We start from the raw sequence: 55,542 nt of genomic DNA on the forward strand, positions 1-55,542 counted from the left end.
CCTGACTCAACCTGTAGTCGTTGCCGCAGGCTGCGAGCTTTTGATTCCAAACAAAGCTCGCAGCCTTCGGCAGCGACTACACATTTGAGCTTATTCGCCGATTACGGCTTTATAGCCCGCAGCATCCAGCAGTTTTTCCAGCTCGGCGGTGTTGCTTGGCTTGAGCTTGAAAATCCAGCTGGTGTACGGGTCGCTGTTCAACGACTCAGGGCTGTCCGCCAGTGCTTCGTTGACGGCAATCACTTCGCCAGAGACCGGCGAGTAGATGTCGGAAGCAGCTTTAACCGACTCAACAACGCCCGCTGTATCGCCTGCGGCGAACACTTTGCCGACTTCGGCCAGCTCAACAAACACCACGTCCCCCAAGGCTTCCTGAGCATGATCGCTGATGCCTACGGTAACCGTGCCATCCGCTTCCAGGCGGGCCCACTCGTGACTTTCAGCAAAGCGCAACTCAGCAGGGATCAGGCTCATATTCAGTGTCCTCAAGAATAAATGTAGGCGGCGCACACAAGGTGCTTTCTCGCCAGTAAACGTTAGATCAGGGCTTTGCCCTGACGAACAAAAGTCGGTTTTACTACTCGAACCGGGTACCACTTACCACGAATTTCAACCTCGGCACGGTCAGCCGTTGCCATCGGAACTCGCGCCAGGGCGATCGATTTGCTTAGCGTAGGGGAGAAGCTACCACTGGTGATCTCCCCTTCGCCAACATTGGCGATGCGAACCACTTGATGAGCGCGCAAAACGCCCCGTTCCTCAAGTACCAGCCCCACCAGTTTGAGCTGCACGCCCCCGGCCTTTTCGGCTTCGAGCGCTTCGCGTCCCACGAACTTGCGTGAGGCAGGCTCCCAGGCAATGGTCCAGGCCATATTGGCGCAAAGGGGGGAAACAGACAGATGGATATCCTGCCCGTAGAGGTTCATGCCGGCTTCAAGACGCAAGGTATCCCGAGCGCCCAGGCCAATCGGTGAAATGCCTGCACCCACCAGATCGTTGAAAAAGGCCGGGGCCTGGTCGGCCGGGAGGACGATTTCGAGGCCATCTTCACCGGTGTACCCGGTACGAGCGATAAACCAGTCGCCGCTGCTCTGCCCTTCAAAGGGCTTGAGTTGCTGGATCAACTGGCCACGCGCCTGACTCACCAGTTCGGCCACTTTCTGTCGCGCATGGGGCCCTTGAATGGCCAGCAGGGCCAGTTCCGGGCGTTCCAACAGTTGCACGTCATAGCCCTGACGCTGAGCTTCCATCCAGGCCAGATCCTGATCCCGGGTGGCGGCATTGACGATAAGCCGATAACCCGTGGGCATCAGGTAGACAATCATGTCGTCGACCACGCCGCCCTGCTCATTGAGCATGGCGCTGTACAAGGCACGGCCAGGTGTATTCAGACGCTCGACATCATTGGCCAGCAAATGCTGGAGCCACGCCTTGGCCTGAGACCCGGCGATGTCGATCACGGTCATATGCGAGACATCAAAAACCCCACAGTCGCGGCGCACCTCATGGTGTTCTTCAACTTGTGAGCCGTAATGCAAAGGCATATCCCAACCGCCAAAATCGACCATTTTCGCGCCCAGGGCGAGATGCAGGTCATACAGAGGCGTACGCTGTCCCATGGGTTTCTCCTTCCGGGCTTGGCGAGGGTGCGGACAGGCTGCGGAGCATTTCAAGCCTAAAAAATGGCTTTCTTACACTACGCAGAAACCTGATCTGACAGACAGACCGCACCGAATGCCGCGCATTGTAGCCGCATGAAGGAGGACTGGCACCTAACCGATTCGATGTGCCGAGCGTCGAATCAGTCCGATGACCGGTAACAATCCGACCAGGACCAGCGTCAGGGCGGGCAACGAAGCCCTCGCCCATTCGCCTTCGCTCGTCATCTCGAAGATCCGCACAGCCAGCGTGTCCCAGCCGAACGGGCGCATGAGCAAGGTAGCCGGCATTTCCTTGAGCACATCGACAAACACCAGCAGCGCAGCGCTCAAGGTGCCGGGCAGCAGCAACGGCAGATACACCTTGAAAAACAGTCGTGGCCCACCGACCCCCAAACTGCGAGAGGCCTCCGGCAAGGAAGGACGAATGCGCGCCAGGCTGTTTTCCAGCGGGCCATAAGCCACGGCGATAAACCGCACCAGATACGCCAGCAGCAGGGCCGACAGGCTGCCCAGCAACAGTGGCTTGCCCGCCCCGCCCAACCAGCCCGACACCGGAATCACCAGCTCTCGGTCCAGATAGCTGAACGCCAACATGATCGACACCGCCAGCACCGAGCCCGGCAGGGCATAACCCAGGTTCGCAAGGCTGACCCCGGCACGAATGGCCGCCGTGGGTGCCTGGCGCCGGGCAAACGCGAGCACCAAGGCCACGCTCACGGTGATCAGTGCCGCCATGCTGCCCAGATAGAGGGTGTGCAGGATCAATCCGGCGTACCGCTCATCCAGGTCGAATCGACCGCGCTGCCAGAACCACACGGCCAGTTGCAGCATCGGAATGACGAAAGCACAGGCAAATACCAGCAAGCACCAGCCACTGGCCAGCCACGCTTTGGGACCGCTCAGGTGATACAAGGCACTGACCCGGGGGCGTTCGTTACTGGCGCGGCTTGCCCCACGGGCGCGTCGTTCGCCGTAGAGCACCACCATGACCACCAGCAGTAGCAAACTGGCCAGTTGCGCTGCCGTAGACAGGCTGAAGAATCCGTACCAGGTTTTGTAGATCGCGGTCGTGAAGGTGTCGAAATTGAACACCGATACCGCGCCAAAATCGGCCAGGGTTTCCATCAGCGCCAGTGCTACACCCGCACCGATCGCCGGACGCGCCATGGGCAACGCAACGCGCCAGAATGCCTGCCACGGGCTTTGGCCCAGCACTCTGGCAGCTTCCATCAGGCCTTTGCCCTGGGCCAGAAAGGCCGTGCGCGCCAGCAGATAAACGTAGGGGTAGAACACCAGGATCAGCACGATGATCACCCCACCGGTGGAGCGCACCCGTGGCAACCTCAGGCCCATGCCAAACCACTCACGCAGCAGGGTTTGCACGGGGCCTGCGAAATCCAGCAAGCCGACAAAGACAAACGCCAGTACATAAGCCGGAATCGCAAAGGGCAACATCAGCGCCCAGTCCAGCCATCGTCTGCCGGGGAACTCACACAGGCTGGTCAACCAGGCCAGGCTGACACCGAGCAGCGTGACCCCGACACCCACGCCAACGATCAGGGTCAGGGTGTTGCCCAGCAGACGCGGCATCTGCGTATCCCACATGTGGCTCCAGATCTGGGTATCAATGCTTTGCCAGGACAGCAGCAAAACGCTCAGCGGCAACAGCACCAGAGCGGCAATGACAAAAACCAGCGGATACCAGCGACGTTGAGCAGGATGGGCCACGAAGAACTCTCGGAAGGTGGTCAGGACGAGGTAAAAAACAAATGTGGGAGCGGGCTTGCTCGCGATGCAAACACCGCAGTTTCCAATGAAACCCCGGCGATGCTATCGCGAGCAAGCCCGCTCCCACAGGTATTGCTTCAGATTTTGATCAGTTCCAGCCCGCGCGATCCATCATGCGGATGGCTTCAGCCTGGCGCTTGCCTGCCACTTCTACTGGCAGTGCGTCGGCCTTGAACTTGCCCCAGCTGGCCACTTCGGCAGAAGGCTCAACGCTTGGGTTGGCCGGGAATTCCTGGTTAACACCTGCAAAAATGACCTGAGCTTCAGGGGTGGTCATCCACTCCACCAATGCCTTGGCGGCCTCAGGGTGTGGCGCGTACTTGGTCAGGCCAATGCCCGACAGGTTGACGTGAACACCGCGGTCCGCCTGATTCGGCCAGAACAGTTTCACCGCCAGATCCGGCTTCTGCTTGTGCAAACGGCCGTAGTAGTAGGTATTGACGATGCCCACGTCACATTGCCCGGCGTTGATTGCCTCAAGCAGTGCAGTGTCGTCAGAGAACACGTCCGTGGACAGGTTGCTCACCCAACCCTTGAGAATTTTTTCGGTTTTTTCAGCACCATGCGCTTCGATCATGGTGGCCGTCAGCGACTGGTTGTAAACCTTCTTGGCGGTGCGCAAGCACAGGCGGCCTTCCCAGTTCTTGTCAGCCAGGGCCTCGTAGGTCGACAGTTCTTCAGGCTTAACCCGGTCGGTCGAATAGACGATGGTCCGTGCGCGCAGGCTCAGGCCGGTCCACTCATGGGAAGAGGAGCGGTATTGCGGTGGAATATTCTTGTCGATCACTTCGGACGTGAACGGCTGCAAAATGCCCATTTGCTCGGCTTGCCACAGGTTGCCGGCGTCCACGGTCAGCAACAGGTCGGCGGTGGCATTCTGGCCTTCTGCCTTGATGCGCTGCATCAACGGCGCTTCCTTGTCGGTGATGAACTTGACCTTGACCCCGGTCTTGGCGGTGTAGGCATCAAATACCGGTTTGATCAGCTCGTCGATACGCGAGGAGTAAACCACCACCTCTTCGGCAGCAGAAACGCTGCTCGCAAAAACGGTTAGGGCCAGGGCAGTCAGTAGACGCTTGCGTGCCAACATGATGGGCGGTCTCTCTTGATGCGAATCGGGCGTAAATGGTAGTGAATCACATTTCCCATCTCAACCTAACTCGCCCCGGAGGAGTTACCAGATGTTACGGCTTGGCCAGCGGCGGCAGATCGCCACTCAGGCCCAGTGCCTGACGCACAAACAAGGCCTTGGCCTCGGGCATTTTATTGACCCATTTCAAACCGGTGTTGCGCAGCAATCGTGCCGTCAGCGAGTCAGCCTGGAACAAGCGCTCAAAACCCTCCATGGCGGCCATCAACGCCAGGTTATGCGGCATGCGCCGACGCTCAAAACGGCTCAGCACGCGCACATCCGCCAGACGCTCGCCGCGATCCACCGCGTGCAGCAGCACATGTGCCAGCACCGCCGCATCCAGAAACCCCAGATTCACGCCCTGCCCGGCCAGCGGGTGGATGGTGTGTGCCGCATCACCGATCAGTGCCAGGCCTTCCGCGACATAGCGTTTGGCGTGACGCTGACGCAGCGGCACGCACACCCGCGGATCAGCGCTCAGCACGCTGCCCAGACGGCCTTCAAAAGCCAGTTCCAGCTCGCGGCAGAAGGCGCCATCGTCCAGCGCCATCAAGTACTCGGCCTGTTCAGGCGTGGTCGACCAGACAATCGAACACCAGTCCTGCTGACCCTCGCGCTCCAATGGCAGGAATGCCAGCGGGCCATTGTCGGTAAAACGCTGCCAGGCGGTCTGCTGATGGGGTTCTGAGCAACGCACGCTGGTGACGATGGCATGATGCTGATAATTCCACTCGCGGGTCTCACAGCCGGTCAGGCGGCGTACAGCCGAGTTGGCGCCATCAGCGGCAATCACCAACGGCGCACGCAAGGTACGACCATCGGCCAGGGTCAGCAGCCAGTCGTCGCCAGAGCGGCGCATCTGTTCCAGGCGCGCATTGGCCAGCATTTCGATGCTGGAGTCCTGCAAGCACTCAAGCAGCGCATCCTGCACCACACGGTTTTCAACGATATGACCCAGCACGTCGGCATGAACGCTGGTCGCCGAGAAGTGGATCTGCCCCGTGCCGCTGCCATCCCATACCTGCATGTGGGCATACGGGCTGACGCGACGCCGGGTGATGCCCTCCCACGCGCCCAGGCGCTGCAAAATGCGCTGGCTGGCAGCCGACAGGGCACTGACCCGCGGCTCGAACGGGGTCTGGGCGGCAAAGGGTTTGACACTCAGCGGGCTGCCATCGAGCAGCAGGATTTTCAGCCCGCTGTCTTTGAGCGCCAGCGCCAGTGCACTTCCGACCATTCCGGCCCCGACAATCAGCAGATCTGCACGCATTTCCATGCTTTAAGCCTGTCTCGCTAGCGGCGTACGCCGCACCTGAAAAAATGGATCGACATGGGGCGTGCTCGCCCCGCCGACATCAACTGTCTGCGCGGGTGCCCAGGCCCATCGCTTGACGGGCGAACCAGCGTTTTGCCGGCGGCACCAGATCAAGGCCGAGCAGGCCAAGGTTGCGACCAAACGAAACCAGGGGCTGCTCACTGCCAAACACCCGCGTCACCTTGTCCGAAAAACCGATGGTCAATTGCTGGTCGAGTTTTTGAGCCTGTTGATAACTCAGCAGCGTAGCGAAATCACCGGGCTTTTTATCACTGCCCAGCAAGGCATCGGCCAGGGCCTGGGCATCACGCAGGGACAAGTTGAAACCCTGGCCGGCTATCGGATGCAGGCTGTGGGCCGCATTGCCCAATACCGCCAAATGCGGACGTACCTGCTCTTGCGCTTCAATCAGTGTCAGCGGGTACAGATGTCGGGCGCCCACCTGTTTGAGCGTCCCCAGACGATAACCAAACACCCCCTGCAACTCGCTGAGAAAACTGCGCTCATCCAGTGCAGCCAGACGCTGGGCGTCCATCCCCAAACGAGTCCAGACCAGCGCACAACGGTTGTCAGGCAACGGCAGCAAGGCCATTGGCCCTTCGTCGGTGAAACGCTCGAACGCCATCCCGCCGTGGGGCTGGCTCGGGGTGATATTGGCGATCAGGGCACTTTGGTTATAAGGCTGTTGGCGCACATGGATGCCCAACTGCTCACGCAAGCCCGAACGCCCGCCATCGGCCAGGACTGCGAGATCGCACTCCAGGGTGGTCTCGTCGTTGAGGGTCAGGCGATAGCCGTCTTCCAGCGGTTGCATGTGGATAACTTCAGCCGGGCAACGCCAGCTGATCACATCCGGATCCAGACTTTTCCACAGGCACTGGCCCAGCCAGGCGTTCTCGACCACATAACCCAGCGCCGGAACCCCTTCTTCGCTGGCCGACAACCGTGCCGTAGAGAAACGCCCCCGATCGGACACGTGAATGTCCTTGATCAGTTCGCCACGCTCGGCAATCGATTGCCACAGGCCCAGACGCTCATAGATGATTCGAGCGCCATAGCTGAGCGCCGAAGAGCGGGCGTCATAGCTGGGCTGATAGGTGTTGCCGGGGGCAAACGGCTCGATCAAAACGATCTTCCAGCCCCGTGCCTTGGCACCGGCCTGCAAGGCCAGCGCCAGGCTCGCGCCCACCAGGCCGCCGCCAATGATGGCCAGATTCACGCGACTCATGCCGCACCCGCCATGAGCGCTTCGATAGCGGCGACGGTTTTTGGCACATCGCCGGTCAGGATTTCACAGCCATGCCTGGTGACCACTACGTCGTCCTCGATCCGCACGCCAATGCCACGCCATTTTTTCGCGACATTGAGGTTGTTAGGGCTGATGTAAATGCCAGGTTCCACAGTCAGGGTCATGCCGACTTCCAGCACGCGCCACTCACCGCCCACCTTGTATTCCCCCACGTCGTGCACATCAAGCCCCAGCCAGTGGCCAGCGCGGTGCATGTAAAACGGTTTGTAGGCTTCACTGGCGATCAGTGCCTGCACGTCGCCCTGCAACAGGCCCAGCTCCACCAGTCCGGCGGTAATGACCTGGACGGTTGCTTCGTGGGCCTGATTCCAGTGTTTGTCGGGGGCAATCTGGGTAAATGCCGCTTCTTGTGCTGCCAGTACCAGCTCATAGATCGCTTTTTGTTCCGGTGAAAAACGGCCATTCACCGGGAACGTACGGCTGATATCGCTGGCGTAGCAGTCAATTTCGCAGCCAGCATCAATCAACACCAGGTCGCCGCTTTTAAGCAGTGCGTCATTCTCCTGGTAATGCAGGATGCAGCTGTTATCACCCGAGGCGACGATCGAACCATAGGCTGGCATTTTGGCCCCGCTTTTACGGAATTCGTAATCCAGTTCGGCCTCAAGGCTGTACTCATGCAAACCGGCGCGGCTGGCCTGCATGGCCCGCACATGGGCGCGAGCCGAAATCTGCGCCGCGTGGCGCATGACCTTGAGTTCTGCTGCCGATTTATACAGGCGCATGTCATGCAGCAGATGATCCAGAGCAACAAATTCGTTGGGCGGCTGGGCACCGAGGTTCGCCTTGGAGCGAATCCCGTTGATCCACTCCATCAGGTTGCGGTCGAATTCGGGATTACCGCCCATCGCCGAGTAGACCCGGTCGCGGCCTTCAATCAACCCCGGCAGGATGTCGTCGATATCGGTAATCGGGAACGCGTCGTCGGCACCGAAGTCGCGGATAGCGCCTTCTTGCCCGGCCCGCAAACCATCCCACAATTCACGCTCGGCATTGCGCTCGCGGCAAAACAGCACGTACTCGCCGTGTACCCGGCCCGGGATCAACACGATCACGGCCGCAGGCTCGGGAAAGCCGCTCAGGTACTGAAAGTTGCTGTCTTGACGGTAAACATGTTCGACATCGCGATTGCGAATGGCCACCGCCGCAGCGGGCAGAATCGCAATACTGTTGGGCTCCATCTGCGTCATGAGTGCCTTGCGGCGACGTGCGTATTCCGTTTTCGGGATATGGATCATGGGCAGACGGGTTCCCTCTCGACGATCAATCAGTGCAGCGAAGGTTTGGCTGGCGCAGGTTCAGCGGTTTTTTTGGTTTCGGTGAATAGCAGCAGCGGTGCGACACGCAGGTATTCCATCACTTCCATGTAGTCGCTTTCGCCGTCTTCGGACTCTTCAAGTGCATCCTGCACCTGGGCGATGGCTGCCAGGTCGCGCAGTACTTCATTGGCTTCATCGCTCAACGAGTAGGCGCGGCGGGTCAGGCCGAAACCGGACAGGAAACCCTGGCACCACTGGCCCAAAGCTGCGGCGCGCTCAGGCAATGGCGCGTCATCGGTCGGCAGCAACAGCACAACGGTCATGTCATCGCTGGTCAGTTCACCCTTGACCATCTCTTGCAATCCGATCAAGGCATTGCGTACGTTGTCTTGCGGCTCGCCTGCCAACAGCTCGCTGGCTTCAACCAACCAGCCTTCGGCATCAAAACCGGCGCCCGCGCAGCTGCGGCCCAGCAAGTGGCCGTGCAGTTCAGCAGGCGAAACGGAGTGGCCGCTGGCAGTCAGCAGGGTTACAAAGGCTTGATACGGGGAATTCTGAATAGGCATGGTCAGCTAGGCGCCAAGCGGCGCTATGTCTAGAATGGAGGGCTTGTATCCTAGCATTGGCAGACGTGCCAGACCATCGAGGCGTCAGTCCCCATCCATCAGAAAACACACAGTAGGACACAATGGAAGACACCGACCTGCATGCACTGATGGCTAGACTCGAACTGCTGATTAGCCGAGTCGAGCAACTTAACCGCCAAAACGCACTCTTAATTGCTCAGGAAAAGACTTGGCGCGAGGAACGCGCGCACCTCATTGAAAAAAACGAAATCGCCCGACACAAGGTGGAATCGATGATTTCGCGCCTCAAAGCCCTGGAGCAAGACTCATGAGTTCAAGCAGTAGCGTCACCGTGCATATCCTCGATAAAGAATATTCGATCATGTGCCCCCAGGAAGAGCGGAGCAATCTGGTGAGCGCTGCCCGTTATCTGGATGGGAAAATGCGCGAAATCCGCAGCAGCGGCAAAGTCATCGGCGCCGACCGTATCGCCGTGATGGCTGCTCTGAATATCACCCACGATCTGCTGCACAAGCAGGAAGTCGCCGAAGTTCAAACCAGCAGCTCCACCCGTGAGCAAGTGCGCGACTTGCTGGAGCGCGTTGATCTGGTGCTGGCCACTGATCCGAACGAACGTCAAAGCTGATTCAAAACGTTACTTTGGGGTATACTCGCGCCACTCCCTGGAGTATTCGCCAGTTAGCGATGTCCCTGAGCCGATTCGCACTACCCTGGAGCTTGCACGTTGGGCCGGTGTGCATGTCCGCTAGACGGAAAGCCTTAAGGTCTACTGCAACTTCCACCTTGAACTTTCGGGTTCAAGGGCCAAGCCGACAGCGGTACGTCGGGGAGCCTGATTTCCTAGCGCAATGTCAGCCACCTGCTGGCATTGGCTTCCACGAGCCACCCTGTGGTGAACTCGTCCTTGAACAGCACGCCAAATGAACGAACCTGCGACGCCTACCCGCCCGCAACTTCGCCGAATGCTGCGCAAAGCCCGCCGCGACCTGTCGCCCTGCGCGCAACGCCAGGCCGCCCGCGGCCTGTACCGGCAACTGTCACAACACCCGCTGTTTCGCCGCGCCAAACACATTTCCCTTTATCTGCCCACCGACGGTGAAATTGATCCGCGCCTGCTGCTGCGCGAAGCCCAGCGCCGGGGCAAGATCACCTACCTGCCGGTCCTCAGCGCCTGGCCAAGAACCAAGATGGTCTTCCAGCGGGTTGCTCCCGGCGAGAAGCTGATCCCCAACCGTTTTCGGATTCTCGAACCGCGAATCAACCGTGCACGCCAACGCAAGGTCTGGGCTCTGGACCTGGTGCTGCTGCCATTGGTGGGATTTGATGCAACGGGGGGGCGACTGGGCATGGGCGGCGGCTTTTATGACCGCAGCCTGGCATATCAGGCTAGACGCCAAAGCTGGCGCAAGCCGACGCTATTGGGGCTGGCCCACGAGTGTCAGAAAGTCGAATCTCTGGCCCAGGCCAGTTGGGATGTCCCTTTGCAGGGCACCGTCTCGGACAGTCATTGGTACGTCGCCCACTGACAACCAGGGCATCACCGTTCAAGTGATGCCTTCGATCAGGTTTTAGCGTTTGAAGGGTTGTACTTGCTGTTGTGTCAGCTCAATCGGCTCGTCAATCGAGTTTGACCAGAGACTTTGCGCATAGCCCGTTGTAACCACACCCAAACCGAACAAAATAACCAGCATCCACAGTAAATCCGGTTTGCGTTTCATCGATTGCCCTCCTTCAGGCAAATCAACACGATGACAGCAACGGTTTTTGTTATAGGCCGTGCAGCAGCGTCAAGCTTCAAAGCCGGGCATTCTGCGGCAACACGAACACACACGCAAACTCTGGCGTCAACCGACTGTCGGTTTATCAAAATGTTGCCAGACAAAATAACCACAGCATGTTTCTGGAGTAGAAAATGGCCTATTGGTTGATGAAATCCGAGCCTGACGAGTTCTCGATCAAAGACTTGCACACGCTCGGTGAAGCGCGCTGGGATGGCGTGCGCAACTATCAGGCGCGCAACTTTATGCGAGCCATGGCAGTTGGCGATCTGTTCTTCTTTTATCACTCCAGCTGCCCCGAGCCGGGTATTGCCGGGATTGGTCGCATTGTCGAAGCAGCCTACCCCGACCCGACCGCCCTCGACCCTGAAAGCCATTACTTCGATCCCAAGGCCAGCGCCGAAAAAAATCCGTGGAGCGCCCTGCAGGTAGCCCACGAGCAGACCTTCCCCAAAGTGATCAAGCTCGATTACCTCAAACAACAAACGGCCCTGGCCGAAATGCCGCTGGTACAAAAAGGCAGCCGCCTTTCAGTGATGCCCGTTACGGATGATCAATGGGCTGCGGTGATGGGGTTGTTGTAAACACCCGCTCCCACCACTCGCCACGCCTCGTGGCAAGCAACATCCTGTATTCCCGTCTACGCTCTGGTCTTCCTTTGACTGACATCAAGTCGTAATCGCCTTGAAAACGTCAAACTAGAGCGCTCTGTGACACAGGATGTCGGCATGTCTAGCAATTCTCGAATTTCCCATTATTTCGTCATCCCCTTGGCTGTCCTGCTGATCGCAGCAGGCGGGTTCGGGTATTGGAAATCCCGGCTCGACAGCCTTCCTGAAGGCATCAGCATGGCCAACGGTCGACTCGAAGCCACAGAAGTACAGATTGCAGCCAAAACCCCGGGACGCCTGGCCGAAGTGCTGGTCGATGAAGGTGATCGCGTGACTCAGGGCCAACTGCTGGCCCGCATGGATACCCGCACCCTGGAAGCGACCCGCGCGCAAGCCGAAGCCGAAGTGCTGCGCGCCCGCCAAACCCTGGCCGCCAACGAAGCCAATGTGCAATTGCGCCAAAGCGAAAAGCGGCTGGCCAGCCAGGAACTCGCGCGCTTTCGCCAACTGTCCCAACGCGGTTTTGCCAGCGGCCAGCAACTCGACCAGCAACAGGCACGGTTTGATACCAGCAACGCAGCCGTGGTGGCAGCACAGGCCCAGGTTGCAGCAGCCAAAGCCGCGATCGGCTCATCCGAAGCCCAAGTTGCGCAACTCACCAGCGAAATCGATGACAGCAGCCTGCGCGCTCCCATCAACGGCGTGATCCAGTTGCGCCTTGCCGAACCCGGCGAAGTGCTGGGCGCAGGCGGACGGGTATTTATGATGATCGACCCCAGCGACCAGTACATGAACCTGTACATGCCCGCTTCGGTGGTCGGCAAGCTGACCGTGGGTGCCGACGCCCGCATCGTGCTCGACGCCCTGCCCGACCAGGCGCTGCCGGCCAAAATTGCTTTTGTCGCGGCCAAATCGCAATTCACGCCCAAAGAGGTCGAAACCCGCGACGAGCGGCAAAAACTGGTGTTTCGCGTCAAGCTGCGCCTCACTGACCCAAGCGCCGTGCCCCAGGCCAAGCCGGGCATGCCGGGAGCAGGTTATGTACGAACCGCAGACGTCGCCTGGCCGGCTAATCTGCAATGAGCGACCTGGCGCTCAACGCCAGTGGCATCAGCCACTGGTATGGCAAACAACAGGCATTGTTCGACATCGCCTTCAGCCTGCCAAAAGGCACGCGCTGTGGTTTGATCGGCCCGGACGGTGCAGGTAAATCGAGCCTGCTGGGACTGATTGCCGGGGTCAAAAAGCTTCAACAAGGCAACCTTGAAGTGCTCGGCGGCCCGATTGACGACCGCCGCCATCGCAACACCCTGTACCCACTGATCGCGTTTATGCCCCAAGGCCTGGGCGGCAACCTTTATCCCGAATTGTCGATCAGCGAAAACATCCGCTTTTTTGGCACCCTGTTCGGCCTCTCAAAAGAGGAGTGCGAACAGCGCATGGCCGAACTGCTCAAGGCCACCGACCTGGAGCGTTTTGCCGAACGTCCCGCGGGCAAGCTGTCGGGCGGGATGAAGCAAAAGCTCGGGCTGTGCTGCGCGCTGATCCACGAGCCGGACTTGCTGATCCTCGACGAGCCCACCACCGGGGTTGACCCGCTGTCGCGTCGACGCTTCTGGGAACTGGTGGATGACGTACGCAGCCAGCGCCCTCAACTGACGCTTCTGGTGGCAACTGCCTACATGGAAGAGGCTGAGCAGTTTGAACACTGCCTGATGCTCGATCGCGGCAAATTGATTGCCGCCGGTTTAAGCCATGAGTTGGCGACCGTCACTGCTACCGGCAAGCTCGACGAAGCCTTCACCCATTACCAGGGTGACAGCGGGCACAATAATGAGCCTTTGGTGATCCCGCCTCGCACCAGCGACAACAGCGATATCGCCATTGAGGCCCACGACCTGACCCTGCGGTTCGGCGACTTTACGGCAGTGAACAACGTCAGCTTCGCCATTGGCCGAGGTGAAATCTTCGGCTTTTTAGGCTCCAACGGCTGCGGCAAAACCACCACCATGAAAGTCCTGACCGGACTGATGCCCGCCACCGAAGGCAGCGCCAAATTGCTTGGCAATCCGGTCAATGCCAAAGACCTGGCCACCCGCAAGCGTGTGGGCTTCATGTCGCAAAGCTTCTCGCTGTACGGTGAGTTGAGCGTGCGGCAAAACCTGGTGTTGCACGCGCAACTGTTCGACTTGCCCAAGGCCGAAAGCGAACCGCGTATCGAAGAGTTGATCGAGCGTTTCGACCTGGGCGATGTGGCCTCACAACAGTCCGGCGAATTGCCGCTGGGCCTTCGCCAGCGTTTGTCGCTGGCGGTTGCCGTGCTGCATCGCCCCGAAGTGCTGATCCTCGATGAGCCAACCTCAGGGGTCGACCCTGCCGCCCGCGATGACTTCTGGCGTTTACTGATCGAGCTGTCACGCGAGCAAGGGGTGACCATCTTTCTGTCCACCCACTTCATGAACGAAGCTCAACGCTGCGACCGCATATCGTTGATGCACGCGGGCAAAGTGCTGGCCTGCGACACGCCCGATGCGCTGCAACACCAGTTCAAGGGCGACACACTGGAAGCCGCGTTTGTCACCTGCCTGGAACAGGCACAAAACGATCAGGACGCCAGCCCTGCGCCTGAAGCTGAGCCTGTCGCCACGCCGGTGGCCAATGCCCCGCCGCCGATCAGCAAAAAAAGCTTTAGCCTGACCCGGCTGATCGCTGTCGCCAGCCGCGAATCCAAGGAATTGCTGCGCGACAAAGTGCGCATGGCGTTCGCCTTGCTGGGCGCCGTGTTCATGATGGTGATATTTGGCTATGGCATTTCTCTGGACGTCGAGAACCTGGCCTTCGCCGTCTACGACCAGGATCAGAGCCCACAAAGCCGCGCCTACCTGGAAGCCTTCCGCAGTTCACGCTACTTCGAAGAGCATGCCCCGATCAGCAGCGCCGACGAGTTGCACAAACGCTTGCAACGCTCTGAAATCAAAATTGCCCTGGAGATCCCGCCAGGCTTTGGCCGCGACTTGTACGCCGGACGCCAGCCTACGGTCGCCGCTTGGCTGGACGGTGGCATGCCATTTCGGGCCGAAACCAGCCGCAACTATGTCGAAGCGGTACACACCGCCAACCTTGAGCAGCTCTCCACCCTCAGCAGTCAGGCGCAAAACAGACAGGCAGCGGCCAAACTCGAAACCCGCTTTCGCTACAACCAGGACGTCATCAGCGTGAACGCCATCGGCCCCGGCGTGATGGCGCTCATCCTCGCGTTTATCCCGGCCATGCTCACAGCGCTGGGCATCGTGCGCGAAAAGGAACTGGGGTCAATTACCAACTTCTACGCCACGCCCCTCACCCGTCTCGAATTTTTACTTGGCAAGCAGGCACCGTATCTGGCCGTGAGCCTGGTCAATCTGGCATTGCTGGTGGCAATGAACCGCTGGCTGTTCGGCGTTCCATTCAAGGGCAGCGGTGTCACGCTGGCGCTGGGCGGGCTGCTGTATGTGCTGGCAACCACCAGCATGGGCTTGCTGATTTCCGCCTTCACCCGCACCCAGATCGCGGCGATCCTGGGCACCATGATTATCACCAGCTTGCCGACCATTCAGTTCTCCGGGCTGATCGTGCCGCGCTCCTCGCTTGAGGGCTCGGCGGCACTGATGGGCATGCTGTTCCCGGCCGGGCACTTTCTCGACATTGCCGTAGGCACCTTTACCAAAGCCCTGGATTTGCGCCAGTTGTGGCCCCAGTGCCTGGCCTTGCTGGGGTTCTTTGTGGTCTTCACCGGGCTGAGCCTGATCATGCTCAAGAAGCAGGAGGTCTGATGCACAAGCTCTCGCACATCCTGCGCCTTGGCCTTAAAGAACTGACCAGCCTGCGCCACGACAGCGTGTTACTGCTGTTTTTGTTCTACGCCTTCACCGTGGCTATTTACATGCCCGCTGCCGGTTCGATTATCGGGGTGCACAACGCCAGCGTTGCCATCGTCGATGAAGACCACAGCGCCTTGTCCCGCAAACTCGCAGAATCGCTGCTGCCCCCAGAGTTCCAGGCCCCGCAAGCCCTGCCCTACGATCAACTGGACCAGTCGATGGACAGCGGCCAGTACACGTTTGTGATCAACGTGCCGGTCAATTTTCAGGCCGACTTGCTGGCCGGGCGTGAGCCGAGCGTGCAGGTCAACGTTGATGCCACGGCCATGAGCCAAGCCTTCATGGGTGCGGGTTACATCGGACGGATCTTTCAGCGGGAGCTGCTCAATTACACCGGACAGGCCGACGCGGCAGCCAAAACCCCGGTGCTGATCAGTAACCGGGCACTGTTCAACCCGAACCTGGAAGGTGGATGGTTTCTGGCCGTCATCCAGATTGTGAATAACATCACCATTCTGGCCATTGTGCTGACGGGCACCGCCCTGCTGCGGGAGCGGGAACACGGCACCCTCGACCACTTGCTGGTGCTGCCGCTGACGGCTCTGGAAATCATGCTGGCGAAAATCTGGAGCAACATGCTGGTGGTGGTGCTGTGTACCTGGATATCACTGGAAGTGGTGGTGAAGTGGGCGCTGGGCGTGCCGCTGGCGGGGTCGCTGACCCTGTTTTTACTGGTCACTGCGCTCTACCTGTTTGCCAGCACCGCGCTGGGTATCTTTCTGGCGACGCTGGCCCGCTCAACGCCGCAATTCGGTTTGCTGGCCATACCCGTGATCATCCCGATGCTCTTGCTTTCAGGCGGCAGCACGCCGCTGGACAGCATGCCCCAATGGCTGCAATGGGTGATGCAATGCTCGCCGTCGACCCACTTTGTGAGCCTGAGCGCGGCGATACTGTTCCGCGATGCGGGGGTGAATGTGGTGTGGCCCGACTTGTTGGCACTGGCCGCCATCGGGCTGGTGTTCTTCGCCATCGCACTGGCGCGGTTCCGCAAGAGCCTTGCCTCGTAGTGCCGGGCGTGTTGCGCCTTACTGAACGATCAAATTGTTGAACAGCAAATCGTCCACCATCGGTTTGCCAGTTTCATCGCTCATCACCTGCTGGATCTGCTTCAGGGCTTGCTGACGCAGCTTCTCCTTTGCCTCGACGCTGCCCAGGGTGTCGCTGGTCTGCTGGGTAAACAGCCCCACCAGTTGATTACGAATCAACGGGTCATTGGCTTTAACCGCCTTGGCAGCCTCGGGGCCCGTCACGCGCAAGGAAATATCGGCCTTGTACACCTTGAGTTTCGAACTGCCGTCCAGGCCGTAATTGCCTACAAACGGTGGGCTCAGGGTGATATAGCTAACCTTGTCGCCGCCTTCTTGCGCCTCTTCTCCAACCGCTGCCATCGGCAAGGACAGGGCCAGCATCAACATAATCCACGCTTTCACAATTCGCTCCTTAATACGGTTGGGGGCAAGCATACGGGGCTGCTTGCGGACCTATCTACCCTTATCGGCCAATCCCTGAAAAGCCGTAGGCCAGCGCGATTCAGTTGTGTCCAGCCCTCCTCTACATAAACACGCGAGATGTTCACAAGCGAAAATCGTGCGTGGGATTATTCCTTAAGCTCCAGGGATAAGGCCTGTCATTTTCAGTAACGAAAATGTAACGTTCGGCACCGCTGATATAACAAGAAATTTGGAGCTCTTGAATGTTTGCTTTTTTCCGACCTGCCGCACACCAGGCTCCCCTGCCTGAAGAAAAAATAGACAGCACCTATCGACGACTGCGCTGGCAGATTTTCGCCGGTATCTTTTTTGGTTACGCCGGTTACTACCTGCTGCGTAAAAACTTCTCGCTGGCCATGCCTTACCTGATTGACGAGGGTTATACCCGGGGTCAACTGGGCGTGGCGATGTCGGCGATAGCCATTGCCTACGGCCTGTCCAAGTTCCTGATGGGACTGGTGTCCGACCGCTCTAATCCACGCTTCTTTTTGCCTTTTGGCTTGATGATTTCAGCTGGGGTCATGTTCATTTTCGGTTTCGCACCTTGGGCAACGTCCAGCGTGACCATGATGTTCATTTTGCTGTTTATCAACGGCTGGGCTCAGGGCATGGGCTGGCCGCCCAGTGGCCGGACCATGGTTCACTGGTGGTCGCAGAAAGAACGCGGCGGTGTGGTGTCTGTGTGGAACGTGGCCCACAACGTGGGCGGCGGCCTGATCGGCCCGCTGTTTTTGCTGGGCATGGCCTGGTTCAACGACTGGCACGCCGCTTTCTATGTACCCGCCACCGTTGCCCTGTTAGTGGCACTGTTTGCGTTTATTGCCATGCGCGATACGCCGCAGTCAGTCGGCTTGCCGCCGATTGAAGAGTACAAAAATGATTATCCGGCGGGTTACGACGCCAGCCACGAAGACGAGTTCAGTGCCAAAGAGATCTTCGTCAAATACGTGCTGCGCAACAAAATGCTCTGGTATATCGCCATGGCCAACGTGTTCGTTTACCTGCTGCGCTATGGCGTACTGGACTGGGCGCCAACCTATCTGAAGGAAGCCAAGCACTTCACGGTGGACACCACCTCGTGGGCGTACTTCTTCTACGAGTGGGCAGGGATTCCGGGCACGCTGCTGTGCGGCTGGATGTCGGACAAGATCTTTCGCGGCAATCGCGGCCTGACCGGCATCGTGTTCATGTCGCTGGTGACTGTTGCGACACTGGTTTACTGGCTCAACCCGCCGGGCAACCCGACCATCGACATGATCGCGCTGTTTTCTATCGGCTTCCTGATTTATGGGCCGGTGATGCTGATCGGCTTGCAGGCTCTGGAACTGGCACCCAAGAAAGCTGCAGGGACTGCCGCAGGCTTTACCGGGTTGTTCGGCTACCTGGGCGGTTCGGTCGCGGCCAGCGCGGCAATGGGCTACCTGGTTGACCACTTCGGTTGGGATGGCGGCTTTGTGCTGCTGATCAGCGCATGCCTGTTGGCCATCGCGTTCATGATCCCGACCCTGCGCCACAAAAATGTGGCCAGTGAAGAACGTGCGGTTACTGCTCCCGCCTAAGGCGTGATCGGCACACAGCGCTTGAGCCGCGCCTCCAGATTTCGATCTGGCATGGCGTGGCTGCGCAGGGCGCTTACGGTCTGCTCGACATAATCGCGAGTCGTACCGTAGCGTCCGCTGGCGTTGGCCAGTACCTGGCTCAACACGCCATCCGGCAAGTTGCCCGCATAGCTGGGTAGATGTCGCTCCAGCACAAACCCCAAAGCCTGCACCTGACTGCCGTCTTCGAGTCGGCACGTCAGCCAGTGCGGTCGATACGAGGGCACTGGCATTTCACGCAGCCACAGGGCGTAGAGCGAAGCGTCGAGGTTGTCTTCCGGCAAGCGATAAGCGAAGCCACTGCACGAACCACCACGGTCCAGGCCAAAGACCAGGCCCGGCCACTGAGGTGTGCCGCGATGCTCGTGAGACCACAAATACAGCCCGCGATGGTAGCCATGAACCCGGCCACGCACGCGTTCGACCGCCGTGCACTCTGGACGCCAGATCAGTGAACCATATGCAAATAGCCAGACCGGCCCGCCTTGATGACGCGCCATGGTGCTGTGCATGGAGTTGAGCAATTGTTCTGGCGTCAGCGGCGCACCGAGATCAAGTCGCGGCGGATAAGCCAGATTCAGGCAAGAAGATTCACTGATATTTATCGCTGGTGGCATTGGGTCCTACAGGCATTACATGCAGTAAACAAAATAACGACATTAATCTTATAGCACCAAATGCCATATGGCCTGCTCGGCAAGACGTATGACCGGGCGACTTCATGATTGCAACTACACTAGAATTCGTTTTGTTCAGGGGATGTTCAAGTCATCCCTTTATAGTTGCTGGCCGCAGGCGCACGCCCAATGAGGTAGGTAGATGAGAAAACTTGGGATTTGCTTCCTGGCGATACTGGCGTATGCCACTTCCGCACTGGCACAAGATGACGCACAGCAAAAAAAAGAGGGGTTTTGGTATCTGCAAACCAGTGTCTATACCCGGCACTTTTCGCCAGACCCTGAGCACAACAACAATCAGGATCTAATCGGTATTGAGCGCCATGACGCTTCAGGCTGGTTAGTTGGCGGGGCAACCTTTCGCAACTCATTTCGCCAGCGTTCGTATTACGCCTATGCGGGCAAGCGCTTTGATAGCGACACCTACCCTGTGTATTTGAAGCTCACAGGCGGCCTGCTGGAAGGCTATCACGGCGAATATCAGGACAAGATCCCGCTTAACCGCTTTGGCGTAGCGCCGGTGATCATTCCTTCGGTCGGCGCCTACTATGGCCCGGCAGCCGTCGAGCTGGTGCTGCTGGGCTTCAATGCCGCAATGATCACCACCGGTTTACGTTTTTGAGGCAAAACCTGTGGGAACGGCGGTGCGACGATTCAACCTGCCGCGATGCAGACGGCGCGGTCTACCTGCATGACCGCCGTGATGCCATCGCGAGCAAGCCCGCTCCCACACATTCAAGGCCGCGGGCAGTAGGCAAAGACGTCGGCGCGCATCTGGTGCGCGTCCATGCCGGCTGCCACCAGGGCGTCGAGGGTGCCGTAGATCATCGCCGGTGAACCGCTGGCATAGACATGCACACTGGCCAGATCGCTGATGTCTTCGCACACGGCTTCATGCAGCATGCCGCACCGACCTTCCCACCCGCACAGATCACTCACCACTTTGTGCAAGAACAGGTTGGGGATTTTCTCCCATTGCTCCCACTCTTCCAGGGTGTAGAAATCTTCAGGACGACGTACGCCCCAGTACAAATGCACCGGGTGCTTGAACCCTTTTGCGCGGCAATGCTCGATCAAACTGTGCATTTGCGCCATGCCGGTACCCGCAGCGATCAGCACCAGCGGGCCGTCCGGCAATTCGGACAAATGCGTGTCACCGAACGGCAGCTCGAGACGGACCATCTTGTTGCGCTGCAGTTGTTCGATCAGGCGCCGGGCGCTGTCCTCGCGAACCAGCACATGCAACTCAAGGTCGCGCCCCGAGTGCGGGGCGCTGGCCAGTGAAAATGCCGACTTGTCGCCATTTTCACGCTCCAGCATCACGTATTGCCCGGCGTGATAACGCGGCGGCTTGCCTGCAGGCGCACGCAAGCGCACCCGCCACACATCGCCACCCATATCGACACATTCGGTCAACTGACACGCCAGGCTACGCACCGGTAACTCTCCCAACGCAAGCACGCCATCCCACAACACCACACAGTCTTCAAGCGGGGCCGCCAGGCAGGTATAAAACTCGCCATGATCGCGCACGTCACCCGCTTGCTCCACCTGGCCCTCAACCAGCAAGGCCGCACACACGTGGCAATTACCATTGCGACAGCTCTGCGGGCATTCATAGCCCAGACGTTGCGCCGCATCCAGAATTCGCTCGCCAGGCAAGGTTTCCAGCACCGCACCTGAAGGCTGCAAGGTTACACGCATCAATCTATTCCTAATTGATTCCAGATGTCATCGATCCGGCGAGTGACCGCCTCATCCTTGACGATGACACGGCCCCATTCGCGGGTGGTTTCACCTGGCCATTTGTTGGTTGCATCCAGCCCCATCTTCGAACCCAGGCCGGAAACCGGCGAGGCAAAGTCGAGGTAATCGATGGGCGTGTTATCGATCATCACCGTATCGCGCTTGGGATCCATGCGCGTGGTGATGGCCCAGATCACGTCGTTCCAGTCGCGGGCATTGATGTCGTCGTCGGTGACGATAACGAATTTGGTGTACATGAACTGGCGCAAAAACGACCACACACCCAGCATTACGCGCTTGGCGTGCCCCGGATACTGCTTTTTGATGGTCACGATGGCCATCCGATACGAGCAGCCTTCGGGTGGCAGGTAGAAGTCGGTAATTTCCGGAAACTGCTTTTGCAGGATCGGCACAAACACTTCATTCAGCGCCACGCCCAAAATCGCCGGCTCATCCGGTGGACGGCCAGTGTAGGTGCTGTGGTAGATCGGTTTGACCCGGTGGGTGATGCGCTCGACGGTAAATACCGGGAAGCTGTCGACTTCGTTGTAGTAACCGGTGTGGTCACCGTACGGGCCTTCGGGGGCCATCTCGCCAGGGTGGATCACGCCTTCAAGAATGATTTCAGCCGTGGCCGGCACTTGCAGGTCATTACCCCGACACTTCACCAGCTCGGTGCGATTGCCACGCAGCAAGCCCGCGAAGGCGTATTCGGAAAGGCTGTCCGGCACGGGGGTGACGGCGCCGAGAATGGTCGCAGGATCTGCACCCAGGGCCACGGAAACCGGGAATGGCTGGCCGGGGTGTTTTTCGCACCAGTCACGGTAGTCCAGCGCGCCGCCACGGTGGCTCAACCAGCGCATGATGACCTTGTTGCGACCAATCACTTGCTGGCGATAAATGCCCAGGTTCTGACGTTCCTTGTTCGGACCTTTGGTCACGGTCAGGCCCCAGGTAATCAGGGGCGCAACATCGCCCGGCCAGCAGTGCTGGACCGGCAACTGACCGAGGTCGACGTCATCACCTTCAACGACCACTTCCTGGCACACCGCGTCCTTGACGACTTTCGGGGCCATGGCAATGATCTTGCGGAAGATCGGCAACTTGGACCAAGCGTCTTTCAGACCTTTAGGCGGCTCGGGTTCTTTAAGGAACGCCAGCAGCTTGCCGATTTCACGTAATTCACTGACCGCTTCGGCGCCCATGCCCAAGGCCACGCGCTCCGGCGTACCAAACAGGTTGCCGAGCACAGGGATGTCGTAACCCACCGGGTTTTCGAACAGCAAAGCCGGACCTTTGGCGCGCAAAGTGCGATCGCAAATTTCTGTCATTTCCAGCTTGGGAGACACTGGAACCTGGATGCGCTTGAGTTCGCCGCGCTTTTCCAGGCCGCTGATAAAGTCGCGTAAGTCGCGATACTGCATGCTTGAGCCTCGTAGTGGCCGTGGCGTTGGGAGACAGAGTGTAGCGCCCAAGCCGTCTGTTCAGAAGGGAGAGCTGCCCGGATCAAAAAAGCTCAGACAGCAAAAAGCCGGGTTTCCCCGGCTTTTGCTTGCCTGCGACGACTTACTTGCGCTTCATCGACAGGAAGAACTCATCGTTGGTCTTGGTCTGTTTCAGCTTGTCGATCAAGAACTCGATAGCTGCGACTTCGTCCATCGGGTGCAACAGCTTGCGCAAAATCCACATGCGTTGCAGCTCGTCGTCCGCGGTCAGCAACTCTTCGCGGCGAGTGCCGGAACGGTTGATGTTGATCGCAGGGAAGACGCGCTTTTCAGCGATCTTGCGGTCCAGAGGCAGCTCCATGTTGCCGGTGCCTTTGAACTCTTCGTAGATCACTTCATCCATCTTCGAGCCGGTTTCAACCAGCGCGGTAGCGATGATGGTCAGCGAGCCACCTTCTTCGATGTTTCGCGCAGCACCGAAGAAACGCTTTGGCTTCTCAAGGGCGTGAGCATCGACACCACCGGTCAATACCTTGCCGGAGCTCGGGATCACGGTGTTGTAGGCACGGGCCAGACGGGTGATGGAGTCGAGCAGGATCACCACGTCTTTCTTGTGTTCGACCAGGCGCTTGGCCTTCTCGATCACCATTTCAGCAACCTGCACGTGGCGGGTTGGTGGCTCGTCGAAGGTGGAGGCAACCACTTCGCCGCGCACGGTACGCTGCATTTCGGTTACTTCTTCCGGGCGCTCATCGATCAACAGAACGATCAAGTGCACTTCAGGGTTGTTACGCGAAATGTTCGACGCGATGTTCTGCAGCATGATGGTCTTGCCCGCTTTTGGCGGAGCAACGATCAGACCGCGCTGACCTTTACCGATCGGTGCACACAGGTCGATGACACGACCGGTCAGATCTTCGGTGGAACCGTTACCGATTTCCATCTTCATGCGTACGGTCGGGAACAGCGGGGTCAAGTTCTCGAAGAGAATCTTGTTTTTCGCGTTCTCTGGACGATCGTAGTTGATCGTGTCGACTTTCAGCAGTGCGAAGTACCGCTCGCCTTCTTTTGGCGGACGGATTTTACCGACGATGGTGTCGCCAGTGCGCAAGTTGAAGCGTCGAATCTGGCTTGGCGAGACGTAGATATCGTCTGGGCCGGCCAGGTAAGAGGCATCAGCGGAACGCAGGAAGCCGAAGCCGTCCTGGAGAATCTCCAGCACGCCATCACCGGAGATTTCCTCGCCGCTTTTCGCGTGCTTTTTGAGCAGGGAGAAAATCACGTCCTGCTTGCGCGAACGGGCCATATTTTCTATGCCCATCTGTTCGGCCAATTCGAGCAGTTCGGTAATCGGCTTTTGCTTGAGTTCAGTCAGGTTCATATAGGAATGACGTAATCATTTATGGAGGGGGAAATTAAGCTTTTGGCTTAATGAGGCCGCGCCGCAGAGAAGGCGACAGGATCGCGTACTAATTCGATAAGGAGTGCGTCGGCGACGGCTTGCAGGGGGCAGTGGAGAAACCAGTGCGGGGCCGAATGTACCACTTGAGTTTCATAGCGTCTAGTCCTTGAGCCATGAAAAAGCCCCGCATTTAGCGGGGCCTTTATCGACGCTTAGATGTTGGCGTCGAGGAATGCAGCCAACTGCGACTTCGACAGCGCACCGACCTTGGTGGCTTCGACGTTGCCGTTCTTGAACAGCATCAACGTAGGAATACCACGTACGCCGTGCTTGGCCGGGGTTTCCTGGTTTTCATCAATGTTCAGCTTGGCAACAGTCAGCTTGCCTTTGTAAGTCTCTGCGATCTCGTCCAGAACCGGCGCGATCATTTTGCAAGGGCCACACCATTCAGCCCAGTAGTCGACCAGTACAGCGCCTTCAGCCTTGAGAACATCGGCCTCAAAGCTAGCGTCGGTGACGTGTTTAATAAGATCGCTGCTCATGGAAGTCTCCGTGGTTGTAAGCAAAAACGTAGCACATCATAGCCGTCATCACCGCGTTCAGGAAGGTGAGGGATGATTGACTCTTACTATAGTGGTGCATGAGTGCGGATATCGCCCGCTTCACGAGCCGGCAGGGGTGACGAACACTATCCCGGTTCGTGACGCAGCCTGGCGAATGTGCTCGCCCATGGCTTTATGCGCGGGGCCACTGGCGTGGCGGGCCAGTGCCCGGAGTATTTTGCGATGTTCCTGCCAGGTTTCCATCGCCCGCTCACGGCGGATGAACGGCAACTTCTGGCTTTCGAGAAAAATATCGGCGCGGGTAATCAAAATATTGGCCATTGCCTGATTGCCACTGGCGCGCAGAATCAGTTGATGAAACTCGAAGTCCAGTTGCGCGGCCCGCTCAAAATCCTCGGCGCGCAATTCATGACGCATTGCCTCGACATTGTCTTGCAGCACGTCCAGTTCATCACGGGTCAACCGCACCGCCGCCAGCCCGGCGGCAAAGCCTTCCAGCGCGTAACGCAGCTGGAAAATATCCTGCGCGCAGGCCTGCGCCGCAAAGGGCCAGTCCGCCGCCGGCGTCACGACCGCGGGCTCATCTGCCGCCTGGACATACACACCTTTGCCCGGCTGCACGCTGATCACGCCCAGTGCGCTGAGTGAGGACAACGCCTCGCGCAACGATGCCCGGCTGACACCCAGTTGCACGGCCAGCTCGCGTTGAGACGGCAAGGCATCGCCCGGTACAAAACCGTTCTCGACGATCAATTTACGAATGGCCAGCAATGCCACTTCGGGTACGGCCCGTGCGCTTGAATTCATCACAAATCGGCTTGATCGGCTCAGGAAAGCCGTAGTTGTAAAGCTATTGCCAACGCTCGGCAAGTCACGCCCCAAGCCGGTTCAAGCCTTGGAACGAACGCTCGATCGAGGTGCAAAAAACCCGACCACTGTTCAGACCAGTCCGACCACCACAAGCCTTCTTTCATCAGCTTCGCAGGCCATAAATCCCCTGTTGGCATGGCCTGTGCTCTGTCCAAAACAGACACCACCGCCCGCCCGTTCCCGGAGAGTTGCCATGACCCAGCGCTACAGCGCCCTGATTTGCGCCTTGTTCGCCAGCCTGATGCTGAGCCAGGCCCCGGCTCACGCCAATGACCTTGAGGATGTAATTGCACGCGGCACGCTCAAGGTCGCAGTCCCTCAGGATTTTCCGCCCTTCGGCTCGGTGGGCCCTGACATGAAGCCTCGGGGGCTGGACATCGACACCGCCAAACTGCTGGCCGACCAGCTCAAGGTCAAGCTTGAGCTGACCCCCGTCAACAGCACCAATCGCGTGCCTTACCTGACGACCGGCAAAGTCGACGTGGTGATTTCCAGCCTCGGCAAAAACCCGGATCGCGAAAAAGTCATCGACTTCTCAAACGCTTACGCGCCGTTCTACCTGGGCGTGTTTGGACCGCCAGACGTTCAAATCAAAACCCTGGACGACCTCAAGGGTAAAACCATCAGCGTCACCCGGGGTGCGATCGAAGACATCGAACTGACCAACGTGGCTCCTGCCGGCGTCACGATCAAGCGCTTCGAAGACAACAACTCAACCATCGCCGCTTACCTGGCGGGCCAGGTGGACTTGATCGCCAGTGGCAACGTGGTGATGGTCACCATCAGCGAGCGCAACCCCAAGCGTCTCCCGGCGATGAAGCTCAAACTCAAGGATTCGCCGGTCTACGTGGGCGTCAACAAGGGCCAGCCCGAGTTGCTGGACAAAGTGAACCAGATTCTCGCCACGGCCAAGGCTGACGGCAGCCTGGAGAAAAACGCGCTGCAATGGCTCAAAGAGCCGCTGCCCGCTGACCTCTGATAGCTTGCGACGAGGTCAATCATGGCTTATCAGTTCGACTTTTTACCGGTGCTGCAAAACAGCGACCTGTTAGTGCGTGGCGCCCTGTTCACGCTTGAGCTGACCGCTATCGGCACAGTGCTCGGGGTCAGCCTGGGGATTGTCGGCGCTGTGGTCCGGGCGTGGAATATTCGACCTTTCGCTGCGCTGTTCGGGCTGTATGTCGAGTTGATCCGCAACACGCCGTTTCTGGTGCAGCTGTTTTTTATCTTCTTTGGCCTGCCAGGCCTGGGTGTGCACATCAGCGAATGGCAGGCCGCGGTGCTGGCGATGGTGATCAACCTGGGCGCCTATTCCACGGAAATAATTCGTGCGGGCATTCAGGCTATCCCCAAAGGCCAGCTGGAAGCGGCATCGGCCCTGGCCATGAGCCGGTTCGAGACGTTTCGTTATGTGGTGCTGCAACCGGCGCTGGCCAAGGTTTGGCCCGCCTTGAGCAGCCAGATCATCATCGTGATGCTCGGGTCGGCGGTCTGCTCGCAAATCGCCACCGAAGAGCTGAGCTTTTTTGCCAATTTCATTCAGTCGCGCAACTTCCGGGCGTTTGAAACCTATGCCCTGACGACCCTGATCTACCTGTGCATGGCCTTGCTGATCCGCCAGTTGCTGAACGGGTTCGGCCGCCGTTACCTGAGCAGGAGCCGCTGATGGACTTCACCTTCTGGGACATCGTGCGTAATTTGCTGATGGGTTTGCAGTGGACAGCCGCCCTGTCACTTGTGGCGTTTATCGGCGGCGGCCTGATCGGTTTGCTGGTGCTGCTGATGCGCATCTCCAAAAGCCGCTTCGCCCGCACTCTGGCACGCTGCTATATAGAGCTGTTCCAAGGCACGCCCTTGCTGATGCAACTGTTCCTGATCTTCTTTGGCGTGGCCTTGCTGGGCATCGATATTTCGCCGTGGATGGCCGCCGCGCTGGCCCTGACGCTGTTCACCAGCGCCTACCTGGCCGAGATCTGGCGTGGCTGTGTCGAGTCGATTGCCCACGGCCAGTGGGAGGCCTCGGCAAGCCTGGCCATGAGCCCGCTTGAGCAGTTGCGCCATGTGATCCTGCCGCAAGCCTTGCGGGTTGCCATCGCGCCCACTGTGGGGTTTTCAGTGCAGGTCATCAAAGGCACTGCCGTGACCTCCATCATCGGTTTCACCGAACTGACCAAGACCGGCAGCATGCTGGCCAACGCGACCTTTGAGCCCTTTATGGTCTATGGCCTGGTGGCGCTCGGTTACTTCCTCCTGTGCTACCCCTTGTCGCTCAGTGCGCGCCATCTGGAAAGGAAACTGCATGCCTCTGCTTAGAGTTACCGCCCTGCATAAATATTACGGCGACCACCATGTGCTCAAAGGCATCGACCTGACCGTCGAGCAGGGCCAGGTTGTCGCGATCATCGGTCGCAGCGGCTCGGGCAAGAGCACCCTGCTCAGAACCCTGAACGGGCTGGAGTCCATTAACGACGGGGTCATTGAAGTCGATGACGAATACCTGGACGCCGCCCGCGCCGACTTGCGCAGCCTGCGCCAGAAGGTCGGCATGGTGTTTCAGCAGTTCAATCTGTTCCCGCACCTTAGCGTGGGCGAAAACGTCATGCTCGCCCCGCAAGTGGTGCAAAAAGTCCCCAAAGCCAAGGCCGCAGCCTTAGCGCGGGAAATGCTGGAGCGGGTGGGCCTGGGCGACAAGTTCGACGCGTTCCCCGAGCGTCTGTCAGGCGGGCAGCAGCAGCGTGTGGCGATTGCCCGGGCGCTGGCCATGTCACCCAAGGTGCTGCTGTGTGACGAAATCACCTCGGCCCTCGACCCGGAACTGGTCAACGAGGTGCTCAGCGTGGTGCGCCAGCTGGCCCGCGAAGGCATGACGCTGATCATGGTCACCCACGAAATGCGTTTTGCCCGTGAGGTGGGCGACAAGCTGGTATTCATGCACCAGGGCAAGGTGCATGAAGTGGGCGATCCAAAAGAGCTGTTCGCCAATCCGAAAACCCCGGAACTGGCGAATTTTATCGGGACGGTGGAGGTGAACGATTAACCCATCCCTCCGGTGGGAGCGGGCTTGCTCGCGATAAAGGCGACGCGGTGAGTCAGATGCACCGTGTTGATAGCATCGCAAGCAAGCCCGCGCCCACAGAAAAACCGACCTGACACGGCACTTAAATCGCACACAAAAAAACGAATTATCCCGGAAGAGCTAACGTCATTGCTTTCGTGCTTCATATCAATGCATCTGACATCACGCGTTGGCGCGAGCCTTTGATCGTGGCACGATGTTCAGGTTATCGACCGAGACCCCTCAACCATGCCCCAATCCCAAGCCAAGAATCCGTCCCTGATCGCCGCCATCGATCTGGGTTCTAACAGCTTTCACATGGTGGTGGCCAAGGCCCAGAATGGCGAAATCCGCATTCTTGAACGTCTTGGTGAAAAGGTGCAGTTAGCTGCCGGCATCGACGAAGAACGCAAACTCACCGAAGAATCCATGCAACGCGGGCTCGATTGCCTCAAGCGTTTTGCCCAGCTGATCAACGGCATGCCGTTGGGCGCTGTGCGCATTGTGGGGACTAACGCATTGCGCGAGGCGCGTAACCGCAACGAATTTATCGTGCGCGCCGAAGAGATCCTGGGGCACACCGTCGAAGTTATTTCCGGTCGCGAAGAAGCACGCCTTATCTATCTTGGCGTCTCCCACACCCTCGCCGACACGCCGGGCAAGCGCCTGGTGGCCGACATTGGCGGCGGCAGTACCGAATTCATTATTGGCCAGCGCTTTGAACCGCTGCTGCGCGAAAGCCTGCAGATGGGCTGCGTCAGCTTCACCCAGCGTTATTTCCGCGACGGTAAAATCACCCCGGCTCGCTATGCCCAGGCCTACACGGCTGCGCGTCTCGAAATCATGAGCATTGAGCACGCCCTGCACCGCTTGACCTGGGATGAAGCGATCGGCTCCTCAGGCACAATTCGGGCCATCGGCCTGGCCCTCAAGGCGGGCGGTCATGGCAATGGCGAGGTGAATGCCGAAGGCCTGTCCTGGCTCAAGCGCAAGCTGTTCAAGCTGGGTGAAGTGGACAAGATCGACTTTGAAGGCATCAAGCCCGACCGCCGAACCATTTTCCCTGCCGGGCTGGCGATTCTTGAAGCCGTGTTCGACGCTCTTGAACTGCAACGCATGGACCACTGTGACGGCGCACTGCGTGAAGGCGTGCTGTACGACCTGCTGGGCCGTCATCACCACGAAGACGTGCGTGAGCGTACCCTCAGCTCGCTGATGGACCGCTATCACGTCGACCGCGAGCAAGCCGCCAGGGTTGAACGCAAAGCCCTGCGCGCCTTTGATCAAGTCGCCAAGTCGTGGGACCTCAAAGACGGTGTCTGGCGTGAACTGCTGGGCTGGGCGGCAAAGGTGCATGAAGTCGGGCTGGACATTGCCCACTATCACTACCACAAGCACGGCGCCTATCTGATCGAGCACTCCGACCTTGCCGGTTTCTCACGTGAAGACCAGCTAATGCTCGCGCTGCTGGTGCGCGGTCATCGTCGAAATATTCCAAAAGACAAGTTCGCCGAATTTGGCGAGGACGGCATCAAGCTGATTCGCCTGTGCGTGCTGCTGCGTTTTGCGATCCTGTTCTACCACATCCGTGGCAACCAGGAAGCTTCGCAGGTCAAGCTGCGCGCCGAGGGCGATCACCTTGAGGTGATCTTCCCCGAGGGCTGGCTTGAGCAAAACCCCCTGACCCAGGCCGACTTCGAACAAGAAGCTCAATGGCTGACCCGGGTCGGGATTGTGCTGACGGTGTCCTGACCCGACACCATTCAAACCAACTGTGGGAGCGGGCAAGCCCGCTCCCACAGGGGTTACAGCGTTATACCGAAGGCCCGGTGCTCACCGTCAATACGGGCAGGCTCAAACGCTCCAGCAAGGTTGCCTGGGCGCTGCGCGGGTTCTGGTTACCGGTTGGCGTGTTACGGATGTAACGGCCGTCCGATTGCAGACTCCAGCTGTGGGTGTTGTCGGTCAGGTAGCACTCCAGCTCTTTCTTGACCCGCAAAATCAGCTTTTTACCCTCGACCGGGAAGCACGTCTCGACGCGTTTATCGAGGTTGCGCTCCATCCAGTCGGCACTGGACAGGAACATCTGCTCTTCGCCGCCGTTGAGGAAGTAGAACACCCGCGTGTGCTCCAGGAAGCGGCCGATAATCGAGCGCACGTGGATGTTGTGCGAGACACCCGGAATGCCCGGACGCAGGCAGCACATCCCACGCACAATCAGATCGATTCGCACACCAGCCTGGCTGGCTTTGTACAGCGCCCGAATGATTTTCGGGTCGGTCAGCGAGTTGAACTTGGCGATGATATGCGCCGGTTTGCCTTCAACCGCGAACTGGGTCTCGCGGGCAATCATGTCGAGCATGCCCTTCTTCAACGTGAATGGCGCATGCAGCAGTTTTTTCATGCGCAACGTCTTGCCCATGCCGATCAGCTGGCTGAACAGCTTGCCTACGTCTTCACACAGCGCGTCGTCCGAGGTCAACAGGCTGTAATCGGTGTAGAGCTTGGCGTTGCCGGCGTGATAGTTACCGGTACCCAAGTGCGCGTAACGCACGATCTCCCCTGCCTCACGGCGCAGAATCAGCATCATCTTGGCGTGGGTCTTGAAGCCGACCACACCGTAGATCACCACCGCACCGGCCGCTTGCAGACGGCTGGCCAGTTGCAGGTTGGACTCTTCGTCAAAACGCGCACGCAGCTCGATCACCGCGGTCACTTCTTTACCGTTACGCGCGGCATCGACCAGCGCATCCACGATTTCAGAGTTGGCACCGCTGCGGTACAAGGTTTGGCGCACGGCCAGTACATGGGGGTCTTTGGCCGCCTGGCGCAGCAAATCCACGACCGGGGTAAACGATTCAAACGGGTGCAGCAGCAAAATATCCTGCTTGCTGACCACACTGAAAATATTCTCGCTGTTCTGCAGCAGCTTCGGGATGGCCGGGGTAAACGGCGTGTATTGCAGCTCAGGGTGGCTATCGAGCCCCGTGATACTGAACAGACGCGTGAGGTTCACCGGGCCATTGACCTGATACAACTCGGTTTCATGCAGGCTGAACTGCTTGAGCAGGTAGTCGGACAAATGCTTGGGGCAGGTGTCGGCGACTTCCAGGCGTACGGCATCGCCGTAACGACGAGAGAACAACTCGCCACGCAGGGCACGGGCCAGGTCTTCTACATCTTCGGTATCGACCGCCAGATCGGCGTTACGGGTCAGGCGGAACTGGTAGCAGCCTTTTACCTTCATGCCCTGAAACAGGTCATCGGCGTGGGCGTGGATCATCGACGACAGGAACACGTAGTTGTCCCCTGCGCCGCCTACCTCTTCAGGCAACCTGATCACACGAGGCAACAGGCGCGGTGCCGGGATAATCGCCAGACCCGAATCACGACCGAAGGCATCGATGCCTTCAAGCTCGACGATAAAGTTCAGGCTCTTGTTCACCAGAAGCGGGAACGGGTGCGTTGGGTCCAGGCCAATCGGGGTGATGATCGGCGCGATTTCGTCGCGGAAGAACTTGCGTACCCACGCCTTGATCTTGGTGTTCCAGTGCCGGCGACGAATAAAGCGCACCTGATGCTTTTCAAGTTCGGGCAGCAGGATGTCGTTGAGGATCGCGTATTGGCGATCCACATGGCCATGCACCAGCTCACTGATGCGGGCCAGCGCCTGATGCGGCTGTAAACCATCAGCACCGGCCTGTTCACGGGCGAAGGTGATTTGCTTCTTCAGGCCCGCGACACGAATCTCAAAAAACTCATCCAGGTTGCTGGAGAAAATCAGCAGGAACTTCAACCGCTCAAGCAGCGGGTAGGACTCATCCAGCGCTTGTTCCAGCACGCGAATGTTGAACTGCAATTGCGACAGCTCACGATGGATATACAGGCTGCTGTCATCAAGGCCAGGAACGGCAATCGCCGGATGCACCGCCGCATGCGTCTCGGCCACGGCAGGCGCAGGGGCTTGAGGTTCAGGCGGGGTTTCAGAGACTGGCTCAGCAATCGGCTGAGCTTCAGTGGCAACGATTTCAGCAAGTCCTTCGGTATTCATTGAATGATCCTGTAAGAGCGGGTTTGACTCTCGTAACAGTTAAGCGACACCAGCAGTCAAGTTGTCAGAATGCCATCAACGCCAGCGGGTTTAAACCGCTCCAAGGCGCTTTATGCGGGCCTGAGCCTGGTTAGAGGGCGATTTATTGAAATTGTTTCCAGAGGCACCGGCATGTGGGAGCGGGCTTGCTCGCGATGGCATCACCCGTGCTTGCCTGCCAGGCCGCATAGCCCCCATCGCAGGCAAGCCAGTCCCCACAGGTTTGAGGCAATAATCACCTCGCGCATGGTTATAGCGCCTTGCCATGAACACTAGATGACAACGCTAATGATGTAGGTCAAATACACATGATTTGTAGGATTTGTTAACGCTAAGTCACATTTCGATACTTTCCCGAACGTCCCTTAAGGCGTAGGCTGCGCGTTCATTTCGCCAGCATCCAGACAATGCTCCAACAATTTCTTCAAGAATTCGGCTACTTCGCCCTGTTTCTAGGGACGTTCTTTGAAGGTGAGACCATTTTGGTTCTCGCAGGCTTCTTGGCGTTCCGCGGATACATGGACCTCAAACTGGTCATGATCGTGGCGTTCCTCGGCAGTTATGCCGGTGATCAGCTGTGGTACTTCCTGGGGCGCAAGCACGGCCGCAAACTGTTGGCGCGCAAACCGCGCTGGCAACTTATGGGCGACAAGGCTCTGGAGCACATTCGCAGGCACCCGGACATCTGGGTCTTGAGTTTTCGCTTCGTCTACGGCCTGCGCACCGTCATGCCTGTGGCAATTGGTCTGTCGGGATACCCTCCTGGCCGCTACCTGCTGCTCAACGGGATTGGCGCGGCCATCTGGGCCATCGCCCTGGCCACCGCCGCCTACCACTTTGGCGCCGTGCTCGAAGGCTTGCTGGGCAACGTCAAGAAGTATGAGCTGTGGGTGCTTGGTGCCCTGCTGCTGATCGGCCTGTGCCTGTGGGCCCGACGCCGCTTCAAGAATGCGCGCCTGGCCAAACAGACTGCACTTGAAGAGAAGAACAAGACCAGCGTTGAGGTCAGCAACCCGCCAGCTGAGTGATGCGGTTTCGGCACATGTACAGCCCCATCACGCTCAACACGGTGTAACTGAACAGGCCGACCCAGCCCAATGCGCTGGCCGGCCACAGCCCCGCCCAAGGGGCCAGCCAGACCAGCGGCACATTAAGCGCCAGGCGCAACCACTCAAGCTTCAGCGCCCAGGGCCGATTCTCCAGCCCGGCACCCAGCACGAACAATCCCAACGCCATAGCGCCCCATCCCAGCATCAATGCCGGGGTTGGCAATGTCTCGCCCACGTTCAGCAAGTAACTGCCCAGCGCCACATAAACCGCGAATTGCACCGCGATATACAGCTGCTGACGCAATGGCAACGCGATCTCGAACTTTTCGAACTGGCTTAAATCCGGTTTACCCATCGGGTATTTCATCGCCACATCCGCCGGGCGCCAGCCCGTGGGCATGAACCAGATTCGCAGCTTGTCCCGCCAGCGTTGGGTACGTCGTGCATCGGCCAGTAACTGGCCATAAAACTGCCAGTTTGCCCACAGTGGGTTCCAGCTTTTCAGCGGTGTAGTCACGCCATAAATAACCGGCTCTGCGTCGTCCTCTTCCTGGAAGGTGCCAAACAATCGGTCCCAGAGAATGAACACACCCCCGTAATTACGATCCATGTAGAAAGCATTCTGCCCATGGTGAGCCCGATGATTGGAAGGCGTCACAAAGAACCACTCGAACCACCCCAGTTTGGGTACATGCCGGGTATGGACCCAGAATTGATAGAGCAGGTTAAGCGTCGCCACAGTGGCAAACACCAGCAGCGGCACGCCCAGCACTGCCATCGGCAGGTAAAAGACCCAGCCGAACACAAACCCGGTACTGGTTTGGCGCAGGGCGGTGGACAAGTTGTAGTCTTCACTCTGGTGGTGCACCGAGTGTGCGGCCCACAGCACATTGCGCTCATGCCCGAGACGATGGTGCCAGTAGTAGCAAAAGTCGTAGAACACGAAAGCAAACAACCAGACCCACAGGCTGTCTTCCGGCAGTTGCAGCAGTGCCAGATACTTCAGCGCCAGCGCATAAGTGATCAGCCCTACGCCTTTGGTCAGCAAACCGGTGGTGGTCGACAGCACGCCGGCGCTCAGGCTGCTGATGGTGTCTGCCAGGCGATAAGTACGCATCCCGCGCCAGCGGTCGGCCAGCAGCTCGACAGCAATCAGCACAAAGAAAAACGGAACTGCATACAGAATCAGCTTCATGGCACACCCCGACCGACGATCCATCAAGCGTAGGCGGACTTAGTGCGAAACCCTATGGCATCAAGCGCCAAATCAGGCGACATTAACGCCATGAACAAGGAGACCGACATGACCACAAAAAAAGTTGCCGTCATTCTTTCGGGTTGCGGCGTCTATGACGGCGCCGAGATCCATGAAAGCGTGATAACCCTGCTGCGCCTCGACCAGCGCGGCGCCAAAGTGCAGTGCTTTGCACCCGACATTGCGCAACTGCACGTCATCAACCACCTGACCGGCGAACAAATGCCCGAGACGCGCAATGTGCTGGTGGAATCAGCACGCATTGCCCGAGGTGAGATCAAGGATGTTCGTGAAGCCAGGGTCGAAGATTTTGACGCCCTGATCGTACCGGGCGGGTTTGGCGCAGCCAAAAACCTGTCCAGCTTTGCCACTCAAGGCGCCGCGTGCACGGTCCAGGCTGACGTTCTGCGCGTGGCCGAGGCCTTTGCCGAAGCAGGCAAACCCATTGGCCTGATGTGTATTTCCCCCGCCATCGCCGCCAAGATTTATGGCCCTGGCGTGATCTGCACCATCGGTACGGACGCCGATACCGCTGCGGCAGTCACCAAGATGGGAGGCTCCCACGAAGAGTGCGAGGTATCGGAAATTGTCGAAGACAAGGCCCGCAAACTGGTGAGCACACCGGCCTACATGCTTGCCACATCCATCAGCGAAGCAGCGTCCGGCATCAACAAGATGGTTGATCGGGTGCTGGAACTCACTCAAAAGAACTGATCAGCCCCGCGCCAGCCGCGTCAGGATGCGGTCAAGAGCATTGGCGAACGCCTGTTTTTCGCGTTCGCCATAGGCGCCTTGCCCGCCACTGACCTGACCTTGCTCACGCAGATCGGTAAATAGATTGCGCACCGCCAACCGCTCCCCCATGTTCTGCGGATCAAACTCCTTGCCCCGCGGGTCCAGCGCCGCCACGCCCTTTTTCACCAGCCGGTCGGCCAGAGGCACATCACTGCAAATCACCAGCTCACCGGGCACCGCGTGCTCCACCAAGTAGTCATCCGCCGCATCCGGGCCGCTGGGCACCACAATCAGTTTGACCAGCGCGTAGGTCGGCTTGATCTGGCTCTGCCCCGCCACCAGCACCACCTCGAACTGACGCTTGAGGGCGAACTTGATGACCTGATCCTTCGCCGCCTTGGGGCAAGCGTCTGCGTCGATCCAGACACGCATGGGGGTAACTCCTGAAAAATGGGCCAAGGCTATCACCTGCAAGCCAATCAGAATGGAGTACTGGCTCAGCCCTTGATCCTGTAGCCTCCACCTTCAGCGCCTTCATGCAATGCAGACTGAATACGCTCATACAATGCATTGGCTTCTAACGTAGTAATGGAACGCGAACAGTCCCGCAATACCACCCGCAACAAAACGTTTTCTTGCCCGGGTAAGAGCCCAAGCCGTTCAATCGCCTGCACAGGCAATTCATCCATGGCCCAGCGCCCTTTGACTTGCATTTCTTCAATCCAGGCCGAGCGATCACCTGCAGCAAGCAACATCTTTTCGGTCAGCACCTCTTCACTCAAGCCCGGCGCCACTGCAAGGGAGATATCACGCGTGATGCAAGGCAACCGCGAAACGGCCTGCCAGGGTTGCAAATCATGCATCTGGGCCTGAACGCGCTCATCAGGATCCCGTAACAAGCGAATATCGGGTATGCCCTTGCGTAACATGGTCAGGCGATCCAAGCCCATGCCCAATGCCAGACCACCATGCCTGGCAGGATCAATACCCAGTCTTTGCAAAAGCGAGGGTGCAATACACCCACACTCAAGCACTTCGACCGGTTGCTCCTGCGAGATCAGGTTTACCTCGATTCCGCCTTCGGTGTAGTGGTGCGGACTGTCACTGTATACCCACGCCATGTTGGGTACCGCGCACTCAAGGATGTCACCCACCAGTCTCAGCAAATGCGTACGGGTTGAGAGTGCTGGATCGCCGAGCAGCCAGATATCCATCTGATGTGGCTCAGCACAGTGCCATCTGTCGCGGCTATCGCGCCTGAATGTAATACCGGGAGCCGCCAACAGGATGATTTCCCCTGCTTTACGGTCCTGCGCGACACGTTGCAAAACCCGTGGGATTTGACTGGTTGTCTGAGTACGCAACAGCGAATGCTCATCCACCCAGCGCGTATGCTCACTGCCTAACGTGACCTCTGCAGGGTCATAGCCAAGCAAACCATAGTTCTCTTGCGCCGAAACAATTCGCGGGCCTCTCAGGATCTGGCCAGCAGGCCAACCACGGCTCACCAGGCCCTCAAGTACCTCACTTAACAAAAGCCCGATGGCATGCGCTGGATTGTCCACTTCTGTGAGATCGCAAAGATCTAGAGCATTGCTGACCGAAAGTGCACAAATATACTTTTTTGACGAAAGCATAACGACTCCTCGCCTGGATCACGGCAAATACCAATAAGTATTAAACAGAGTGCAAAATCTAGATCAGAAACGCTTTAACTCACAACAGAGAAACAATAAAACCCTGAAAACAAGCCAAATATCAGACAATGCCTACATAAAATTCCTACACTAATATCCGAACTTGCTAAATGAGATTAATACAATAGAGAAACAATATAAAAACACATGAAACGTCACTTCAACCTGCCAATCATTAGCCCTAACATAGCAACCTCCTGACACGCTCAGGCATCCAACATACATTTCTTATACTGCACAGCGAGGATAAATAATGACTAACTCAACGCTACCAAAACCAAAATTAAACCGAACCACATCCGACCCGGACAACTTCGGATGGGCTCCACTTGCCTGGGCTTTCCAACCAGATTGAGTGGGTAATATAGACATGTGAGCGCCAAAACAAAGCAGACATATAAATTGGCGCCCACTTCCCATTAGAGGGTATGCCTGTGCCTGCCAATCACTTCCCTTTCAACTTAAAAGACGTGTGCATCGTCTCCGACAATAATGATTTTCTCCAAAGGTGTATTGCTCAAGGCTTTAATGCACAATCACTCAATAACATAGCGTTTCTTCCAGCACAAAGTATCGTCTTTGCCTTTTGCAATGAAGCCGCCAGGCACACATTCAAAATTGCTAAGCAGACCCCTGCCAGAAAAAGTATTTTTTGTGCGGTCCACGTTTTTGAGTCGTCCGTCAGAAGTGCACTCTATGGGCTGGATCTTATCCTGAAGAGTGACTTTGACGATGCACTCCAAAAACAGTGGCTTGTCTTGACGCAGCTTGATACCTACAGGGAGTTCAGTTTGGACGGGAGCAATTCCAAGGCTCGCGTCACTATTTCAGAGCAGGCCATCCCATACGCCATGATCGAAGAAGACATAAACAATGACTTTGTACATTCAATAGCTGAATTTTTTGAAGTGCACTATGCCCACATGAATTCACATGCACCTTGCCCCTTCCAGTTTAACGGGCACCTGACAATCTCCGGCATTCTCACCGTGCTTAGAAAGTCTTCCACATCAACGGACATCGCATTAAAGATAGCCCTTGAACATCTCACCCGTGATGTTGCACACCACACTGCACTCTTGACGGTGGAAAACAACATCCTCACTTCATTCCGGGTCAACGATACAGAACACAAAGAATTACTAAACTGTGCGGCAGGCGCGCGAGGGTTAAAGCTCACAGAGTTTGCAGTAGGGGTGAATAATGCTATCGCACCGTTTATTGATTATCGTATCAACTCTCAAATGAACGAAGGCATTAGCGGAGTGCATGTTGCATTAGGTGATGGCTCGTCGGGGTATCACATCGATTTTCTAAGCCCTGGTGTGGTGTTCACTCCCACACCAGGGTAATCAAGCACAATAGCGCAACAACTATGTCACGCCGAATGGCTTTAGCCGCTGGCAAGCCACACTGTAAGTATGTGGCTTACCGCAAATGCCTGGATGCTTACGAAGCCTGCACCCGGCGCTTTTCCGCCATTTTACTGCGGCTGTACAACACGATAATCGCCACAATGGCGACCGCCTGCGCAGCCAGCGAGTAGGCATCCGCGTGAATGCCCAACCAGTCGAAGTCAAAAAACGCGACAGGCCGCGTGCCGAAGATGCCCGCCTCTTGCAGTGCTTTCACGCCATGCCCGGCGAATACGACCGACAGGGCGCAAAGAAGGGCCGCGTTGATGCTGAAGAACAGCGCCAATGGCAATTTGGCCGAACCGCGCAGGATGATCCACGCCAACCCCATCAGTAACACCAGCGCCGTGGCGCCGCCCGCCAATACGGCGTTATGACCCGCAGGCCCGGCTTGCAGCCACAGGGTCTCGTAGAACAGGATCACTTCGAACAGTTCGCGGTACACCGAGAAAAACGCCAGGATCGCAAAACCAAAACGCCCGCCACCACTGACCAGACTGCTTTTGATGTAGTCCTGCCACGCAGCCGCATGGCGGCGGTCGTGCATCCATACGCCCAGCCACAGCACCATGACGCTGGCGAACAAGGCCGTGCACCCTTCAAGCAGTTCGCGCTGGGCGCCGCTGACATCGATGACATAGGCGGCCAGCGCCCACGTAGCGAGACCTGCAACCAGGGCCAATCCCCAGCCAATGTTGACGCTGCGCACCGCAGACTGCTGGCCGGTATTGCGCAGGAAAGCCAGGATCGCGGCCAGTACCAGAATCGCTTCCAGACCTTCGCGCAGCAAAATCAACAGGCCCGAGATGTAGCTCAAGGTCCAGCTCAAGCCATCGCTGCCCAGCAGCCCGGCTGACTCTTTAAGCAAGGCCTTTGCGACATCCAGACGCTGCTCGACTTGCTCGATCGGTAAGCCGTCCTGCAATGACTGCCGATACGCCATCAGGGCTTTCTCGGTGTTTTTACGCACGTTGGCGTCGACGTTATCCAGCGAGCTTTCAACCAGTTCAAAGCCTTCCAGATAAGCCGCTACCGACAGGTCGTAGGCTTGTTCACGGTCGCCAGCGCGGTAAGCCGCGAGGCTTTTGTCCAGGGTAGCGCTGGTGTAGTCAAGCAACTGCGCCGGACCGCGTTTGACTTGCGGCGGCTGCGCCCGTTGGGCACGGAAGGTCGCCGTCGCCTCGGGGCCTTCAGCCGCCAGCACTTCATTCGGAGTTTGACGGGCAAGATCCGCCAGATTGTAGGTTTTATCGGCCTTTTCCGCAGCCGGGTCAGCACTCAAGCCTGCGATGTAAGTGGCCAGGTCCCAGCGCTGACGCTCGTCCAGCTGATCGGCAAACGAAGGCATGTCAGTGCCTTCGACACCCAGGCCCAACGTGTTGTAGATCGCGTAGAGGCTCAACCGGTCAAGGCGCTGTACGTCGCGCAGGTTGGCCGGAGGCGGCGTCATCCCAAGGCTGGCGGGACCATCTCCGGCGCCGGTTTCACCGTGGCACACCGAGCAATGCTGGGCATATAACGGCGCGCCACGGGTTGGGTCCGGGGTGATGGCAGGTGCCTGGCTGACCTCGTAGGCCACAGCCAGTCTGGCACCCAGTTGCCGCGCCTCACGGGCAACGGCAGTGCCGTCCTCACGCTGTTCGATGGCGGCTTGCAAGACGTTCACACCCCGAGCCAGCTCGGCTCGCTCAGGGCGCTCTGGCAGGCCCTCAATCAAGCCCTTGAGTACGGTCAGGAACTCCAGCTGCTCGCGGTACTCGGTTTCATCGATGACCTTCCCGTTCTCAACGGTAGGCGGATAGTCCGCACCGATGTAGTCGATCAGGTGCAGCGCTTGTGAGGCGCCTTCCGGGGAGTTGGCAGACACCGTAAGGCTGCACAACGCGAGCACTGGCAACATCAACCAGGCAAAAAAACGCGAGCGGGCGGTCATTGATAAATCCGGATGGAAATGAGAAGTAACACATTGTTCACTTCCAATGACCGCGACTCAAGATGTTTAGGTCGTAGCGCGATGCAACGTCGCAAGAAAACCTGCTGCGCCCACAAACAGGCCTGCAAAGGTGCGGTTCATGCGGCGCTGTTGCTTTGGGGTGCGCAGCAAACGCAGGACCTTGGACGCCAGCCCGGTGTACCCGGCCATCACGATCAGGTCGACGCAGATCATGGTTGCGCCCAGCGTCACGTATTGAGACACCAGAGGCGCAGTAGGGTTTACGAACTGCGGCAGGACCGCGAGCATGAAAACAAGCGCCTTGGGGTTGCTGACATTGACCAGAAAGCCGCGAAATATCAGTGCCAGTGGTTTACCGATGGGGCGTACAGCCGCGTCATCGCTAAGGTCTGCCGGGAGGGCACGCCACTGTTTGACGGCCAGGTAGACGAGATAGGCCACGCCAAACCATTTGATCGCGTAGAAGGCAGTGGATGAGGCGGCCAGCACTGCACCCACCCCGGCGGCGACAATCGCAATCTGCAGCGCCAGCCCCAGTTGCAGGCCCAAAGCGTTCCAATAGCCACGCCAGAAACCGTATTGAAGGCCGCACGACATCGAGGCAATCGCCCCTGCACCGGGCGACAGACTGATGACCCAACAGGCAGCAAAAAAGGCCAACCACGTTTCCAACGACATCGCACACCTCGGACAAGATCTGTAACAAGTCCTTTAAGCTAATGCGTTGGTTGAAAATTGACCACTACTTTTTATAGCCGCTGCCACAGGTGGATAGCGGTGCCTTTAAAGGTCGCTTTCACGCCAGCGACGGACCGAACGCTGAAAGAACAGGCTGTTGGGGACTTGCACCATGCTGCTGCCACTACCGGCTTCGGCGGGCTCGATCAGGGTGGTGTAGAGCAGGTTGATGGCCACGACCCGACCTTTGACGCCGGGCTTGTCGAGGGTGTCGAGGAGTTCCACGATGTCGCCAATGCGAAACGGGCCCACCGTGAAGATCAGCACCGCGCACAGCAGGTTGGAGAGCACGCTCCACATGGCGAAGAAGGCAATCGCTGCCACGGCCACAAAACCCGAGAGCGCAGTCCACAACACGGTGGCCGATACACCCAGGCGCTCCAGGACGACAATCACCGCACTGCCCATGATGAACCAGCGCAAACCGCCCCGCAGCGGCATCATGAGCTGCGGCGGAAACGGGTAACGCTCGCCCAGCCGAGTCAGGAAACGAGCCACTACGCGCTGAGAGAAATAACCGGCCAGCAGAATCAGCAAAATCTGCAAGCCGATCCACAGCGGTGCAATGAATTCGGCTGGCAGAGGTAAGTGCAGGGCTTCCATCAGGACAGGGCTTCCAGTTCCGCTTGCATGGATTCAAGCAGCTCCAGAGCTTCCATCCAGCGCTCTTCCAACTGACCTTCGAGCACTTTGAGCTTGGCCTGTTCAGCCAGCAGATCTCGCAATTCGTCTTTGCGTGCTGCTTCGTAAACCGCGCTGTCACCCAGGCTGGCTTCGATCTTGGCCAGCTTCTCGTTGACCTTGCCCAGTTCGCTCTCAAGCTTGTCGGCTTCGCGCTTGTGCGGCGCCAGTTGCTGACGCAACGTTGCGGCAGCCTGACGCTGAGCCTTTTTATCGGTCTTGTCAGGGTTGACCGGCGTGTTGCTGGCCGGCGCGTTGCGCAAACGGTAGTCAGCCAGCCAGCGGGCATAGTCTTCGAGGTCACCGTCGAATTCTTGCACCTTGCCATCAGCCACCAGCAGGAATTCATCCGTGGTGCTTTTGAGCAAATGCCGGTCGTGAGACACCACCAGCACTGCACCGCTGAACTCTTGCAACGCCATGGTCAGCGCCAGACGCATTTCGAGATCGAGGTGGTTGGTCGGTTCGTCGAGCAGCAACAGGTTTGGCCGACCCCAGGCGATCAGCGCCAGCGCCAGACGGGCTTTTTCGCCACCCGAGAAGTTCAGCACCGGCTCGTCGATACGCGCCCCACGGAAGTCGAAACCACCGAGGAAGTCGCGCAGGGTTTGTTCACGCTCAGCCGGAGCCAGGCGCTGCATGTGCAACAACGGGCTGGCCTTGGAATCCAGCGAGTCGAGTTGATGCTGGGCAAAGTAGCCAACCACAAGGTTTTCGCCACGGGCCAGTCGGCCCGACAGCGGCTCCAGCTCGCCCGCAAGGTTTTTGATGAGGGTCGATTTACCCGCACCGTTTGGCCCGAGCAAGCCAATACGAGCGCCCGGAACCAGTTGCAATTTGACCTTTTCCAGGATGGTTTTATCGCCATAACCCAGACGTGCATCCGACAAGTCGAGCAGCGGGCTGGAGAGTTTGACCGCTTCACGGAACACGAAGTCGAACGGCGAATCCACATGGGCTGCGCTCAGCTCTTCCATGCGCTCCAGTGCCTTGATCCGGCTTTGCGCCTGACGGGCCTTGGTGGCCTGGGCCTTGAAGCGGGCGATGTAGCTTTCCATGTGCGCACGCTGCGCCTGCTGCTTCTCGTAGGCCTGTTGTTGCTGGGCCAGACGCTCGGCACGGGCACGCTCGAATGCGCTGTAACCACCGCGATAAAGGGTGATCTTGCGCTGGTCGACATGGGCGATGTTATCGACCACTGCGTCGAGAAAATCCCTGTCGTGAGAGATCAGCAGCAAGGTGCCGGGATAATTCTTGAGGAAGTCTTCGAGCCACAGAATGGCGTCGAGGTCCAAGTGGTTGGTCGGCTCATCGAGCAGCAATAGATCCGACGGACACATCAGTGCCTGCGCCAGATTCAGGCGCATCCGCCAGCCACCGGAGAAGTCGGCAACCGGGCGGTCCATTTGTTCGTTGGTAAAACCCAGCCCGGCGAGCATTTTGCGGGCACGGGCATCAGCGGTGTAGCCGTCGGCGCTGTCCAGCTCAGCGTGCAGACGTGCCTGTGCGGCGCCATCCTCGTCGGCTTCGGCCTTGGCCAGGTCGGCTTGGACTTGACGCAAGCGCAGGTCGCCATCGAGCACGTAGTCGATCGCGATGCGGTCGAGGGTGTCGATTTCTTGCCGCATGTGGGCAATCCGCCAGTCGGCCGGGAGCAGACAATCCCCGGAATCAGGCGTCAACTCACCCAGCAGCAAGGCGAACAAAGTGGATTTACCGGCGCCATTGGCGCCGACCAGACCGGCTTTGTGGCCGGCGTGCAGGGTCAGCTCGGCGTCTTCTAGCAGACGTTGCGGACCACGCTGTAAAGTCAGGTTCTGAAGTCGGATCATAATGGCGGCGGAGTCTACCAGCTTCCCTCTCAACTGGCGCGAATTGCACTATGCAGACTGACCTGTGGAATTACTGTTTGAACCTTTACGCCCGCCCCGGTGCAGAACCGGCGTGCCTGCACTTGCAGAGCCAGGGCCTGGATGTGTGCCTTGTGCTGTGTGCGGCCTGGCTTGAGGAGCGTGGCGTGGCCTGCGATGAGGCGCGCCTGGGGCAATTGAAAGCCTGCGCCGGGCCTTGGCAGCGTGAGGTGGTGCAGCCCTTGCGATTATTGCGAACACACTGGCGTGAACCGGCGACACGCGACGATGCGCTGGCGGCGCTGCGCGTGCAGATCAAGTCACTGGAACTGGAAGCTGAGCGGACATTATTGCAGCGCCTGGAGTCGGTGACTCAGGGCTGGTCACTCGCGCAATCGCAAGAGACTTGCGGTTGGCTGCAGAGGATGACCAGCGATGCTGGCCACCTTGATTGCGACGCGCTGCACACGCTGCGCGCCGCAATCAACAACGCTTAAGAAGCGCTGGAGGGGGTGGTAGCCGAGTTTGCTGCGGATGCCGGGGTTGGCGTTGCAGCAACAGCCGTCGTAGCGGCAACGGGCGCTACAGCAGGCTTGGCGGGGGTAGCAGCAGGCTTGGCTGCCGGCTTGGCCGCTACGGGCTTTTTAACAGCCGGTTTTGCAGCGGCTTTTACTGCAGGCTTGGCAGCGGCAGGCTTGGCGGCAGCGGCAGGTTTGGCAGCCGCTGTTTTAGCCACGGGCTTGGCAGCCACTTTCACAGGCGCTTTAACTGCAGCCTTGGCTGGCGCTTTGGAGGCAACCGGTTTAGCCGCTGCGGGCTTGGCTGCCGGTTTGGCGGCAGCTGTTTTAGCGGCTACGGGTTTAGCTGCTGGCTTGGCGGCTGCAGTTTTTGGCGCAGGTTTGGCCGTGCGAGCGGCAACCGGTTTGGCCGCAGGCTTGGCGGCCACTTTGGCAGCAGCCTTGACCGGGGCTTTAGCGACTGCCTTGGCAGCAGGTTTTTTCGCAGCTGACGCGGGCTTGGCATCACGCGTAGACAACGCTTTGCCTACCGCCTCTTTGACCCGGCCAATGCCTTGGGCCAACTTCAGGCTTTCTTGAGCATCGCGTTTGAGTTGCAGGATATAGGTGCGCGTTTCGGTTTGACGATCCTTGAGCGAATCGAGCAGTTGCTCAAGCTCTTTGACGCCCGACTTGGCTTTGGCTTGAGCCTTGGATTTGCCAGCATTGGCGGCATCCTGCAGTTTGGCGCGGGACTTGTGCAGTTTTTCCTGCGCTTTGCCGCGCTGCTTTTCAAGCTTGGCGAGCAATTTCTCAGCATCAGCCAACGCTTGGGAACAAGCGTTTTCCAAATGCTCAAGCAGACTGCCTGAGAGCTGTTGGAGCAAGTGCAACGGCGTATTAACGGGCTTCTTATTGGCCGACATGGTTTACCTCCTGGCTGAAGTGAGTGCGGCTCATACTAGACCTCTGTAACTACCGCCGCTAGGGCATGTTGACACTAAGGATAGCTGTGCGTTGCACGACGTCGAAAAACTTGTGCTGGATCAATCTTTAACCATCACAACGGCTAATTTTTGTGGGTGGTTCAACGTTATCCAAACCCCCGAATAAATCATCGCCGCACGCTTTAGCGCTGGCATAATCCCTCGCATATCACGCCGGAGAACCACCATGCCGCGTTACTTCTTAATGACGTTGTTGTGCCTTGCGCCTTTGGCTCATGCAGCCCCGGCTCCATCCCCCGATGCCGCGCACGACCTGGCCTACAGCCTGGGCGCCAGCCTGGGGGAACGCCTGCGCCAGGAAGTCCCGGATCTGCAGATAAAGGCATTGGTCGAGGCCCTGCGCACTGCCTATCAAGGCAAGCCTCTGGCGCTAAGTGATGAGCGTATCGAACAGATATTGACGCAGCATCAGGCCCAAACCGACAACACGCAAATTCCGCCTGAAAGCGAGACTGCAGCCGAGCCTGAACGTGATTTTTTGCTGAAAGAAAAACAGCAGCCTCAAGCTCGCGAGCTGGCTGACGGCATCATCCTGACCGAGCTCAAACCCGGCACAGGGGCAAAACCTGACACACAGGATTCCGTCTACGTGAGTTATGTCGGCCGTCTGCCCGATGGCACAGTGTTCGACCACAGCACCCAGCCCCAATGGTTTCGCCTGGACAGCGTAATCGCTGGCTGGCGCAGCGCACTGGTGCAGATGCCCGTCGGTGCGAAATGGCGATTGGTGATCCCCTCCAGCCAGGCTTACGGGGCTGAGGGTGCAGGGGATTTGATCGAACCCGATACGCCGCTGGTGTTTGAAATAGAGCTGTTTTCTATCCGCAAGTGAATGCTCGAAAACGAAAAACGGTGCGCCATTGCGCACCGTTTTTTTGACTTGCCCACGGCTTAAGCCTGAGCAGCTTCTTTCTGTTTGTGCGCGTTGTGCAGCACTTCGATCAGGCAATCTTCAAGCTCGAAACGCTCATCCAGCAAAGCGCCCAGAACTTTGATTTCTTCTGCCAGCTTTTCGCAGTCAGGACGATGGGCCTTGCCGTCGCAATGATCGTTGAAAGCCAGGGCCGCTTCGGTAATCACGTTGATCCGCGGGTAGATGGTCTCGGCCAGGGCAAGACCACGCTCATCATTGAAGGCCTGCGCCTCCTGATTCAGCTGCTCGTAAATTTCGAAATGGCCTGCGGAAACATAGTCGACCAGGATCTGGCAAAACTCTTTTTGAGGCCCACGCTTGGGGTTGTTTTGCTGATCGATCAGAGCAGCATAAGCACTCACAAGTTTACGGCGCTCATGCAACCAGCGATCAACCAGTTGGTGGACGCCGTTGAATCGTTCCTGAGCACTCTCACATCTTTCGAGCATGATGATCTCTCTTCCCTTGTGGGCCCATGCCACCCGACGTCAGCCGGGCCTGTGTGAACCAAAACCTGCGCGATTGCACCGGCATTGGGCGGCATAACTCCAGTAATACGTGCGGGCCAGATTATGCCCGCACGGCAACTGCTTCAAGGTACGTATGAGAGAAAATTCATACAAGCGTTTAATCCTGACTGCTACGTTACGTCGCAGCCACGGCGTAATTTGCCTGCGTGCATTGAGCGCGTTATCTGGAAAATACTCACCACGAGCAGACCGATAAAGGCCAGCAGGCTTAACTCGGGAACGCTCAAATCAAATATGGTCCAGTGAATATGAGTGCAGTCATCGCTGCCCCGATAGATCATCGAAAAAAATTCGCCGGGCGACATGCTGTGCCAGGCACAGGTCAGATCCGGCTGACAGAACATCAACTGTTCAGGCGCCAACACTTGCAGCCTGACCTGCCTCAAGGCACTCGCAGCGCCTCCAAGCGCCAGCAATGTGGAGGCAATGGAATAACACCACAGACCCAAACGCCGTGGGCCATGCACAAAAGCCAGCAGGTTGACGAGACAGAATCCCAGCAGGAAAAATCGTTGAACCTGACATAACGAACAGGGCTTTAGCCCGGGGCCATACTCCAGATACAGAGTTGCACCCATCACCAAGGCGCCGATGAGAAAGGCCAAAAAGAAAATTAAACGTGAGCCTGCCAAAAACATGGCTTTTCCGTAACAAATGAGACAGTTGGTTACGGTAGATGAAAGCCATTAGCCCTTTCAAGATGGGCCTGAGCGGATACTTCTTGAAGAAAGTTGGGAATTACCAACAAGAGCTGAAGGCTTAGAGTGCAAGCCACGTAGGAAATACCGACTCGTACCGCACCCACATTCTACTTCGGCCAGTCTGGCGTGCGCCGAAACGCAGCCAGACTGCCTTTTTCAGAGAGTCGTGGCCGTCGCTGGCAAAGGAGAGGCCAGCAAGCGTTCATCCAGCAGATTCAACCCTTCCTGAAAGAGTTGATTGCTGCGCGTTGTATCCCCTAACTGAGCCAGCAGTCGGGCCAGCTCTGCACAGGTTTCAGGGTTGCGCTCAACCTTCAGACTGCTTTCGAGATAGTCGCGGGCCTTGCCCCACAAGCTGTTTTGCAGACACAAGCGACCCAGGGTCAAGAGCAGGCTGGCGTCCCCCGGGTGGGTTTTCAACCATCCTTCGGCGACCTGCAACTGCTTGACCGGGTCGCTGCCGCGCAGCAGGCCATAGAGGCGCACCAGATGGCTGTCATAGTTGCGTTTGAGCGCCCCGCGCAACACTTCCTCAGCTTCGGCTTGCGCGCCCAACTGGCGCAACTGCTCGGCGTAGGCCAGAACCAGCGCAGGCTCCTGGCGTTGAGCCGAAGTGAGTTGTTGCCAGGAGCGCTGCAGCGATTGCAGCCCTGCCTCGCCTTCAGTTTCGCGCTGGGCCGCCAGGCTAAGATTTTGTCCCCAGGCCCGACGCTCAAGCTCGGCAAGCTCCTTGACTGGCAAAACCTTGTCCTTGCGCAACTCTGGCAGCAAGCGAATCAACGCCGCCCAGTCTCCACGCTGCTGGTGCAGACGCTGCAACTGGCGTAGCACCTGGACGTTATGCGGATGACGCTCGTGCATGGCTTGCAAGGTCACCAGCGCACCATCCGTATCGGCGCGGTCCACCTGCAGCTGGGCATGGCTCAAGGCAATGGCCAGCTCGGCTTGGGGCTGACGCTCCAGTGCGCGCTCAAGCAGGTTGTCGCTTTCCTCGTAATGCCCCTGCTCGTTGGCTGCGCGTGCGGCACCCAGGTAGTAGAGCAACGGTTGCGGTTCGGCTTCAGCGGCTCGCGCCAGATGCTTTTGCGCACTGGCCCAGCGACCTTCGGCAAGGTCCATCTGGCCTTGCTCGATGGCGATCTGAACCCGACGGCTGCGATTGCGCCGCGACCACGGGTTCACCAACCCGGTAGAAGCCGTAACCAGCTCCACCAGCAGCTTGCCTCCCCAGACCAGCAACCACAGGACTGCCAACAGAGCGAGCGTTGCCCATAAGCTGGATTCGTAGCGGAAATTTTTATAGGCGATCAGCACATAGCCCGCGTCCTCAGCGATTGCCAGGCCGATGCAGGCCGCAGCTGCAATCAACAAAAACACAATCACGTAGAAACGCTTCATGGAAGTGTCTCCTGTGCCGGGCTGGCAGCCGCTTTACCCGGCTCGTCGGCACGGACATGCCGGCGCTCCAGATAAGCCTGCACAGCACTCAGGGTGGCCGCGAGGTCCGGGGTTTTGACCGTGACCGGCTGCTTGCCGAGCTCGACCACCTGCTCAAGAATTTTTTTACTCTGCGGGTTATCCGGGTTGAAGTTGCCCTTGAGGACTTCTTGTGCCTGCGCCAAGGCCTGGGTATACACCGACTCCTGACCATTGAGGGCCGCCCACTGGGCTTGCTCCAGCGCAAGGCTCAAGGCCAGGCGAACTTGCGTCAGGCTTTGACCTGCCAACAGCGGGCGCACGTTTTTGTCGGCATTGAAGTCGATACGAATGTAATGCGAGATCTCATCCCACCACTGCGCCCAACGGCTCGCGCCATCGCCATCTGCCGTCAGGCTCGCCAGCGAATCACCTTGATTCTGATAGGCAGGGGCCAGTGCGCTGAGCTGCGCGACCTGGTCACGCAAGGCCGCCAGCTGCAAAAACAGGCCAGTGCGATCCGGCTGTTCAATGCTGCGCAGTGCCGCCAGGCTTTTTGCAAGTTGCTCGCGGGCAGCGAAAGAGCCCGGATCATTTTGCTCGCGTAAAATGGCGTCCGCCCCTTGCACCAGCGCCTGGGCGCTGGTGATGTCCTGCAGTGCCGACAAGCGCAAGGTGGCCAGCCGCAACAAGTGCTCGGCCTCGGCCAGACGCCAGTCCTTGCGGCTTTCACCCAAAACGGTTTCGAGGCGCTGGTTCAGGCGCTGCTGATCGCCTTGCAGCTGCACGACCAATTGACGCTGATTATCCAGCTCACCCGCGGAGGGTAATTGGTTGACGCGCGTCAGCAGTTGCTGCTCGCCCTGCTTGATCGACAGCGTTTGCGCGGCCAAGGCTGGCACGTCGCTCAGTTGCTGTTCGGTGGTGGCTTGCAGCTGTCGTACCTGCCACACCCCCCAGCCGCCGACGGCAATGCCGGCTGCGCCCAGCAACAGGGCGAAAACGGCCAGACCATTGCCTCGTCCCTGCGGCGCAGGGTCAGCATTTTTAGCCGGCGCGTCTGGCGCGGACTGTACGTGTTCTTTGGACAAGACTGTTTCGCTCACGAATCCATCCTTTGCATTAAAAAGCAGGTGCGGGATGTTCCCGCAGCGCCGCCAGCAAAGCCGTGGCACTCGCGCCACGACAATCCACAACGTTTTGCGCCCCGGCGCTGCGTGCCATCTCAGCAACCCGAGGGCTTGGAACAAACAATGGCAGACATCCAAGCTGCGGCCAGGTGTCGCCTGCCAATTGGCGTAAATGTTCAAAACCCTGCCCACTGCTGACCACCAGCGCGTTCAGGCGTTCCACTTTAACTCGCTGATACAGGGTCGCAGGCGGGTACGACGGCAGTTCGCGACGATAGAGTTCAAGATAGTCGACCTGCACTCCAAGGCTACGCATACGGTCCGCCAACATCTCGCGACCGCCCTCCCCGCGCAGGATCAAAACCCTGGGCTGATCACAGCCAACTGCAGCTTCGAACTCAGGCATCGCCAGCAGAGCTTCGCTGTCATCCCCGCATTGAGGGTAGCTAACATCAAGGCCGTAGTCGGCGAGAATCTGCGCGGTGGCGGCGCCAACACTGAACCACTTCTGCCGGGGCGCTTGCGGCCAGTATTGATTGACCAGCTCAAGCCCCAGACGCGCCGCAGGCTTGCTGACCACAATCACCGAGCAATAACGGTCAAGACTCGCAATCAGCGCTCGCTGCACATCAGTCAGGGCCAATGGCCTGATCGCCAGAAGTGGCAGGCTGGTGCTGAAAATCCCGGCAGCCGCCAGCTCATGGGTCAGGGCTGCCGACTCCTCAGCAGGCCGGGTCAGCAACAAGCGCCAGCCTGTCACTCGTGACCTGCCTCACCATAGACGGCTTTGAGGATATCCCCGGCGCCCTGGGCCAGCAGCGCCTCGGCCACCTGCACGCCCAGCTCGGTAGCCGCCTCACGCGGTGCCCGGGCATCAGCGCTCAGCAGCACGCCGCCGCTGGGTTCACCGACCAGTCCGCGCAGCCAGATTTGCTCGCCTTCGAGCACCGCATAGCATGCGATCGGGACCTGGCAGCCACCATTGAGGTGTTTGTTCAGAGCACGTTCTGCAGTAACGCGCACGGCGGTATCGGCATGGTGCAAAGGCGACAGCAAGGCATGGATTTGAGTATCTGCGCTGCGGCACTCGATGCCCACTGCGCCTTGGCCGCCCGCTGGCAGGCTGTCATCGATGCTGATGGCCGAGGTGATGCGGTCTTCAAAGCCGAGGCGGATCAGGCCGGCAGCTGCCAGGATGATCGCGTCGTACTCGCCCGCATCGAGTTTGGCCAGGCGGGTGTTGACGTTGCCCCGCAGAAAGCGGATCTCAAGATCCGGACGACGAGTCAGCAACTGGGCCTGACGACGCAGGCTGGACGTGCCGACAACGCTGCCATGCGGCAAGTCATCAAGGCTGGCGAAGGTGTTGGAGACGAAGGCATCACGCGGGTCTTCACGCTCGCAAATGCAAAACAGGCCCAGACCTTCCGGGAAGTCCATCGGCACGTCTTTCATGGAATGCACGGCGATGTCGGCTTCGTTCTCGAGCAGAGCCGTTTCGAGTTCCTTGACGAAAAGCCCCTTGCCGCCGATTTTCGACAGCGGCGAGTCCAGCAGCTTGTCACCACGGCTGACCATGGGCACCAGCGTCACCAAAATACCGGGGTGAGCCTGCTCTAAACGGGCTTTAACGTATTCGGCCTGCCACAGAGCCAGGGCGCTTTTACGGGTAGCGATGCGGATTTCGCGAGAGGACATGGATCAATCCGTACTGAAAAGATACGGCTGATAATAACAGCTCAGCCAAAACAGCTTTGACTTGTATCAGAAAGTCCTCGGCCTCCCTGGCCCAAAAACGGAGCACCAGCGCCTTTTTCTGCGCGAACTACAGCTGCTGCATCATTTTGCGAACACCCGCCACATGCCTTCGGCTCACGATCAGTGCATCGCCGTTGAGCCCTCTAAGGAACAGCTGGAAGTGCCCCAGCGGCGTGCGCTGCAAACGTTCGATCCGATCCCGCGCCACCAATGCATTACGGTGAATTCGCACAAAGCGTTCACCAAACTCGTCTTCGAGCGCCTTGAGTGGCTCATCGAGCAGCACTTCACCACCAGCGTGACGCAAGGTCACGTACTTATGGTCGGCTATAAAATAGATCACTTGGTCGATGGGGATCAGTTCAATGCCTTTTCGGGTTCTGGCACTGATATGACTGCGGGGACCACTGCCGGTTTGCGCGGCAGGCCGGGTGAGCGCGGCCAGCTGGATGCGATTGGGCCGGTGAGCCTCTTTCAAGGCGGCGCTCAAGTCCTGCGCAGTGACCGGCTTGATTACATAGCTGACGCCGCTGTCCTGCAGGGCCTGCACGGAGAATTCGTCCGGCGCCACGCAAAACACCACCGAAGGCGGTAGCTCGCGTTCGCATAATTTGGCTGCAACCTGCAGCCCGTCCAGGCCCGGCAAGCGGATATCCAGTAAAACGACATCCGGCTTCAGGTTTTCGATCAGGGTAAGTGCCTCTTCGCCATTTGTGGCGCCAGGCTCCAGCAACGTGTAACCCCCAAGCGTGCTGAGCAAGTGGCTCAAATGCTCGCGGGCCAGGGTTTCGTCATCAACGATCAGGACATTCATATAGCGCTGTATTCCTGCGTGAGTCTCGCACAAGGATAGCGTAGACAGGTGAAGTGACGACTGTCACGGCGATCCACGCTAAGACTAGCGCGAAGGCCAAAAAGTGCCGCAAACCTCGCAGCAAAATTCACCTGTCTCGGTTGCTCGATTTAATACCGGATACGTCTGGCAATCTACAAAGACCTGCAATGACTGATCCATACGACCAACTGTAGACGGTTGCCAAGACGAAAGTATTCAAACGATACATTTCGTTTCGGATTTTTGTTTATACCGCACTTCACACAAAAACCTGCCGACCTGCGTCAACGCCTTGATTGGCAACCCTGTTATGATCCGCAGTAACTTTTTGTGTAACTCCCCCTCAGCCGATTACGAGCGAATCCATGAGCACCGACAAGACCAATCAGTCCTGGGGCGGCCGCTTCAGTGAACCCGTCGACGCCTTCGTTGCGCGTTTCACCGCCTCCGTCACTTTCGACCAGCGCCTTTATCGCCACGACATCATGGGCTCCGTGGCTCACGCCACCATGCTGGCCAAGGTCTGCGTGCTGACCGATGCCGAGCGCGACAGCATTATCGATGGCCTCAAGTCCATCCAGAGCGAAATCGAAGCCGGCACGTTTGACTGGCGCATCGATCTGGAAGATGTGCACATGAACATCGAGGCGCGCCTGACCGATCGCATCGGCGTAACCGGCAAAAAGCTGCACACCGGTCGCAGCCGTAACGACCAGGTAGCTACCGATATTCGCCTGTGGTTGCGTGATGAAATCGACGTGATCCTGGCTGAAATTACTCGCCTGCAAAAAGGCCTGCTGGAGCAGGCAGAGCGCGAAGCCGAAACCATCATGCCCGGCTTTACGCACCTGCAGACCGCACAGCCCGTGACATTCGGTCACCACATGCTGGCGTGGTTCGAGATGCTCAGCCGCGACTACGAGCGTCTTGTCGACTGCCGCAAACGCACTAACCGCATGCCTCTGGGCAGCGCCGCACTGGCGGGCACCACCTACCCGATCGACCGCGAATTCACGGCTCAATTGCTGAGCTTTGACGCTGTTGGCGGCAACTCGCTGGACAACGTGTCCGATCGCGACTTCGCCATCGAATTCTGCGCCGCGGCCAGTATTGCGATGATGCACCTGTCGCGCTTCTCCGAAGAGCTGGTGCTCTGGACCAGCGCACAGTTCCAGTTCATCGATCTGCCGGACCGCTTCTGCACCGGCAGTTCGATCATGCCGCAAAAGAAAAACCCCGACGTGCCAGAACTGGTACGTGGCAAAAGTGGCCGTGTATTCGGTGCACTGATGGGCCTGTTGACCCTGATGAAGGGCCAGCCGCTGGCCTACAACAAGGACAACCAGGAAGACAAGGAGCCGCTGTTCGACGCAGCCGACACCTTGCGCGACTCGTTGCGCGCCTTTGCCGACATGATCCCGGCGATCAAGCCCAAGCACGCAATCATGCGTGAAGCGGCATTGCGCGGGTTCTCGACCGCTACCGACCTGGCCGACTACCTGGTTCGCCGTGGCCTGCCGTTCCGTGACTGCCACGAAATCGTCGGCCATGCCGTTAAATACGGTGTCGAGACGGGCAAGGATCTGGCAGAAATGAGCCTCGAAGAACTGCGCCAGTTCAGCGATCAGATCGAAGACGACGTGTTTGCCGTGCTGACGCTGGAAGGTTCGGTCAATGCCCGCGATCACATCGGCGGCACCGCGCCGGCGCAAGTGAAAGCAGCTGTTGTTCGTGGCAAGGCGTTGTTGGCTACCCGCTAACTTCTGAGCAATACAAAAAAACGGGCACCTTCGGGTGCCCGTTTTTTATTCAGCGCCAGTACCCGCGTTATTTCTTGCTACTGATCCAGGCCAGAAACTGCGGCATGGCGGCTTCTTTGTCAGCGCCAATTTTTTGCACGTGCGGGTTTTGCTCCAGCCGCTCCAGCAACGCTTTGGCGCCCGGCATGTCAGCCAACAGGTCCAGGCCAAACACCTTGTGCCCAACGGCGCAGGCCAGATTGACGCTGCAAGCGAAGTAAATATCCGCAACACTCAGGGTGTCGCCCGCCACATAGGGGGCGAACTTGCCGTGACGCCTCAATGAAGCCATCCCTTCCAAGAGCTCGATGCGCGCTTTTTCCTTGATCGCTTCCGGCACTTTCATGCCAAAGAATGCTTCGGGGTAACACGCACGTGCAGGCAGCTCGATGTACAGCTCGATTTCCTTCGCCAGCGCCAGCACTTGAGCGCGCTCAAACGGATCAACCGGCAACAGTTTAGGGCCTGGCTGGGTCTGTTCGATGTACTCGAGGATCACGCTGGTTTCATTGACGTAACCTTGCTCAACCCCCAGCACCGGGACTTTGCCACGGGGGCTGATAGCCAGTGCCTCAGGGGTTTGACCCGCGAAAAACGGCACTTCCTCAAACGGTACGCCCTTCTCCAGCAGCGCCAGTTTGACCATGTTGTAGTAGTTGCTGACTGCAAATCCATAAAGCTTGAGCATCACAAAGCCTCCAGGCCGTGTAGGGGTTGGCTGAAGCTGTTATAGAGCTTCGTTACTGGACTGGCTAGCAGCATCACCCGGCTGAATACCGTTAGACTGGCCATCTTTACTTAAGGAGCCTGCCATGAGCGAGCCAGTTGATATCGATAACGAAGAAGAAGAGTTCGCCGAGTCCACGCTGATTCAGGCCATTGAAAACCAGATTGAAAGCGACAACCCGCCTGCCGCTAAAGCCACGTTCAACAAGCTGACGCTGGTCGGCTACGAGCGTGAAGACATCCTGCAGATGATGGCCCACGTGCTGGCCGTGGAGATTGACGCGATCCTCGAAGAAGACCGCGCCTTCAACACCGAGTGGTACGAAACAGCCCTGCGGGCACTGCCGACGTTGCCGCCAGAAAAAAACTGAACCCCGGCTCAGCCGCGAATGGCGGGGGCTCGCTGCCAGTCCAGTTCCGTGGCCGGCATCGGGCGCCCGAACCAGTAGCCCTGACCCAGGTTGCAGTTGAGGTCGAGCAGGAACCGCGCCTGCTCGACCTGCTCGATCCCCTCGGCGTGCACCTGCAAGCCCATGCTTTGTCCCAGCGCAATGACG

56 protein-coding genes, 1 other RNA gene and 1 pseudogene (2 of these 58 only partly in view) are annotated in these 55,542 nt (G+C 58.4%); 23 read left to right on the top strand and 35 right to left on the bottom strand.

Annotated features, from left to right (window positions below; genetic code table 11):
* Window positions 1–5 carry the end of a DegT/DnrJ/EryC1/StrS family aminotransferase gene (locus VSQ83_RS22995; protein ID WP_219262578.1) on the top strand. 1,138 nt of this gene lie to the left of the window's left edge, so only the last 5 of its 1,143 coding nucleotides appear in the window; its start codon lies off the left edge, out of view; it ends in the stop codon at window positions 3–5.
* A gap of 85 nt (window positions 6–90) precedes the next feature.
* Here VSQ83_RS22995 and gcvH read toward each other — a convergent pair whose 3' ends face one another.
* The 8 genes from gcvH to VSQ83_RS23035 form a co-directional block, all read right to left on the bottom strand.
* Window positions 91–474, bottom strand: coding sequence for a glycine cleavage system protein GcvH (gcvH, locus tag VSQ83_RS23000; protein ID WP_326427601.1), 384 nt, complete (start codon window positions 472–474; stop codon window positions 91–93).
* 62 nt (window positions 475–536) lie between these two features.
* Window positions 537–1,619 (bottom strand): glycine cleavage system aminomethyltransferase GcvT, encoded by a 1,083-nt coding sequence (gcvT, locus tag VSQ83_RS23005; protein ID WP_133079067.1) that lies wholly within the window; start codon window positions 1,617–1,619, stop codon window positions 537–539.
* A 153-nt stretch (window positions 1,620–1,772) separates the two neighbouring features.
* Entirely contained in the window at window positions 1,773–3,389 is a 1,617-nt protein-coding gene (locus VSQ83_RS23010) for an ABC transporter permease (RefSeq protein WP_133079068.1), read from the bottom strand.
* 148 nt (window positions 3,390–3,537) lie between these two features.
* Entirely contained in the window at window positions 3,538–4,539 is a 1,002-nt protein-coding gene (locus VSQ83_RS23015) for an extracellular solute-binding protein (protein ID WP_133079069.1), read from the bottom strand.
* Between the two features lie 94 nt (window positions 4,540–4,633).
* Window positions 4,634–5,851: a 2-octaprenyl-3-methyl-6-methoxy-1,4-benzoquinol hydroxylase gene (locus tag VSQ83_RS23020; RefSeq protein ID WP_326427746.1), complete on the bottom strand. Its 1,218-nt coding sequence runs from the start codon at window positions 5,849–5,851 to the stop codon at window positions 4,634–4,636.
* Between the two features lie 85 nt (window positions 5,852–5,936).
* The gene (gene ubiH, locus VSQ83_RS23025) at window positions 5,937–7,124 is read right to left on the bottom strand and encodes a 2-octaprenyl-6-methoxyphenyl hydroxylase (RefSeq protein WP_326427602.1); all 1,188 of its coding nucleotides are present in this window, start codon (window positions 7,122–7,124) and stop codon (window positions 5,937–5,939) included.
* On the bottom strand, window positions 7,121–8,443 hold the full coding sequence (gene pepP, locus VSQ83_RS23030; RefSeq protein ID WP_133079072.1) for a Xaa-Pro aminopeptidase: 1,323 nt from the start codon (window positions 8,441–8,443) through the stop codon (window positions 7,121–7,123). Before pepP ends, ubiH begins: the two co-directional genes overlap by 4 nt.
* Window positions 8,444–8,472: 29 nt before the next feature.
* Entirely contained in the window at window positions 8,473–9,030 is a 558-nt protein-coding gene (locus tag VSQ83_RS23035; RefSeq protein WP_133079073.1) for a YecA/YgfB family protein, read from the bottom strand.
* A gap of 122 nt (window positions 9,031–9,152) precedes the next feature.
* Between VSQ83_RS23035 and VSQ83_RS23040 the strand changes: the two genes are divergently transcribed.
* The 4 genes from VSQ83_RS23040 (at window position 9,153) to VSQ83_RS23055 (ending at window position 10,577) form a co-directional block, all read left to right on the top strand.
* Window positions 9,153–9,362: a TIGR02449 family protein gene (locus VSQ83_RS23040; RefSeq protein WP_019824490.1), complete on the top strand. Its 210-nt coding sequence runs from the start codon at window positions 9,153–9,155 to the stop codon at window positions 9,360–9,362.
* Entirely contained in the window at window positions 9,359–9,676 is a 318-nt protein-coding gene (locus tag VSQ83_RS23045; protein WP_019824488.1) for a cell division protein ZapA, read from the top strand. The genes VSQ83_RS23040 and VSQ83_RS23045 overlap by 4 nt, the downstream gene beginning before the upstream one ends.
* A 31-nt stretch (window positions 9,677–9,707) precedes the next feature.
* A non-coding RNA gene (gene ssrS, locus VSQ83_RS23050) (6S RNA) lies at window positions 9,708–9,885 on the top strand.
* An 86-nt stretch (window positions 9,886–9,971) separates the two neighbouring features.
* Entirely contained in the window at window positions 9,972–10,577 is a 606-nt protein-coding gene (locus VSQ83_RS23055; RefSeq protein WP_133079075.1) for a 5-formyltetrahydrofolate cyclo-ligase, read from the top strand.
* 42 nt (window positions 10,578–10,619) lie between these two features.
* Here VSQ83_RS23055 and VSQ83_RS23060 read toward each other — a convergent pair whose 3' ends face one another.
* On the bottom strand, window positions 10,620–10,769 hold the full coding sequence (locus VSQ83_RS23060; protein ID WP_019824485.1) for a hypothetical protein: 150 nt from the start codon (window positions 10,767–10,769) through the stop codon (window positions 10,620–10,622).
* 194 nt (window positions 10,770–10,963) lie between these two features.
* Between VSQ83_RS23060 and VSQ83_RS23065 the strand changes: the two genes are divergently transcribed.
* The 4 genes from VSQ83_RS23065 (at window position 10,964) to VSQ83_RS23080 (ending at window position 16,370) form a co-directional block, all read left to right on the top strand.
* Window positions 10,964–11,413 (top strand): EVE domain-containing protein, encoded by a 450-nt coding sequence (locus VSQ83_RS23065; RefSeq protein WP_133079076.1) that lies wholly within the window; start codon window positions 10,964–10,966, stop codon window positions 11,411–11,413.
* Window positions 11,414–11,557: 144 nt separating this feature from the next.
* On the top strand, window positions 11,558–12,523 hold the full coding sequence (locus tag VSQ83_RS23070) for an HlyD family secretion protein (protein ID WP_133079077.1): 966 nt from the start codon (window positions 11,558–11,560) through the stop codon (window positions 12,521–12,523).
* Window positions 12,520–15,252 (top strand): ribosome-associated ATPase/putative transporter RbbA, encoded by a 2,733-nt coding sequence (rbbA, locus tag VSQ83_RS23075; protein ID WP_326427604.1) that lies wholly within the window; start codon window positions 12,520–12,522, stop codon window positions 15,250–15,252. The genes VSQ83_RS23070 and rbbA overlap by 4 nt, the downstream gene beginning before the upstream one ends.
* Complete coding sequence (locus VSQ83_RS23080) at window positions 15,252–16,370, top strand: ABC transporter permease (RefSeq protein ID WP_133079079.1); 1,119 nt, start codon at window positions 15,252–15,254, stop codon at window positions 16,368–16,370. The genes rbbA and VSQ83_RS23080 overlap by 1 nt, the downstream gene beginning before the upstream one ends.
* Before the next feature lie 18 nt (window positions 16,371–16,388).
* Here the strand turns inward: VSQ83_RS23080 and VSQ83_RS23085 are convergent, their stop codons facing one another.
* Complete coding sequence (locus VSQ83_RS23085) at window positions 16,389–16,793, bottom strand: flagellar basal body-associated protein FliL (protein ID WP_133079080.1); 405 nt, start codon at window positions 16,791–16,793, stop codon at window positions 16,389–16,391.
* A gap of 263 nt (window positions 16,794–17,056) precedes the next feature.
* On the opposite strand from VSQ83_RS23085, the gene glpT reads away from it, so the two are divergent.
* Window positions 17,057–18,412: a glycerol-3-phosphate transporter gene (gene glpT, locus VSQ83_RS23090; protein WP_133079082.1), complete on the top strand. Its 1,356-nt coding sequence runs from the start codon at window positions 17,057–17,059 to the stop codon at window positions 18,410–18,412.
* Here the strand turns inward: glpT and VSQ83_RS23095 are convergent.
* A complete protein-coding gene (locus VSQ83_RS23095) occupies window positions 18,409–19,068 on the bottom strand; it encodes a gamma-glutamylcyclotransferase (protein WP_257622990.1) in 660 nt (219 codons plus the stop codon). The two genes, glpT and VSQ83_RS23095, sit on opposite strands and share 4 nt — an antisense overlap.
* A 202-nt stretch (window positions 19,069–19,270) precedes the next feature.
* On the opposite strand from VSQ83_RS23095, the gene VSQ83_RS23100 reads away from it, so the two are divergent.
* Complete coding sequence (locus VSQ83_RS23100) at window positions 19,271–19,750, top strand: sn-glycerol-3-phosphate transporter (protein ID WP_219262582.1); 480 nt, start codon at window positions 19,271–19,273, stop codon at window positions 19,748–19,750.
* A 113-nt stretch (window positions 19,751–19,863) separates the two neighbouring features.
* Here the strand turns inward: VSQ83_RS23100 and VSQ83_RS23105 are convergent, their stop codons facing one another.
* The 5 genes from VSQ83_RS23105 to VSQ83_RS23125 all read right to left on the bottom strand — a co-directional run bounded on the left by VSQ83_RS23105 (window position 19,864) and on the right by VSQ83_RS23125 (window position 25,091).
* On the bottom strand, window positions 19,864–20,832 hold the full coding sequence (locus VSQ83_RS23105; protein WP_133079083.1) for a CDP-6-deoxy-delta-3,4-glucoseen reductase: 969 nt from the start codon (window positions 20,830–20,832) through the stop codon (window positions 19,864–19,866).
* Entirely contained in the window at window positions 20,832–22,298 is a 1,467-nt protein-coding gene (gene ubiD / locus VSQ83_RS23110) for a 4-hydroxy-3-polyprenylbenzoate decarboxylase (RefSeq protein WP_133079084.1), read from the bottom strand. Before ubiD ends, VSQ83_RS23105 begins: the two co-directional genes overlap by 1 nt.
* Before the next feature lie 142 nt (window positions 22,299–22,440).
* A complete protein-coding gene (gene rho / locus VSQ83_RS23115; protein WP_003438291.1) occupies window positions 22,441–23,700 on the bottom strand; it encodes a transcription termination factor Rho in 1,260 nt (419 codons plus the stop codon).
* Window positions 23,701–23,933: 233 nt separating this feature from the next.
* Window positions 23,934–24,263, bottom strand: a complete 330-nt coding sequence (gene trxA, locus VSQ83_RS23120) for a thioredoxin TrxA (RefSeq protein WP_016783018.1) — start codon at window positions 24,261–24,263, stop codon at window positions 23,934–23,936.
* A 120-nt stretch (window positions 24,264–24,383) separates the two neighbouring features.
* On the bottom strand, window positions 24,384–25,091 hold the full coding sequence (locus tag VSQ83_RS23125) for a FadR/GntR family transcriptional regulator (protein ID WP_219262583.1): 708 nt from the start codon (window positions 25,089–25,091) through the stop codon (window positions 24,384–24,386).
* 256 nt (window positions 25,092–25,347) lie between these two features.
* On the opposite strand from VSQ83_RS23125, the gene VSQ83_RS23130 reads away from it, so the two are divergent.
* The 5 genes from VSQ83_RS23130 (at window position 25,348) to ppx (ending at window position 29,961) form a co-directional block, all read left to right on the top strand.
* On the top strand, window positions 25,348–26,133 hold the full coding sequence (locus VSQ83_RS23130) for a transporter substrate-binding domain-containing protein (protein WP_133079086.1): 786 nt from the start codon (window positions 25,348–25,350) through the stop codon (window positions 26,131–26,133).
* 21 nt (window positions 26,134–26,154) lie between these two features.
* Entirely contained in the window at window positions 26,155–26,820 is a 666-nt protein-coding gene (locus tag VSQ83_RS23135; RefSeq protein ID WP_133079087.1) for an amino acid ABC transporter permease, read from the top strand.
* Window positions 26,817–27,467: an amino acid ABC transporter permease gene (locus tag VSQ83_RS23140; RefSeq protein ID WP_219262605.1), complete on the top strand. Its 651-nt coding sequence runs from the start codon at window positions 26,817–26,819 to the stop codon at window positions 27,465–27,467. Before VSQ83_RS23135 ends, VSQ83_RS23140 begins: the two co-directional genes overlap by 4 nt.
* The gene (locus tag VSQ83_RS23145) at window positions 27,454–28,191 is read left to right on the top strand and encodes an amino acid ABC transporter ATP-binding protein (RefSeq protein WP_326397205.1); all 738 of its coding nucleotides are present in this window, start codon (window positions 27,454–27,456) and stop codon (window positions 28,189–28,191) included. Before VSQ83_RS23140 ends, VSQ83_RS23145 begins: the two co-directional genes overlap by 14 nt.
* 267 nt (window positions 28,192–28,458) lie before the next feature.
* On the top strand, window positions 28,459–29,961 hold the full coding sequence (gene ppx, locus VSQ83_RS23150; RefSeq protein WP_133079090.1) for an exopolyphosphatase: 1,503 nt from the start codon (window positions 28,459–28,461) through the stop codon (window positions 29,959–29,961).
* A gap of 61 nt (window positions 29,962–30,022) precedes the next feature.
* On the opposite strand, the gene ppk1 is transcribed toward ppx, so the two are convergent.
* Window positions 30,023–32,260: a polyphosphate kinase 1 gene (gene ppk1, locus VSQ83_RS23155; protein ID WP_133079091.1), complete on the bottom strand. Its 2,238-nt coding sequence runs from the start codon at window positions 32,258–32,260 to the stop codon at window positions 30,023–30,025.
* A 446-nt stretch (window positions 32,261–32,706) separates the two neighbouring features.
* On the opposite strand from ppk1, the gene VSQ83_RS23160 reads away from it, so the two are divergent.
* Window positions 32,707–33,327 carry a DedA family protein gene (locus VSQ83_RS23160; protein WP_133079092.1) on the top strand — a complete coding sequence of 207 codons (621 nt, stop codon included), beginning with the start codon at window positions 32,707–32,709 and terminating at the stop codon, window positions 33,325–33,327.
* On the opposite strand, the gene VSQ83_RS23165 is transcribed toward VSQ83_RS23160, so the two are convergent.
* A complete protein-coding gene (locus tag VSQ83_RS23165; RefSeq protein ID WP_326427605.1) occupies window positions 33,305–34,543 on the bottom strand; it encodes a sterol desaturase family protein in 1,239 nt (412 codons plus the stop codon). The two genes, VSQ83_RS23160 and VSQ83_RS23165, sit on opposite strands and share 23 nt — an antisense overlap.
* A gap of 108 nt (window positions 34,544–34,651) precedes the next feature.
* Here VSQ83_RS23165 and elbB point away from each other — a divergent pair, with 108 nt between their 5' ends.
* Window positions 34,652–35,317, top strand: coding sequence for an isoprenoid biosynthesis glyoxalase ElbB (gene elbB / locus VSQ83_RS23170; protein ID WP_133079094.1), 666 nt, complete (start codon window positions 34,652–34,654; stop codon window positions 35,315–35,317).
* On the opposite strand, the gene VSQ83_RS23175 is transcribed toward elbB, so the two are convergent.
* Both VSQ83_RS23175 and srmL read right to left on the bottom strand, forming a co-directional pair.
* Window positions 35,318–35,770, bottom strand: a complete 453-nt coding sequence (locus tag VSQ83_RS23175) for a YaiI/YqxD family protein (RefSeq protein WP_019824452.1) — start codon at window positions 35,768–35,770, stop codon at window positions 35,318–35,320. It lies immediately after the preceding gene.
* 65 nt (window positions 35,771–35,835) lie between these two features.
* The gene (srmL, locus tag VSQ83_RS23180) at window positions 35,836–36,975 is read right to left on the bottom strand and encodes a PheS-related mystery ligase SrmL (protein ID WP_326427606.1); all 1,140 of its coding nucleotides are present in this window, start codon (window positions 36,973–36,975) and stop codon (window positions 35,836–35,838) included.
* Between the two features lie 494 nt (window positions 36,976–37,469).
* Here srmL and VSQ83_RS23185 point away from each other — a divergent pair, with 494 nt between their 5' ends.
* Complete coding sequence (locus VSQ83_RS23185) at window positions 37,470–38,387, top strand: hypothetical protein (RefSeq protein ID WP_326427607.1); 918 nt, start codon at window positions 37,470–37,472, stop codon at window positions 38,385–38,387.
* 97 nt (window positions 38,388–38,484) lie between these two features.
* Here VSQ83_RS23185 and VSQ83_RS23190 read toward each other — a convergent pair whose 3' ends face one another.
* The 4 genes from VSQ83_RS23190 to VSQ83_RS23205 all read right to left on the bottom strand — a co-directional run bounded on the left by VSQ83_RS23190 (window position 38,485) and on the right by VSQ83_RS23205 (window position 43,655).
* Window positions 38,485–40,383: a cytochrome c/FTR1 family iron permease gene (locus tag VSQ83_RS23190; protein ID WP_326427609.1), complete on the bottom strand. Its 1,899-nt coding sequence runs from the start codon at window positions 40,381–40,383 to the stop codon at window positions 38,485–38,487.
* A gap of 66 nt (window positions 40,384–40,449) precedes the next feature.
* On the bottom strand, window positions 40,450–41,082 hold the full coding sequence (locus VSQ83_RS23195) for a LysE family transporter (protein WP_133079284.1): 633 nt from the start codon (window positions 41,080–41,082) through the stop codon (window positions 40,450–40,452).
* 105 nt (window positions 41,083–41,187) lie between these two features.
* Window positions 41,188–41,745, bottom strand: a complete 558-nt coding sequence (locus tag VSQ83_RS23200) for a mechanosensitive ion channel domain-containing protein (protein ID WP_133079285.1) — start codon at window positions 41,743–41,745, stop codon at window positions 41,188–41,190.
* Complete coding sequence (locus VSQ83_RS23205) at window positions 41,745–43,655, bottom strand: ATP-binding cassette domain-containing protein (protein WP_133079286.1); 1,911 nt, start codon at window positions 43,653–43,655, stop codon at window positions 41,745–41,747. The genes VSQ83_RS23200 and VSQ83_RS23205 overlap by 1 nt, the downstream gene beginning before the upstream one ends.
* Before the next feature lie 50 nt (window positions 43,656–43,705).
* Here VSQ83_RS23205 and VSQ83_RS23210 point away from each other — a divergent pair, with 50 nt between their 5' ends.
* A complete protein-coding gene (locus VSQ83_RS23210; RefSeq protein ID WP_219262589.1) occupies window positions 43,706–44,170 on the top strand; it encodes a TIGR02444 family protein in 465 nt (154 codons plus the stop codon).
* Here the strand turns inward: VSQ83_RS23210 and VSQ83_RS23215 are convergent.
* Complete coding sequence (locus VSQ83_RS23215; RefSeq protein ID WP_219262590.1) at window positions 44,167–45,096, bottom strand: AlgP family protein; 930 nt, start codon at window positions 45,094–45,096, stop codon at window positions 44,167–44,169. The two genes, VSQ83_RS23210 and VSQ83_RS23215, sit on opposite strands and share 4 nt — an antisense overlap.
* 247 nt (window positions 45,097–45,343) lie before the next feature.
* On the opposite strand from VSQ83_RS23215, the gene VSQ83_RS23220 reads away from it, so the two are divergent.
* Entirely contained in the window at window positions 45,344–46,009 is a 666-nt protein-coding gene (locus VSQ83_RS23220) for an FKBP-type peptidyl-prolyl cis-trans isomerase (protein ID WP_326427610.1), read from the top strand.
* A 59-nt stretch (window positions 46,010–46,068) separates the two neighbouring features.
* On the opposite strand, the gene rsd is transcribed toward VSQ83_RS23220, so the two are convergent.
* From rsd to VSQ83_RS23260, 8 genes and pseudogenes are all read right to left on the bottom strand, one after another.
* Window positions 46,069–46,539, bottom strand: coding sequence for a sigma D regulator (rsd, locus tag VSQ83_RS23225; RefSeq protein ID WP_133079290.1), 471 nt, complete (start codon window positions 46,537–46,539; stop codon window positions 46,069–46,071).
* Between the two features lie 191 nt (window positions 46,540–46,730).
* Complete coding sequence (locus tag VSQ83_RS23230; protein ID WP_219262592.1) at window positions 46,731–47,258, bottom strand: disulfide bond formation protein B; 528 nt, start codon at window positions 47,256–47,258, stop codon at window positions 46,731–46,733.
* Between the two features lie 219 nt (window positions 47,259–47,477).
* Window positions 47,478–48,719: a heme biosynthesis HemY N-terminal domain-containing protein gene (locus tag VSQ83_RS23235; protein ID WP_133079292.1), complete on the bottom strand. Its 1,242-nt coding sequence runs from the start codon at window positions 48,717–48,719 to the stop codon at window positions 47,478–47,480.
* Window positions 48,716–49,843 (bottom strand): uroporphyrinogen-III C-methyltransferase, encoded by a 1,128-nt coding sequence (locus VSQ83_RS23240; RefSeq protein WP_133079293.1) that lies wholly within the window; start codon window positions 49,841–49,843, stop codon window positions 48,716–48,718. The genes VSQ83_RS23235 and VSQ83_RS23240 overlap by 4 nt, the downstream gene beginning before the upstream one ends.
* A 16-nt stretch (window positions 49,844–49,859) precedes the next feature.
* Window positions 49,860–50,627 carry a uroporphyrinogen-III synthase gene (locus tag VSQ83_RS23245; RefSeq protein ID WP_326427611.1) on the bottom strand — a complete coding sequence of 256 codons (768 nt, stop codon included), beginning with the start codon at window positions 50,625–50,627 and terminating at the stop codon, window positions 49,860–49,862.
* Window positions 50,624–51,565 carry a hydroxymethylbilane synthase gene (gene hemC, locus VSQ83_RS23250; RefSeq protein ID WP_133079295.1) on the bottom strand — a complete coding sequence of 314 codons (942 nt, stop codon included), beginning with the start codon at window positions 51,563–51,565 and terminating at the stop codon, window positions 50,624–50,626. Before hemC ends, VSQ83_RS23245 begins: the two co-directional genes overlap by 4 nt.
* A 127-nt stretch (window positions 51,566–51,692) precedes the next feature.
* On the bottom strand, window positions 51,693–52,439 hold the full coding sequence (locus VSQ83_RS23255) for a LytR/AlgR family response regulator transcription factor (RefSeq protein WP_133079296.1): 747 nt from the start codon (window positions 52,437–52,439) through the stop codon (window positions 51,693–51,695).
* Window positions 52,436–52,567: pseudogene (locus VSQ83_RS23260) on the bottom strand (sensor histidine kinase); the annotation flags it as partial. The pseudogene VSQ83_RS23260 and the gene VSQ83_RS23255, both read right to left, overlap by 4 nt.
* A gap of 258 nt (window positions 52,568–52,825) precedes the next feature.
* On the opposite strand from VSQ83_RS23260, the gene argH reads away from it, so the two are divergent.
* Window positions 52,826–54,220, top strand: a complete 1,395-nt coding sequence (gene argH, locus VSQ83_RS23265; protein ID WP_326427612.1) for an argininosuccinate lyase — start codon at window positions 52,826–52,828, stop codon at window positions 54,218–54,220.
* Window positions 54,221–54,287: 67 nt separating this feature from the next.
* On the opposite strand, the gene VSQ83_RS23270 is transcribed toward argH, so the two are convergent.
* Window positions 54,288–54,947, bottom strand: a complete 660-nt coding sequence (locus tag VSQ83_RS23270) for a glutathione S-transferase family protein (protein WP_133079298.1) — start codon at window positions 54,945–54,947, stop codon at window positions 54,288–54,290.
* A gap of 124 nt (window positions 54,948–55,071) precedes the next feature.
* On the opposite strand from VSQ83_RS23270, the gene VSQ83_RS23275 reads away from it, so the two are divergent.
* Window positions 55,072–55,356 carry a hypothetical protein gene (locus VSQ83_RS23275; RefSeq protein WP_019824424.1) on the top strand — a complete coding sequence of 95 codons (285 nt, stop codon included), beginning with the start codon at window positions 55,072–55,074 and terminating at the stop codon, window positions 55,354–55,356.
* Between the two features lie 8 nt (window positions 55,357–55,364).
* On the opposite strand, the gene dibA is transcribed toward VSQ83_RS23275, so the two are convergent.
* On the bottom strand, window positions 55,365–55,542 hold the final stretch of the coding sequence (dibA, locus tag VSQ83_RS23280) for a phosphodiesterase DibA (RefSeq protein ID WP_326427613.1). The gene runs 1,745 nt beyond the window's last position; 178 of the gene's 1,923 nt are visible here — the last part of the coding sequence; its start codon lies beyond the right edge, outside the window; the stop codon is at window positions 55,365–55,367.

This window comes from Pseudomonas sp. DSV-1 (genome assembly GCF_035830915.1).
Lineage (GTDB): Bacteria > Pseudomonadota > Gammaproteobacteria > Pseudomonadales > Pseudomonadaceae > Aquipseudomonas.

Bases quoted from the DNA above. Each gene is read 5' to 3' on its own strand.
- gcvH (WP_326427601.1), bottom strand. From the start codon at position 474: ATGAGCCTGATCCCTGCTGAGTTGCGCTTTGCTGAAAGTCACGAGTGG.
- gcvT (WP_133079067.1), bottom strand. From the start codon at position 1,619: ATGGGACAGCGTACGCCTCTGTATGACCTGCATCTCGCCCTGGGCGCG.
- VSQ83_RS23015 (WP_133079069.1), bottom strand. From the start codon at position 4,539: ATGTTGGCACGCAAGCGTCTACTGACTGCCCTGGCCCTAACCGTTTTT.
- VSQ83_RS23020 (WP_326427746.1), bottom strand. From the start codon at position 5,851: ATGCGTGCAGATCTGCTGATTGTCGGGGCCGGAATGGTCGGAAGTGCA.
- ubiH (WP_326427602.1), bottom strand. From the start codon at position 7,124: ATGAGTCGCGTGAATCTGGCCATCATTGGCGGCGGCCTGGTGGGCGCG.
- pepP (WP_133079072.1), bottom strand. From the start codon at position 8,443: ATGATCCATATCCCGAAAACGGAATACGCACGTCGCCGCAAGGCACTC.
- VSQ83_RS23035 (WP_133079073.1), bottom strand. From the start codon at position 9,030: ATGCCTATTCAGAATTCCCCGTATCAAGCCTTTGTAACCCTGCTGACT.
- VSQ83_RS23040 (WP_019824490.1), top strand. From the start codon at position 9,153: ATGGAAGACACCGACCTGCATGCACTGATGGCTAGACTCGAACTGCTG.
- VSQ83_RS23045 (WP_019824488.1), top strand. From the start codon at position 9,359: ATGAGTTCAAGCAGTAGCGTCACCGTGCATATCCTCGATAAAGAATAT.
- VSQ83_RS23055 (WP_133079075.1), top strand. From the start codon at position 9,972: ATGAACGAACCTGCGACGCCTACCCGCCCGCAACTTCGCCGAATGCTG.
- VSQ83_RS23060 (WP_019824485.1), bottom strand. From the start codon at position 10,769: ATGAAACGCAAACCGGATTTACTGTGGATGCTGGTTATTTTGTTCGGT.
- VSQ83_RS23065 (WP_133079076.1), top strand. From the start codon at position 10,964: ATGGCCTATTGGTTGATGAAATCCGAGCCTGACGAGTTCTCGATCAAA.
- VSQ83_RS23070 (WP_133079077.1), top strand. From the start codon at position 11,558: ATGTCTAGCAATTCTCGAATTTCCCATTATTTCGTCATCCCCTTGGCT.
- rbbA (WP_326427604.1), top strand. From the start codon at position 12,520: ATGAGCGACCTGGCGCTCAACGCCAGTGGCATCAGCCACTGGTATGGC.
- VSQ83_RS23080 (WP_133079079.1), top strand. From the start codon at position 15,252: ATGCACAAGCTCTCGCACATCCTGCGCCTTGGCCTTAAAGAACTGACC.
- glpT (WP_133079082.1), top strand. From the start codon at position 17,057: ATGTTTGCTTTTTTCCGACCTGCCGCACACCAGGCTCCCCTGCCTGAA.
- VSQ83_RS23095 (WP_257622990.1), bottom strand. From the start codon at position 19,068: ATGCCACCAGCGATAAATATCAGTGAATCTTCTTGCCTGAATCTGGCT.
- VSQ83_RS23100 (WP_219262582.1), top strand. From the start codon at position 19,271: ATGAGAAAACTTGGGATTTGCTTCCTGGCGATACTGGCGTATGCCACT.
- VSQ83_RS23105 (WP_133079083.1), bottom strand. From the start codon at position 20,832: ATGCGTGTAACCTTGCAGCCTTCAGGTGCGGTGCTGGAAACCTTGCCT.
- ubiD (WP_133079084.1), bottom strand. From the start codon at position 22,298: ATGCAGTATCGCGACTTACGCGACTTTATCAGCGGCCTGGAAAAGCGC.
- rho (WP_003438291.1), bottom strand. From the start codon at position 23,700: ATGAACCTGACTGAACTCAAGCAAAAGCCGATTACCGAACTGCTCGAA.
- trxA (WP_016783018.1), bottom strand. From the start codon at position 24,263: ATGAGCAGCGATCTTATTAAACACGTCACCGACGCTAGCTTTGAGGCC.
- VSQ83_RS23125 (WP_219262583.1), bottom strand. From the start codon at position 25,091: ATGAATTCAAGCGCACGGGCCGTACCCGAAGTGGCATTGCTGGCCATT.
- VSQ83_RS23130 (WP_133079086.1), top strand. From the start codon at position 25,348: ATGACCCAGCGCTACAGCGCCCTGATTTGCGCCTTGTTCGCCAGCCTG.
- VSQ83_RS23135 (WP_133079087.1), top strand. From the start codon at position 26,155: ATGGCTTATCAGTTCGACTTTTTACCGGTGCTGCAAAACAGCGACCTG.
- VSQ83_RS23145 (WP_326397205.1), top strand. From the start codon at position 27,454: ATGCCTCTGCTTAGAGTTACCGCCCTGCATAAATATTACGGCGACCAC.
- ppx (WP_133079090.1), top strand. From the start codon at position 28,459: ATGCCCCAATCCCAAGCCAAGAATCCGTCCCTGATCGCCGCCATCGAT.
- ppk1 (WP_133079091.1), bottom strand. From the start codon at position 32,260: ATGAATACCGAAGGACTTGCTGAAATCGTTGCCACTGAAGCTCAGCCG.
- VSQ83_RS23160 (WP_133079092.1), top strand. From the start codon at position 32,707: ATGCTCCAACAATTTCTTCAAGAATTCGGCTACTTCGCCCTGTTTCTA.
- VSQ83_RS23165 (WP_326427605.1), bottom strand. From the start codon at position 34,543: ATGAAGCTGATTCTGTATGCAGTTCCGTTTTTCTTTGTGCTGATTGCT.
- elbB (WP_133079094.1), top strand. From the start codon at position 34,652: ATGACCACAAAAAAAGTTGCCGTCATTCTTTCGGGTTGCGGCGTCTAT.
- VSQ83_RS23175 (WP_019824452.1), bottom strand. From the start codon at position 35,770: ATGCGTGTCTGGATCGACGCAGACGCTTGCCCCAAGGCGGCGAAGGAT.
- srmL (WP_326427606.1), bottom strand. From the start codon at position 36,975: ATGCTTTCGTCAAAAAAGTATATTTGTGCACTTTCGGTCAGCAATGCT.
- VSQ83_RS23190 (WP_326427609.1), bottom strand. From the start codon at position 40,383: ATGACCGCCCGCTCGCGTTTTTTTGCCTGGTTGATGTTGCCAGTGCTC.
- VSQ83_RS23195 (WP_133079284.1), bottom strand. From the start codon at position 41,082: ATGTCGTTGGAAACGTGGTTGGCCTTTTTTGCTGCCTGTTGGGTCATC.
- VSQ83_RS23200 (WP_133079285.1), bottom strand. From the start codon at position 41,745: ATGGAAGCCCTGCACTTACCTCTGCCAGCCGAATTCATTGCACCGCTG.
- VSQ83_RS23205 (WP_133079286.1), bottom strand. From the start codon at position 43,655: ATGATCCGACTTCAGAACCTGACTTTACAGCGTGGTCCGCAACGTCTG.
- VSQ83_RS23210 (WP_219262589.1), top strand. From the start codon at position 43,706: ATGCAGACTGACCTGTGGAATTACTGTTTGAACCTTTACGCCCGCCCC.
- VSQ83_RS23215 (WP_219262590.1), bottom strand. From the start codon at position 45,096: ATGTCGGCCAATAAGAAGCCCGTTAATACGCCGTTGCACTTGCTCCAA.
- VSQ83_RS23220 (WP_326427610.1), top strand. From the start codon at position 45,344: ATGCCGCGTTACTTCTTAATGACGTTGTTGTGCCTTGCGCCTTTGGCT.
- rsd (WP_133079290.1), bottom strand. From the start codon at position 46,539: ATGCTCGAAAGATGTGAGAGTGCTCAGGAACGATTCAACGGCGTCCAC.
- VSQ83_RS23230 (WP_219262592.1), bottom strand. From the start codon at position 47,258: ATGTTTTTGGCAGGCTCACGTTTAATTTTCTTTTTGGCCTTTCTCATC.
- VSQ83_RS23235 (WP_133079292.1), bottom strand. From the start codon at position 48,719: ATGAAGCGTTTCTACGTGATTGTGTTTTTGTTGATTGCAGCTGCGGCC.
- hemC (WP_133079295.1), bottom strand. From the start codon at position 51,565: ATGTCCTCTCGCGAAATCCGCATCGCTACCCGTAAAAGCGCCCTGGCT.
- VSQ83_RS23255 (WP_133079296.1), bottom strand. From the start codon at position 52,439: ATGAATGTCCTGATCGTTGATGACGAAACCCTGGCCCGCGAGCATTTG.
- argH (WP_326427612.1), top strand. From the start codon at position 52,826: ATGAGCACCGACAAGACCAATCAGTCCTGGGGCGGCCGCTTCAGTGAA.
- VSQ83_RS23270 (WP_133079298.1), bottom strand. From the start codon at position 54,947: ATGCTCAAGCTTTATGGATTTGCAGTCAGCAACTACTACAACATGGTC.
- VSQ83_RS23275 (WP_019824424.1), top strand. From the start codon at position 55,072: ATGAGCGAGCCAGTTGATATCGATAACGAAGAAGAAGAGTTCGCCGAG.